Here is a 57,671-nt window from a genome sequence, read left to right on the forward strand (position 1 = left end):
TGCCACATTCCAAATTCGGAATTCGTCTACCCAGCCGTGAAAATGATTCACTGGTTTATATGGAGGTAAAGAAAGCATATCCATCGCACCAATTAGAAATTCTACTTCTGCTTTAGTGTCGGTTGGTACTACTCCTGCACGTTTTACAATTTCAATACCATCTACATACATAATGTATTCACTACCATCAAAGGTAACTGCTACATGATACCATCTATCATCGCCAATAGGATAAGGTGAGGTAATACTACCTGAGCTGTTCCAATTAAATGATAAAATGTTATTCACCAAACTTAAATCGTAACCCTTAGTATCCATTTCTCCATCTCTTTTTGAGAAAATGGTGCGTTTATCTGTACTTGTTGAATTTGGTTTTACCCAAATTTCAAAACTAAATGCACTTTCATCAGATCTATTAAATTGATTTCCAAAGGTTACATCGTCATCTACCCCATCAAAATCCATGGTACTACACGCTGTTGAAAAAGATATTTCTACTGTATCCTCTGCACATTCTACAGACCATTTTAATTCATAGGTTTCATTCTCTACGCCATAGAATCTCGATTTCGGGTTATTAACATCTGCAAAACTACCTCCTGCTCCAGATACAATACTCCAAACACCTCCACCATTAATTGGCTGTTCTGCATTTAATCTTGCAGAGACTCTACCACATCTAGCAAATTCATATTTTTGATCTTCTCCAGCATCTTTTTGATATCTAATCGCAGACGTTAATAAGTAATTCCCAAAAACGCGTCGCTCTCCAATATGCTGAACAGCATTTCCTGCATTACTACTATTAATATGAGACCCTTCATAAACCACAGTCCCGTATAACGAATTTCCAAATGCGGGCCCATAGGCTAATATTGCGGCATTACCATTAGAGGTATTTGTTGGTCCAATGTTTCCTTGATTTGTATCATAAATTGCCGTAACAGTAGTTGGCAACCAACCTCCTGCACCTGTAGTGCCTCCAGCAGCAGATTTTTTAGGTAAATATACATGCTCCGCACCACCTTCTAATGCAGGATGAATTTCTCCAATAAATTGCATTATAGGGTTACCCGCTGTTGAAATAGTGTAAGCAACTTCATCTTGATTAGACCAGCCACCATGACTGCCATGTGCAATTAAACCAAAGTCCGATAAGAAATTTAACTGATCTCCATTTGAGGTAATTATTGATTCTGCTCTACTTACATCTTGACAACCCATCCAAACATTACCGCCACTTAATACATAGTCGTATAATAAATCTTTTTCGTTTTGAGACCAATTATCAGGTTCGGAATGATGTCCCATAACATAAATCTCATCACATCCATTCAACTCGTCAATTCTACCGGTTCTAAAAGAAGTAGCTGGTATTCTTGCAGGTCCAAAAAACGCCTGTCCAATATCTGTGGCTAATGGATTATTAGTGCCTAATGGATGAATTACTGTATTGGCCAAAGTTTTAATAACACCATATACAGGCACATCATTTAATTGATTCAAGTTCCAATGTATATTTACACCAGTATTGTTTTCAGCCTCCCAACTCTGTAATTCGGCAATAACAGTAGGTGTTAAATATTGCTCAGGTATTATAAAAGGACTTGCTTGTAAATTTCTTGTTATGGGTGTAACACCAGATTGTGTAGTTGTACCTGTAACGGTAATATCAATTTGATTAACAATATTTGGGTTGCCATTATCTGAGTCATTCACAAAACTCTTATTTGGATTGATAACCCAATACACGGGCACTTGATGAGTTTCCACCAATTCATAAATCAAGCCATAAGGCCATAAGCTATTTTCTTCCGTTGGAGTAAAAGTACCGCTATCATTACCCATATCTATCACACAGGCTCCTGCAGCTAAATTGAAATATCCAGTAACTCTTTCTTCGCTAAAGCATCCTAAACTATCGCGCACATAAAACTTAAATGGAGCTTCTTGTAAACCAGTAAATGTAGTTGTACTAAACCAATTAACACCATCTATTGAATATTCATAGGGCGCCGTACCACCAGTTACTGTGCCAAAAGTTGCAGTACCATCTGATACTCCTACACTTGAAGGTGCTGTTGTACTAGATCCCGATAACACTAATAAATCTGGCTCATTTATCGTTACATTTTTTATAATAGAACAACCTGTATTGTCTGTTATTGTTACTGTATTTAATCCTGCTTCTAAACTTGTAGCTGTCTGATTGGTTTCTCCATTACTCCATAAATATGCATATGGCGAATTTCCTCCAGAAGGCGTTACTGTTGCCTGCCCATTTGACCCACCATTACATGTCACTGCACTATCCTCTGTTATGGTTGCAGTAATTACTGTTGCCGCATTAATCGTTACATCACAAGTACTTGAACAGCCATTACTGTCATAAACAGTAACAGTATGTGTTCCGTCGGTTAATGCATTTGGATCTGCAGTACCCCAATCATAAGTATATGGTGGAACACCTCCAGAACCTGTAACTGATGCGATACCATCTGAACCTCCAGCACATGTCACATCTTGAACTACTGTTGTTGTACATGCTACTGGAGCCGTAATCGTAATTGTTTGAATGGCATTGCTTGAATTTCCATAAGAATCTGTAAAGGTCCATGTAACTGCTGTTGTTGCTGTTATAGGAAAACTTGTAGCTGTTATTCCAGTAATAGCTCCATCACAAACATCATTAGCTGTTGGTGTTATTGGAGTATATGCACAACCCCATGTTATGTTACTTAATGCAGGTGCAGCCGGAGCGGTAGCATCTACAACGGTAATTTGAGCCGTTGCCGATCCCCAATTATTGCTATCGTCTTTAACCCATAACGTAACTGTATTAGGGCTCGTTGCGATATCATCACAATCAAAATTGGTTTTACTTAAACTTATATCATCAATTCCACAGTTATCCCAAGAACCATTGTTAACCATTGCAGTTGTTAAGGTTGCGTTTCCATTAGCATCTAATGCTAATGTTACACTTTGTGTAATTACAGTTGGCGCAAGATTGTCTATTACAGTTACGTCAAATTGGTCCGTATCTACATTACCATTATTATCGGTTACAGTTAAGATGACGTTCTTAACTTTACCAATATCAGCACAAGTATAGTTTGACTTACTTAATGACATACTTGCTATACCACAGGCATCACTTGAACCATTATCAACTTCTGCCGGAGTTAATGTATAGTTGCCTGAAGCATCTAAGGGAATCGTAACATTTCTTGCCCGTGCAACTGGATTTGTTGTGTCTTCAACTGTAACATTTGCAGTGCCAGTTGATATAAGTCCATTGTTATCGGTTACAGTTAAGGTAACAACATTTGGATTCGTTGTAATATCTGAACACGTAAACGCGGTCTTATCTAAACTTATACTTGCTATGCCACAAGCATCAAATGAACCATTATTAATTGCAGCCGCTGTAATATTTCTGTTACCATTATTATCTAAAGTAACCGTAATATCTTGAGTTGTCACAGTAGGGTTTGTTGTATCTATCACATTTACTGTTCTTGATATCGGATCTGCTGGGTTACCTTCTGCATCATCAACATTATAGTATACTGTATAAGAACCGGTAACTGAAGTGTTTAATCCCGAAGTGTCTACAGTAATGTTTCCTGTAATATCCCCAAAACAAGGGTCAGAAGCTGTAGCTCCAAGTTCTGTATAAGCACCACAAGATTCTATTATTTGCGTGTTTGAACCTACCAAACTTAGTGTTGGAATAGTAGTATCTACTACATTTACGGTCCTGATTTCCTGTCTAAAGTTTCCTTGAGCATCGGTGACATCATAATATACCGGATAAGACCCTACTACAGTTGTATTTACCGATGACGCATCTGTAACGATACTTCCTGTATAATCTCCAAAACAAAGGTCATTGGCTGTAGCGCCTAATTCTGTATAAGAACCACTGCAAGCCTCTATTATCATTGGGTTTGCTCCTGTAATTGTAATAATTGGCGCAGTCGTGTCAACAACATTTACCGTTCTAGTTACCTGATTAGCAACATTGCCATTATCATCTGTAACATCATAAGTCACTGTATAAGTGCCTAAAGTATTCATATCTACAGCAGAAGCATCAATACTAATACTTGAAGAAACTGTACAGTTATCATTTACTGTTGCTCCTAATTCTGTATAGCTACCACAGAGTTCTACGTTCTGAGGATTGGCGCCTGACAAGTTTATGGTGGGTTTAGTAGTATCGACTACCGAAATTTGAGCTGTTGCTGAAGACCAAGTGTTGCTGTCGTCTCTAACCCATAATGTAACTGTATTAGGGTTAGATGCTATGTCGTCACAATCAAAATTGGTTTTACTTAAGCTTATTGTTTTGATTCCACAGTTGTCCCATGATCCATTGTCAACCATAGCGGTTGTTAAGGTTGCATTTCCATTGGTGTCTAATGTTAATGTTACATTCTGAGTAATTACTGTAGGCGCAAGATCATCTACTACAGTTACGTCAAATTTGTCTGTATCTACATTGCCATTGTTATCGGTTACTGTTAAGATGATGTTCTTATTTTTACCAATATCAGCGCAAGTATAGTTTGATTTACTTAATGACATGCTTGCAATGCCACAGGCGTCGCTTGAACCATTATCTACTTCCGCCGGAGTTAAGGTATAGTTACCCGAGGCATCTAAAGAAATCGTAATATTTTTTGCCCGTGCAACTGGATCTGTGTTGTCTACAACATTTACCGTTCTGGTTACCTGAGCAGCTGAATTGCCGTTGGTATCAACTACGTCGTAATACACTGTATATGAACCGGCAACTGAGGTGTTTACAGCTGAGGCGTCTATAACAATACTTCCCGAGATGTCTCCAAAACAAGGGTCGTTGGCTGTAGCACCCAGTTCTGTATAAGCACCACAATTATTAATGATCTGTGGAGTAGCACCAATTAAAGTTATTGTTGGAATAGTTGTGTCTACAACATCTACCATTCTAGTCACCTGAGGAGCTGAATTGCCATCAGAATCAACTACATCATAATAAACTGGATATGAACCTACAACTGAAGTATTTACGGCAGAAGCATCAATTACAATACTTCCGGTAATGTCTCCATCACAAATATCTGAAGCTGTAGCACTCCCCATTACTAAGATAGTGTAATCTTCTACTTCACCATCAATTCCTGTATCACAAGATCCTGGATCAACATTGTATTTCGATGTAACTCTCATTCTTGTTGTTCCTAAAGTTGCACCCATTGGAACTGTAATGGAAAGTCCAGATAATGTAGTTATACCGTCTGTAACATTTGTTGCGGTTCCCAAATCATAAGAACCGTCATCAAATAAATTATTTTGATCCCAATCTATCCAAACTAATACATGACTAGTCCAATTTCCATTAGTATTTACATTCACATTTATTTGATGTGATGATCCTTGCATTACAGATGTTGATTGTGACCCGGTATAATCTGCATACCCTGAATTCGATGCAGAGCTATTATTAATTGAGTTGAATTGAACGGAAGTAGTTCCTGTGTTGTTTGTTACACCGTTTGAAGCACAATATTCTGCATTAGATATGCATGCCTCAATATTCTGAGTTCCTCCATTAAGGGTAATTGTGGGGGCGTTTGTATCTAAACATTGACTAAAAGCTATGCTAAGATTAGTTATTAGCAATAGGATTAGAAACACTCTTTCTTTCTCGTTGATTATTTGTACAACCATAGCAATTTAATTATCAGCAATTTAATCCTGACAAATCAAGTATCTATTTACTTTTAAACATTGAAGTGTGGGGACTTAAATGCTAGGTTTGACCATAAATTTATATAACTAATGGAATTATATAGAGCAAAATAAATGTATTGGCTAATTTTCTTAATAAACTGTAGTAAAGTTACAATCAACTGATTTTCAGCACAAATTAAGAATTCTTCAAGCAAATTGCTTTTATTCGATTATATGTACACATGATTGAAATTTACCTTTAGAAATTAAGAGGGGGGGGTAATCTTCTGAAGGTAGCTATAGCGCATAAAAAATCAGCTAACTAGCTTATATATTTAGTGTTAGCTGATTTTCTTATTAAAATTTAGAAGTAGTTATTTTTTAATAATCTTCTTAGAAATTCTGCCAATAGCGGTTGATAATGACACAATATAAGCGCCTGTTTCTAATTCAGTAACATCTATATTTTGGTTGTCATACACTTCTGATTCTGGCTGCCAATGGTATACTTTTTGGCCTAAAATGTTAAAAATCTCCATTTCTTTGACCCCAACAGTGCCATTATTATATATTTCTATATGATTTTGCTTCCGATTCATAAATACTCGCAATAAATCGTTTAATGTATTTTCTGATGTACTTAACGTTTGTGATCTAAAAACTATTGAAAATCTATTCTTAATTTCACCTGAAGGAATGGTTAATTCTGCCACACCTTCTCTTAAATCAAAATATTGATTACTTTCATTGTCTTTTAAAAATATATTAATCGAACTATCTATCTGCTCTAAACTGTCAATCATAAATTTTACAGTACCTTGATCATAGGCTTCTCCTACAATTACTGTTAAAGGTATTTCTCGCTCATCAATAAAACTATTAAATGCTTGAATTACTTGACGCTTATCTTCTTGAATGAACATAACATCATTATCCATTACTTGTGCAGGCCTTGCGTCGTAACCGGTATCATAGCTATCAGATGCTCCATCAATAAATGAAATCATAATCTGTCTATGTATGTGATTCGGTAAATCAAAACCTAATCGAATTTTTGGAATGCCTGAAGTTCTAGTAAAAATTGAATTAGGGTTCCCCTCCTCTGTTTGATAAACTCTCTGGCTATTTTTAAAAATTACATCTCCACCTGCAGCGCTACCCTGCACATAAAATCCTTGTGCTACAGAAATGTATTGCCCCGGCAATTTAGAACCTATGCCAATCTGACTCACATCTGGATGCGAAGCTGCTAAAGAAGGTGTTGGTACACTTCCCGCCTTTGTATAGGTGCTGTAGCCTCCTTCATATTCATCTAAAATGTGATTGCCTCCGCCCCAATGTTCCCAGAAATACAATGTTTGAGTGGTTGATGTAGCATTGTCGTTAATAAATTGATTTGCGTCGATTGCTGATGGAAAAGGATTTCCAACCAAAGAAATATAAGGATTATTAGGGTCTGAAGGAACAGAGAATGTCGTATGTATTAAATCACGACCTTCTGGTGCATTATTTGGTTTACCTCTAAAAACATAATTCTGTTCAGTAGTAATTCCGCTCGCTCCAGAAGTTCCTTTCATAGTGAATCCCTCTGTTGGGTTTAAGGTATTGTTATGCCCTATATGTTGCCAATTGGCATATGCACTGCCTTGATTTACAAATTTCCATAACCAATATGTTGCAATACGCCTAGGAGAGGTTAAAGCTCCATCTGCAAAATATGGGTCACTACCTGTTGGTTCAAATACAATTGTGTTCGGGTTTTCTGGGTCTGAGCCATCTCTTAACACTTCTTCTACAGTAAAACTACCATTATTTACTGTGGTAGACCTGCTTGCCACAGGCGATGACCAATAATTATAAGTAAAACTATTTTGTGTGCCTTGTTGATCTCTTTCTATATATCCACTACTATCTAGGTCTAAAATACTCTCAGGGCCTTGAATCAACTGCGATTCGTTTTTTAAATCTATTTTTCCATCAAGTTTTAAATATCTAGATATATTTAATTGGTAATCGTTTCCGTCTTGTCCAACTATTAAATTCGAGTCTGTGATATTCTCTTCTGTAACATCTGAAACTATAGAGTTAGAAATAAAGCCTAAGACTTTTACATCTGTATTTGCAACTACATTGTGCGAAGAAGAAACTATATTCCAGTCTATTTTGGTAACACCATCTATGCTTAAACTATTTGGAGCATCCCATACTGTATCTCCATAAGTCCAAGGAGTGGTGGCAGAGGTGTCTTCCCAATTTCCATCTCTAATTGTAGTATATGGAATTGGGGCTGTTTGCGGCATTAATGTTGTCGTATTTCTTGGTATACCATTAAATGTATTTGATGATAAGTCTTGAGCGTTATCGCCATTCATATTATAGTAACCATCTGAATCTGACCATTGTATACCACCTTTTATGTTTTCTGGAACAACTACCCCTCTTACATTTGATCCGCTTTGCATAATTTCTTGATTCATCATTTGACGAATCTGTTCCGGAGAAAGTGCATATTTCCAAAAACGCACTTCATCTATTGCCCCGTTAAAAAAGTTTTTGGGGGCCGAAGGAGTAGAGCTATCGTATATCGCTCCAATAATAGATTTTTCTGTTCCTACATAAGGCAATTCGCTTGGCGTAACTCTATTTACCTCAACACCATCGATATATAGTATAGCATCAGAACCATTATAAACAAATGCGAAATGATACCATCTATTATTATTTATTGCATATGGAGAAATAAGATTCAAAACAGTATTTCCAGAGGCGTTATACCAGACCACCTCTGGCCTATTATCTGAACGGACTCCCATATGATAGCCTCTCAAACTACCTGCATTTACATCTCCTTTAGAAATTATGGTTCCATATTCTAAAGCAGGGCTAACTTCTTGCATAACCCATGCTTCAAAAGAATAAACACTCTCTATTCTATGACTGTCTCCAAAGTCTATATGGTCGTTTATTCCATCAAAATCTAAATAGATTACCGTATATCTCCAATCTCGATCTGTACCGCCATCAACAATTGGATGAGAGTCGGGGTTTAATCCATTATTTGTTGGGTCAAATACGCTTGTATTATTGTCAAAACCATCATCTAAACCATCGCCATCTGAATCTGCTCCATTCGGAACACCACTATTTGAATTTGAACCAGCATCTGCCACACCGTCGCCATCTGAATCATGGCCCTCAATAATATCGTCTTCTTCGTTTTCATCAGAGTTGGTGTCTAAATAATCTGGTATACCATCATAATCTGTATCAACAGGAATTATTCCTGACCCACCAAAATTTACATTGTCAGAATCATAATTATCATCAATCCCATCAGTAGTTCCTCCTGAATCAGCATCTGAATTAGCAGGGTTGATATAGCTTCCTGTTGCTTGTGCCTCAGTATTATCGGTTATTCCATCATCGTCAGAGTCAATATCCATAAAGTTGGGCCTACCTGTACCATCGATATCACCCGTTGGATATACATTTGGCACTCCATCGGCATCTGTATCTGCCCCTGTTATCATTAAAGCTGAAGGGCCATCAAAAGCATCATGATATCCATCTGAGTTTATATCGACAAAAGCATCTAACATACCATTAGCATCTGTATCTTCTCCCATTGCTTCTATTATATCTAATATTCCATCGTTATCACTATCGAGGTCTATTCTACTTTTTAAACCATCTCGATCAAAATCATCATCATAAAGTGTTGTTATTTCTTCTGCGAAATATACATTTGGAGTAATATCATATGCGTCTGGCAATCCGTCTGCATCGGTATCTGTTAGCACATCAATAATACCGTTACCATCTGTATCAACCCCTCCTGCCTCCACTAAATCTGGAATACCATCGTTATCGCTATCGGAATCGTAATAATCGTCAACTCCATCACCATCGGTGTCTAATCCACAATAATGCATCGCAGCGATACGTATTGTAGAACTATCTGGTTGATCTACAACAAACTCAATTCTACTGATAGCAGTGGATGGAAAATAAAAATATACTGAACCAAAGTCATCGCTTAATACAGCATCTCCATTATTATTGCCAGCTGTACCGTAGTAATGGTCATAAAATGTATTTCCTGTTTGCGTGATATAACTACCTATTTTATAGATGTTATTGCTTGTAGTTAAGTCTATTAAATTGTTAGAGCTATCATAAACGTTAACTGTCCATCTTTCATTTTCATCGAAATCGACTAGCTTAAAAAACAGGCCTTCAACATCATCTTGGAAATCAAATGTTAAAGTCCCAAGGGTTCCAGGGCCATGAACTCTTACTGCCCAACCATGTTCTCCAGCAAAATAACTTGTAATTCTATTAAACGCTCCTACCGTACTGAAGTTTAAAATATTACCATCATCCATTGTTAAAGAATTCCCGTTAATTGTTCCGGTAATTGTTTCTTCATTTGAAGTTACTCCAGTAGAATTCAATCCTTCAAAATTTGAAGTATAGCAACCTTCAACGATATCAGGAACTCCATCATTATCATCATCACTATCTATAAAGTCTGCTACTCCATCATTATCAACATCAGGGGCAGCTGGAGGTACAAACACATAATCATTATTAGTGAACATTTCAAAATTAAAACTCGTATCAGAGCTTGTGCCTGTTACTTGATGAATTTCTACACCAATTTCATATGTGCCTGGGGCTGTAAATGGATTAATTATCTTTTTAGACACCCAAGTAGACTCGTCACCACCTGCAACGGTTCCAGTAGCATCTGTATCATAATCAAAAGTTGCTGGCATGTTATTGCTCCACACTTGATTTCCATCTATATAAACTACCATACCATCATCTCTAATAGCATTCATAACTAATGTTGCATTGGCCGCATCTGTTGCAGATACTGTAAATGATTTTCTATAGTAGGTTGTTCTACTATTTGGGTCGTTAATTCTACCGTCAAACACAGTGGTTACTTCATCACCATCACCATATCCTAATTCCGCATTCCCGGTGGCCCATGAACTATAATCAAAAGTCGGATCGTACCATGCTGTTCCTTGGTTTGATCCATCATCTAAATAAGACCAAACTCCTCCTGCCTCTATTAAAGCTCCAGACCCACTAATATTAAATGTATATGAGCTTTCATCTGGATCGTTATTTAAAATCGTTACAACTGCAGATCTTAGCCCTGTAGCTGTAGGATTAAACGAAATATCGAATGTTGTAGTATTCACAGAGGGTATTGCTGCATTTGGAACACTACTTAATGTAAAGTCTGCTATATCTCCAGAAATTGTAACATATGGTGCTCCTCCGGTTAAATTTAGGTCGGGTGCTCCAAAATTCGCAATGCTAAAAGTATGTGTAATTGGCATGCCTAAAACTGCGTGCATACCAAATTCTGTATTGTTTGAAGCGTCCGGAGAATTTGAACCATCTCCAACAATTTCATTCCCTAGGCCTGAAACAATAATCTCCGGATTAGCAGATAAGGTATATCCCTTAATATGGATATTATCTAAATAAATATCGTCATTATTAGTCCCTGCATCACACTGAATTCTAAATCTAGCATTTGGACTAAAGACATATGAACTTGCATTTAAGCTAACCGTTCTCGTATAATTTGTGTCATTATTAAAGTCTGTGCCACTAGAAAGTGCTGCTACAGTATGCCATGTTGCGCCATCAAAATAACGGATCCAAAAATCATCTCCAGTTTCCATGCCAACTGCTCTAAAATCAAATGTGAAGTCTATTGCAATATAACTTGAAATATCGATGTTATTTGAGGTCATTGCAGATGCGTTTCCTGAGTTGTCTTGTAAATTAATTGACCAACTACCGTTTGGCCCATTACCGTCTACTCTAAAACAATCTCCACCTCCGTCATTCCAAATACCCCAACCAGTGTTGAAGTTTTCATTATCTATTGTTGTTTGACTAATTATTGTTACAAAACTTAGCAACAATAAACCCGTACTTAGGATTTTTTTAAAATGTGTAGTTGTTTTCATAACAAGTGGGGTTCTTATGAGATTATTAAACTCTAAGTTGATTAACTATTAATCAACCACATTTTAGTTGGAAGTATGCTATTTATTATGGGTTAGGTGTAGCTAATTAACAAAATAAAATGGAAAAATAAAAATTTTTATACCGTTTATTAAAATAATCGTGCGCTTTGTTCGTTTATGCGGCCCTTTTATTTAAAACGCAAGGGCGGTGCAAACGCAATTAATTAATAATGATAGATTTGTAGTAGGTGTTTTTGTCTGAAGTAATTTCTAACATGTAAACACCTGGTTTAAGATTGCTCACATTGATTTCCGTTTTATTCGTTTCTTTTACCAAAGATCCTACTGCATTGTAAAATCTTGCTTTTTCTAACTTTTCCGAGTAATTAAGGTCAATATTTAAAAACCCATTTGAAGGCACAGGGTACACTAGAGCATTTTCAAGGGCTTGGTCTTCAAGTCCTAAAACTAAATTAACTCCAGATTTCTCAATTGTGAAATAGTCGTCAATAGCTCCATTCTCTCTAATAAATTTTACCGTTAACTTTTGACCTCCTACAATATTTTCAATCTCCATTACACAAGACCCTAGTCTGTTTAATGAAGCATACATCGCAGGGTGGTTTAGAGAGCCTCCACTAATTTTGCCTGCAGATCCAGTAGTTATATAAACGGCGCCATCTGCATCTGTAACGTCTTTTGAATAAGCCCCATCCGCTGTGTCTGCTTTACCCGATAAATCGCCATTAACTCCAACAGTATGAGAAACAGAATTGAACGTATTTGATTTACCATAATGCCCATTTAGAAAATACGAACGTTCATAAGAATGTGAATGACCATTTAACACCAAATCTACACCTCCCGCCTCTAATCTTGGTAAAAAATTAGCACGAACATCCTCTAAATCTCCTTCAGCATCAGAATCATGAGAGCCTTTAGTATATGATGGGTGATGATATAAGGCTACTATCCAGTCTTGAGTAGTAGAGGCAATATCATTTTCTAACCACGTAAGTTGGGCAGCATTATTTTCTTTATGGTACGATTCTAAAACTATAAAATGAATGTTTGCATAATCAAAAGAATAATAGGCCTCTGTACCAGAAGCAACGCCACCAACTTCAGCTGCCGTTGGAAATGTAAACATACTATAATATGGACCAGTTTGTAGGCCATTAGAATTATCTCCTGAGCTATATCCATCGTGATTTCCCAGCGTTGACCATGCAACTGATTTGGATAACATTTTATCGTATACATCATAAAATGCCGCTTGATACTCAGAATCGGTTCCGCTGTTGTAAGCATTATCTCCCAAAAACAACATCATATCTGTTTGATTGGGATTATTAACGGCACTCTGAGCATAGTTGTAATAAGCGTCTCTCACATCTCGTTGATTTTGATTTGCAGTTCCCGCATCACCCAATATCCAAGCTCTTACAAATTGGGTTGTACCTACTAAAGGTGCAGTTAGGTAAAACATATCTATATTCTGAGTAACATATACTCCCCCAGCATCCTCAATTTCATAATAATACTTTGTATTAGGAGTTAACCCGATCAATTCTATTTCATGATCTGTGCTTAATGCGGTATTAGAAACACTATGGTTTAGGGCTCCTAATGTGGTTCCATAATTCACTTTGGTATCGGTTGGAGTTTCAGTTCTCCATCTAATAACAACACTATTTGATGTACCCATCTGTAAGTACGGACCTCTTACAGTAGAATTATTATTTGGCGCACTAGATGCAGATAGTCTAAAATTAAAACTTATATCTGAGCTTGAACTACTTCTTTGATGTACCTCAACAGCAACAATATTCGTTCCTGTTACTAATAAATTAGAAACATTTGTTTGAATCCAACTATTCTCTGATGAACCAGAAATTGTAGCATTTGCATAAGTATCATAGCTTATAGGGCCACTTGGCATGTTGTTTCTCCATACTTCATTTCCATTCAAATAGACAACCATTCCATCGTCTCTTATGGCTTCTAAGTTTAAACTTGAAAACGAAGTGTGGTTTGAAACATTAAATGATTTTCTAAAATATACTGTTTCTGCCCTATTATCAACGGAAGTTGTTTCATCTCCATCACCGTAACCTAATTCTGCATTACCTGAACTCCAACTACTATCATTAAACCCAATTTCTGTCCAATTATAACCTCCATTACTTGGTGGAGTATTTCCATCATCATAATAATTCCAAACATCACCTGCAAACAGGAATTGTTGAGAAGAATATCCATCTCCTTTTACGGTAAAAGTAAATGGATTTTCATCTGAATCATTATTAATAATTGTAATTTCTGAAGAACTTTGTCCAATTTCAACAGGAGAAAAGGTTATCTCAAACGTCGTTACGTTATTGGGTTCTAATGAAGCAATAGGTATCTGGGAAATAACAAAATCACTATTAGAACTTGATACTGTACCTATTAATAAATCCGTTGCACCGGTATTTACTATCCTATACGTTTTGGAGGTTGAAGTAAAAACATCTGTCCCTCCAAAATCTGTACTATTTATTAAGCTAGGGCTATTAGCGCTTTCATTGGTGATACTTGTAGCATAAGCATCTTGAATGATTATTTCTGCATTTGATACAATTCCTTCTCCATGGATTGAATAATTAAACGATGATTCATCGGTGTCATCTGAATTAATAATAACATTCGCAGTGTTTATTACTCCATTTATTGCTGGTGTGTATGAAATAGAAAAGGTTGTTGATTCCCCTCCATCTAAACTTGATTTATTGGGCAATGTACTCATTTGAAATTCTGCATCACCCGTTACTGAAATGCCCGATAAATTCAATGTTTGGGAACCTATGTTTTGAATCGTATATGTTTTAATCGCTGATTGACCAATACTCACTACATCAAAATCTGTATCATCTAGCAAACTTGGTGTATTGTCGTTATTTTCAATATCTACATTGTTCCCTAAAACCTCTATTTCTTGCGGACCTATTGCATAACTGATATGCAATTCTAAGGTATTCGCTGCACTTTTTTCAGCAGTTCTTTTATTTAAAGAGTTCGATTCGTCTTCAAACACAAATGCCATTGCGTTGTTAACGCTCCAACCACCTCTATTAACCAATTCCTGAACGATACTTCTTATATTTCCCGTTCTCTGATCTAAACCTACATCCCCAACGTTATTCCAATCGTTGGGTGTCCAGTTTACTGAAGCGGCTGTGGCACTAGAAATAGTGCCATCAATCCTGTTCGAAATATTGTAATTGTCAGTATTAAATTGTGTAGCATTATCCACATCAATACCAAAAATTCTAATTGTTACAGCTCCGGTTGATACTTCATCTACTTGAAACTGTATAAAAGCCTCTGTAATAACAGCGTCCTTTGGTACATTCACATTTTGAAAGCGCACTCCAACTAATTGTGAACCTCCATCGTAACAAAACTCTAAATCAGAACTATTGGCAACTACATTTCCTGTGCTTTTATCTTGTTCTACTGTATCATTGTCGTTATTAGAAATACCCGTAACCACAACTGTAGATTGCCCATTAATTTGATTTACAACAAAAACCAGAGCAAATAACAATTTTTTAAATGTCTTTAAAGCTTTCATGGATTTAAAGATTTTTCTAAATCAGAAATCTGATTTAAAAGATTAGTGATTGTTTTAGTTTGTTTAAATTTAGTTGGGAGGATTTGTATAGATAGCTTTGATTGCTGTAACGCTATTATTGCCTCTTGAGAATTGTTTATTGAGGCGAGAAATTGAGCTTTCTTAAAATACCAAATTTCTTTACGTTTTTGAGTCAGAATAAATTCATTATAAGAATCTATTACCAAATCAGATTTTCCTGAGGCGATTAAAAAATCAATTCTACGAGCTTTTAGGACTAGGCTATTTCCATTTAATCTTTTTAGTGCTGTTTCTATGATACTTATACACTCATCATAATTTGAGCTATTCTGTTCTAAAACAATATCACAAAACTCTAAAATGTCTTCAGGTAGCACATCACAAGAATATAACAATACTTTATAATATGCTGCTTTTGACCTTTTATACTTATTCATGGCTGCTAAAATCTGCGCCTCCAATTTGTAGATGGGAATATCGTTTGGCGCTATTTTCTTATAAGTTAAAACAGCCTTAAGTGCTAAGTTATATTCATCTAAAAGTTTGTAAGTTTCTCCAATTCTAAAGTAAAGTTTCTTATCAAAAAGCCCCAATGCTTCTGACTTTAAATAATCGTTAATCGCCTTTTTATAATCTTCGTGTTGTTCGTGTAAAAAACCTCGTTCAAAATAAAGAAGTGCATCTTGTGGGTTTTTATTAATCTGTTTAGTTTTCTCATTAATACGAGCCGTAAGTTCTCCATGGGCAAATGAGAGATTTGCAAGAATACAGCATATGATAGTGCTTATTACAATTTTGGGGTTAATTGTAATCAAAACATAATTCGTTTTAGGGTTAAAATAAAGTAGATTAACTATTCTTATCAAAGTCAAACATACAAAAATTAAGCTGTTTTTGTTGTTTATTTATAAAAAATTGCTTTCTATATATGATTTCGTACGTTTTAACTAGACTATAAACGAGTCTTTCATTCAAGAGAATTTAATAAAACTGATTTATAAAATTTACTCTAATTAATGAATATAGAAAAACTGTAGTTTCGACCTATTCCGCTAATTGCAGATGCAAACTCCTTATAGTGGTTGTCAAAAATATTGTCTGCATTTATTTGCAAAGCAATGTTTTTTCTAATCTTGTATTTTGCGTATAAGTTAAATGTGTTCCAGCTTGGTGTGCCAACAAAATTGCCGTTACTATCTGTTGGGGATTGATCAACATTATCTATACCCTCGATTAAATTAAAATCTTCAATGTCTTTCTCCCCATTAACTATGAAAAAAATGCCGCCTTCAAATTTATTCTTACTATAATTTATCTCTATGTTTCCAAATATTGGAGGGATTGAAGATAGCGGTTCATTTGTGTCGTAGCCTCTTCCTTTTGTATATGTCACACTCCCTTTTGCGCGCCAATTCTTTAAAAACCTACCATCCATTTTCAATGAGACTCCCGTTATATATGCGTTGCCATGATTCAGATTTGCAACTGTTTCAACTTCCTCGCCATCATAAATAATAGTGGGCGACCCATTCACCCAATAAGGGGCTCTTGCGATATAATTGTTTAATAATGTATAAAACAAATTGCCTCCTAAATACCAATTCTTTTCATTAAAATATTTGATTACTCCTAACTCTGCGTTATAGGCATATTCTGGTTTTAAATGAATATTTGGCACTGTAACAAAACCTCCTTTTTCTCTAATCTTTCCAATATCGTCAATATTAGGAGATCTAAAGCCGGAAGATAATACAGTGTTTATTTGCCAATTTAAGGTTGGCTTGTAGACATACCCAATAGTTGCGGTTAAAGCTGAGTTGTTTACATGAATATTATCATCTGGCAAAGTAATAAAGGATTCGTCTATCCATTTTGCATTTAAATTGGTGTTTGTAAAACGAATACCTGTATTTAAAGTGGCTTTTTGACTTATGTCTTGACGATAACTTGTGTAAACCGCCGCGCTTGTATAATTACTTCCACCATCTGGGTATCTTGTTTGCACATTAAAGCTGCCTGAATAACCTAAAACATCGTTTCCGTCTACGAACAGAGTATTTCCCTCTGCACGCGAAAAAACATTGTTATGTGCAACTTCAAACCCATAAGATAAGTTCCTGTTGCTTCGTTTAGATAACGGCACACTAAAATCTCCATTCACACTGTAAACATCAACATGCTCATATCTAAATGTTTTATCTAGGCTATTGAATTTTCTGTTTATTCTAGATTCATTAATTTTTTGATACGCACCCGTAATTGTTCCTTTTTGCAGCCATTTTTTATTTGGTGCAAATTGATATTGCCCACTAGCAAGCAACCTTTTTTGAGGGCCATAATACCACTCAGCAAATTTTAACTCACCATCACTATATTCTGTAAGGCGATCAAATCTTGGAATAATTGATGAGTTTGAATGTTGAAAATTTAACGATAAGTCACTAGTTGGTGTTAACTCAAAATACAGTTTTTGTAAAAAATCATATTGCTCGTATCCTGTATTCTTTTGAATATTGGGATCTGAATTAACAACTGGGTTGGGATTGTAATATGTTTCTGTATTGTTGGAATATTGAAAAACTTTACCCCAATCATCATATCCGTGATTTCGATTTTTACCCATTTTACTATCGCCAAATTTTGAGTAAGTAAAACTTGTGAATGATGCCCATTTTTTAAATGAAATTTCAAAAGCGCCCTGATTCGTAAATTCATCATTTATAGTGCTATACCTACTCATATATGACGGTGTTGTTTTCGGTTCTTCAGAAAGCCGTGGAGTTTTGGTATAATAATGAATGACACCTCCAAGGGCATCAGAACCATAAATAACAGAGCTTGGACCAAAAACAACTTCAGTACGCTCTAATATAGAAGGAGCCACAGTAATACTGTTTTGAAGATGCCCTGAACGGTAAATCGCATTGTTCATTCTAACACCATCTACAACTAGAAGTACTCTATTTGCCTCCATACCCCTTAAAACAGGGCTACCACCACCAGCTTGCGATTTTTGAACACGAACACCTGGAAATCGTGCCAACAAATCTGCGCTTGATTGAGGAGCCAATTTTTGAATACTGTATTCACTATTGATCTCCACTTGCTTGGCAATACGACTTCTTGATTCTTTTTGTCTACCGACAGATAATACAACCTCGTCTAATGACTCTGCCTTTTTATACAATTGGATTTTGAAATTAGAATTAACAAGGTGTTTCTTTAGGATATCCAATTCTATATAGGTAGCATGCTGAAAAGTCAATATTTCAATGTCATTAAATATCGTTATGTCTGCAAGGCCTTGTTTATTAGTTACTACCATTTTCGTTTCTAGGTCATTATAAATGGTACAATCAGAAACAGGAAGTTGTGTGTCAAAATCAACAACCTTTACTTGTTGAGCATAACTTTTAGACAAACATGTTAGCAAGAAAATTAGCGTAAATACTCTGATCATCAATTAAATATTGATTTTAACACCTCTAAAGATTTCGGCTTCCTAAATCCAGTCAAATGTAATTCATAATATTGAATTAATATACTAAGTATTTCTTGCCTCATCTTTTGACTCATTTTAATACTTGAAATTGTATCAAAATTTGTGCCCAACAATCGATTAAAATATGAAAGTTGTTCTCCCTCTATTCCATATTTTAAAGATTTTTTAGGGGTGTAAGTAGCTTCTAATAAATTGAAATACTCATAGTTAAATTTATTTTGAATTGGATAAAAACCAAGGTATTTAGTCAACTGAATTAAAAACAATAAATGAAAGTTCGAAATATCGTCATGTGTATCTAACCATTGAAATGCAGTTGTAAGAAATTCAAACAAAAGTTTATTTGCTTCTTCCTCTTTCAAACAATTCGCTAAGACTTCTGCAAGAAAAAAAGAAATTGATTGCTTATAAACATTAAAATAAAGGTTTTGATATTGATAACTGAACTGGGTTTCTTTTATATGATTCAGTGTATTTGAAGGTTTGTAATTGTCTTCTATTATCAACTGATTTAATGGTTGATAATAAGCAATATTATTCTTCTTTCTTTTTGAAGCCCTTACACCTTTTAGCATGTAAGAAGACATGCCTCTCTCTTGAGTATAACATTTGACAATTAAACTAGACTCACCGTACTTAACTGTATTAATTACAATGGCTTTGGTAGTACTCGCCATAACCTAATTAACTATAGCAATCTTTGTAGACGATGTTTCTGAGCTATCTTCATTTGTGAGTAATACAATATATACTCCTGAAGCAACTTTTCTGCCAGCAAGATTTCTTTTATTCCAAACTACCTTGCCTCCCTGCAATTCTTGACCTTCCACTACGTTGGTTTCATAGACTAAATAACCTGCACTATCTAATATTTTTACATTCGTACCTAAAGGCAAGTGCTCGCCTTCACGGCCATCAATTGTAACCTCATCATGCTGTCTAAGTACAGGATTAGGGTAGGCATAAACTTCGCCTAATTCTTCACCATATGATGCTATATTCGAGTTATAGGCCACTATGCCTTTGTCTGTAGCAAAATAAACTACGCCGGTACTTTCATCAACTGATATTTTAACGATTGTGTTTGATGGTAGAGGAGAGTTTGTGGAATTAAAAATATTTAAAATTTCTCTTCCATTCGGAGTTGTCTGTACAATTCCTCCGCCATCGGTACCAAACCATTTATTATCTGCTCCATCTATCGCAATTGAATTTACCGGTTGGTCACCAAGTAATTTTTTTGGAATACCATCATCCAAGATAATAATTGGCTCAGCATCGTAAATTTCAGCATCAAAAACACCTCCTGCATTGTAGTAAACAACCAACCCTGCTTGAGTACCTAACCAAATTCGATTGGCGTTATCTGCAGCTACAGTTCTTACATTTAAATTAGGTAAAGAGCCTTTTGTTGCCTCTGTTGTTAAAGATCTTTTTCTGTCTCCATTTTCATTATAAATTAAAACACCGTTTCTTCTTGTACCAATCCATTTAGAGTTTGATTTATCAATGACTAATTCATTTAATCCTCTAGCAGAATTAACTAATAGTTCGCTTAAATTATAACTTGTCCATTGTCCAGATGGACTATATTTTTTTAGCATATTGTCAACCCATGCATTTGCAACCCACAAATTACCATCCCTGTCAAAATTAGATCCGTTTATTCTAACTGTAACATAATTTGGATTGTCCGGAAAAATTTCTTCTAAACCACTATTACTTTGATTCCAATATATAATAGGATTATCATTCTCAACAACCAATATTCCACCCGATTCATTAACTCTAGATCCAGCTCCTTGACTCCAAGAACTTAGATAGACTTTTTCAATATTTGTTGGGTCAAATGTAATGTGAACTAAATTCTTGGCAGGAAAATCAGGATTATAAGGTGTATTTACCCAAGTTTCTCCATTGAAATGACTAAACCCTAACCTATTATTAAGTGGTGTATAAGCATTATCGTAACCTCCATAAACTATCCATAAATGTTCATTTTTAGAATTAATTGAAAAAGCCTTGTTTGAATTAGGGCCATCAGGGTGAATCTCTAAAAAATTTTCTGAAGAATCAATTGTTGATGTTAAAATACCAAATTCTTGAGTTCCCAAATAAAATTGATTATTCTCTGAAAAAACAGTATTCAATTTAAAATAATAATCAGAGCTAGAATTTGATATAATTTCTGCAATCAATTGAATTTGATCATCATAAATATAGGCTCTTCTTTCAACAGCAATAGATAAATTAGTTGAGGAAGAATTAATATCGAAAATATTCGATGCTAATCTTTGAATTCTATTGAGATTAGAACCTGGATTAAATTCATAAAAATCTCTTCCAGATGCAACATAAAGCTGATTATTAAAATTAACCAAGCAAGAAAAGTTGTTGGTGAAATAACTATTCCAATTATTAAAATCTATTAAGTTTGAATTTGATAAATCTCCTTCGTATATACCTCTTTCGGTAGCTGCATATAGTTTGCCCTCTTGTATCGCCAATTGATTTACGATAAGTTCTGAAGATTGATCTCCTATAAAAAAAGTATCTCCAAATGTTAGATTTTCTATATCGTATTCAACGATAGCAAAGGCGGTTGCCAAATATAGAGTGTTATTATACTCAACTATATCGTTAACCGATTTTTCAGTAGATAATGGAAAATTGGTAATATCCGGAGAAATTGTTATTTCACCATTCTCATGAACAACTTCAATTAATCCGTTTTCATAACCGATTATTAATCTGCCCAATGATTCATTGTAGTGTAAACTTGTAGTATTCTCTCCAGACAAACCATTTACAGAAGAAAATTTTTCTGAAACTCCAGTAGTCTCATCATAAATAAAAACAGCATTATCTACAATTGCGTAAATTTTAGAATCTACTTTTACAAAATCTTTTACATTATTGTAAGAATAAAAATCAGACCAATTTTGAGAATAGTCAATTTGACCAAACAAATTGCTTGATAAACAAATAATTAAAAGAACGAAGTTCAATTTCGTTTTCATGTGTTTTTATTTTGGTCAAATATATTCAATATAACGCATCTTTGAAAAGTATTATTTTAGTAGAAAAATAAATTATGCCTCAAGAAATAGAACGTAAGTTTCTGGTGAAAAATAGTGCTTTTAAAAAAGAAAGTGTTAAAGTATATGCAATAAAACAAGGATTCTTAAACTCAAATAAAAATAGAGTTGTTAGAATTAGAGTTCAAAATGAGCAAGCTTTTATAACTGTTAAGGGATTGACCTCTGATGATGGAACTACACGCTATGAATGGGAAAGAAAAATTGATTTAGATGACGCCGAAACTCTTTTAACATTATGCGAGCCTACAATAATAAGTAAAACACGATTTATTGTTCCTGCTGGAAATCATATCTATGAAATAGACGTTTTTGAAAATGATAATGAAGGATTAATAATTGCTGAGATTGAATTGAATACTACAGAAGAAAAATTTGTTAAACCTAATTGGTTGGGCGAGGAAGTGACTGGTCAAACTAAATATTATAATTCTAGTCTAAGTCGACATCCATTTAAAAAATGGAAATAAAAAACTCGAACGTAATTTTCATACTGTTCGAGTTATAAATAAATCAACCCCAAAGACTCATTTACAAAACAAATATACATTTATTACCTATCATGATGCATATAAATATAAATTTAGAGGCAAAAAAACAATAAACGGTAAGAAATAGGTAATAAACGGGGTTTGTTTGGGTCTAACTAACTCTTTCCAAGTTTTCAGAGACCTCCAAAAACCTCCATATCAGACCTTTACGGTAATAAATAGCGTGTTTTTTTTTATTTGACTTGTCGAATCTATTTACAAAAGTCCTATAAAATTTTATGCTCTCAAGACTCTGAGAAAACGTACCTGTACCAATAAATTTTATTGATTTCGGCTCTTCGTTTATGTCTCTTAAAACATCTTTGTCTGAGGGGATAATAAAAGTAGTCAATGCCATAATTCAGCTTCAATTTTATTATCAATAATCTATTTAGGGGCTTTCAAATTTGAAAGAAAGTTAAAACAAAATAATATTCAAATTAACGACAATTAATTGTGGTCAAATAAAAATTTGCGAACTGTTGTTTTTAACCAATAAATGGTTTTTTAATTATCTAATTCGTATGGGAAGGTGATTCTTACTTTAGTTCCGGTGGCAGTTTGTGTTGATATGTCTTTTACCTCAATATCTACATTTGATTTTTTATACAATAGTTGAATTCTGTTTTCTGTGGCTTTTGTGCCAAAAAACTTACGTCTATCAATTTTCTTGTGCGCTTGTTTTCTAGCAGTATCTATTCCAATACCATTATCTACAATTTCGCAAATAATTTTTTCATTATCTTTTTTAATGGTTAAAGATATTTGTTTATTACCTTCAACATGAGTTAGACCGTGCCAAATAGAATTTTCAATAAAAGGTTGCAGAAACAATGGGGGTACTTTAATACGGTCCAATTGAATGCTTTTATCTATATTAACAATATACTTAAACCCTCCATTAATTCGCATTTGTTCGAGCTTTACATATAAAGACAAAATCCCTAATTCCTCTGAAAAAGGTACTGTTAAACTTGTCGAACTTTTTAAAATGACGCGAATTAATCGAGAAAATTTTGTGATATAATCAGATGCCTTCTCCACCTCGCTTTTTAATACAAAATTGTTAATCGAATTTAAAGAATTAAATAAAAAGTGAGGGTTCATTTGACTTTGAAGCGCTGTCATTTTTAATTCTTCTAGTTCTTTGTATTTAAATGCTAGTTTAACTTCAGCACTTTTGTTTTGCATCTCAACTCTCTTAACGCTCATTCCGATTATAAAAGCAAAAATAAAAGCTTGAATTAAAGCGCCAATATACATAAACAGTGACGGAGCTACACCCAATTTAAAGAATATGTCTAAACCTATATAAAAGCTAAGTAGCGTAAAACTTACAAGGATGATGTAAATAAGGGTTCCTACACAAAAATACTTAGCAGATTGTAATTTGGTTTGCAGCATTACGATGGAGACAACTGCAACATAAATTAAAATTACTGGCCCTAAAAACTTAATCATTGACAACTGGAATTCAGAGCCCATAGTAAGTTGAATCAATGCCATCATAACTCCCATGCCTAATAAGGCTATTGCTCCAATTTCAAGAATCTTATCCCATTTAGGAAGTCTTGTTTTGGTTTCTAATACGACTCTCGTAAATAAGCAAAACATGGAAGTTGACAAAAAACAAAGAGGTATAGTTACAACACCAAAAAGAATCTCATAAACTTGAATTGGTAACCTTTGAGACGCAAATAGACCAAAAAAAGAGAGTAAATATAAACAATAATACAAATAGAGTCTCTTGCCATTCTGAAAATAAAGTATCAAATGATAAATCGACAGAATAAAAAATCCTCCTCTTACCCATGCAAATATTTCGGAGTTTAAATCAGTAAACATAATCAGAAAAAGTTAGTCTAAATATAACTTTTTGAAAAGTTCAGCTTTTTTATTTCTACTAATTGCAGCCGTATAACCATTACTCATAATCAACTCTCCTCCGAGTCCTTTTAAATATTCCTTTACGTGCTTCAGATTAATTAAATATGAATTATGCACTCTAAAGAATTGTGGAAACTGAAACTTCTTCTCAACCTCTTTTAATGTTTTAGAAACAACTATTTGCTGCTCATTGGTTAAAAACAAGGTCGTATAGCTTTTATCAGATTTAAGCATTACCACATCGTCTTTGTCTAGCAAATAAACTTTACCGTCTGCTGAAATATTAATTTTATCATTTTGGGTTTGATCTATTGAGCCTAAAAGCATCTGAAGTTTGTCCTCTAACAAATCACCTTTACGTTGATCTTTTACTTTATCAAGAGCCTCCATAAGTTCATCTTTATCAACAGGTTTTAGTAAATAGTCAATAGCCGAAACCTTAATTGCTTTTAAAGCAAACTCATCATGTGCTGTTGTAAAAATAAGATTGAATTTTTTGTACGACAGGTTTTCTAGCAATGTAAATCCATCCATTTCAGGCATTTGTATATCTAAAAACACAACATCTGGTTCTAAATTATTGATAATATCTATGGATTCTAGTGGAGAATTACAGAGTGTAACCTCAACATCATCAATATATCTATTAAGTTTCCATTCTAGTGCTTCTAAGGCATCGTTTTCATCATCTACGATTACAATTTTTAACATGGTCGGTTGGTTTCTTTTTCTAATCCTATGTTACGCAATATACACTATTTACAATCATTTGCAAAAAATGGCTTGTCTTTATTTGACTAAATCAAATCGTTGTGAAACCTTATTTCCATTACTATCTGAAACTGTAATTTTATGCTCACCAATCGACGCATATAGTTCTTTTTGATGAATTGTCTTTGTCGTTCCAATATACAAATCATCCAAATACCAGTACAAGGTGGATTGATTATTTATATGAACTACTTCTGATACAAAACCATAAACTTTTTCATCAAAATTTTTAGGTACTGCAATTGTACTTTTTGACCTCGGATAGATAAACTCCATCTGCTTCGATTCTTCAAAACCGCAGTCCGCTCTTTTTGGAGGTAGTTTTTGGTAATCAGGATGGCTCTTTTTGTAATAATATGCTTGTAAAGGAGAAATAGTAAGCCATGATTTCACAGTAATATTTTCTAATTTTTCACAAGTAGTATTTACTTGATATTTATTGTTTTTATCAAGGTTAACTAATTTATGATATTTACAAGGCTCAGTGCTTAACCCTGCGTGTTGAATGTGTTTTTTTTGTGTTTGCTCGCACCAATTACCAGCTCTCATACCTGTTGTAATACAAATGTCAACCTCGTCTAATTCGTCAAAAGGCTGAGTAAACCAATTGCTTGAAGGCAACTCATTAAAAACATCAAACATAATTGGAGCCGCTGTTCGAATTCCTGTTAATCCCGGTCTACCTTCTCCGTCTGCATTACCAACCCAAACACCCACTACATAATCCTTGGTTACCCCAATGGACCAAGCGTCTCTAAAACCATGACTGGTTCCTGTTTTCCATGCTACTTTTTTTGTCGAATTAAAAAGTTCCCATCGACCTTCTCCTTCTGGCCTCTTTAAACCTTTTAAAGCTTCTAAGGTTAAATAACTAGATCCAGCATCAAAAACTTGTCTTTCTTCTAAAATAGGTCCAAAATCTATATTTTCATTACCAATAATAGTTGGCTCTGCAAAAGAATTTGAAACATATTTCCCTGAAGATTGATCATAAAAATTAACCGTGCCAGCTAAAGCTGCATATGCCTTACATAAATCCCATAAAGTAGATTCTGCACCTCCTAAAATTATAGAAAGTCCGTAGTGATTGGAGCCTTTGTTTATACTATTTTGTTCAGTCTTTTGTAAATAATCATAAAATCGCTCTAATCCTACTTCCTGTAATAGTCTTACCGCAGGAACATTTAATGATCTTGACAAGGCTTCATTTGCCTTAACTAAGCCATCATAATTATTGTCAAAATTTATTGGTTTATACCTTCCTATTTGAGTCGGCACGTCCTCTATAAAAGCTTCAGGAGTAATTACGCCTGCATCTAGAGCAGCTGCATATAAAAAAGGTTTTAAAATGCTGCCTGTACTTCTTGGTTTGTCTATAATATCTACCATATTTTGATGTGTAAAATCTGTAGGAGTATTGCCAACATAACTTAAAACTTTTCTAGTTTTTACATCAATCACAAGCACTGCAGCGTTGTATATTTCATTTTGCTTTAATTCCGAATAATGTCTTGTTACAATATCGTTTGTTTTTTGTTGAAGCTCTTCATCAATGCTTGTTTGAATTCGTTCTCCTTTAAATGAATTAGCAATTCGTTGCAACAAATGTTGACTGCCATTTGGGAGTGGAAAAGGTTTTTGAGGAAGTGTTTCTGCAACGGATAATTGAAGTGTTAAATGATCAATTATCTCTTCTTGAAATAGTTTCTTTAACAACCTGTTTCTCTTGGCTAAAAGCTCCCCTTGATTTTTGCCTGGATAAATCAACCCTGGAGCATTGGGCAATACTGCCAAGGTAGCACTTTCTGCCCAAGAAAGGTTGTGGCTAGCTCTACCAAAATAGCGCCAAGAAGCAGCTTCCAGCCCCACAATATTGCCTCCAAAAGGAGCGTTAGAAGTATATAATCTCAAGATTTCTTGTTTAGACGAACGTAGCTCTAATCTCGTAGCTAAGATCAACTCTTTTAGTTTCTCAAAATAACTGCGATTATGATTTTTTCGAGATAAACGAATTACTTGCTGTGTTAAAGTGCTCCCTCCTCTAACAACTTTACCCGCTTTTACATTTTGCCTAAAAGCATGATAAATAGAAATTGGATTGAATCCTGGGTGCTTATAAAAATGTGCATCTTCAAACTGAATAATGCATTGTTCAAATTTGTACGGAACACTCTCTATATCCGGAAATCTCCATTGTCCATCATCGGCTATTCTTGCCCCAAGCAATGCACTATTATTGCTTTCAATGACTGTTGATTTTGGGGTATCGAATAAGCTGTTTGGTAAACTAAAATAATACCATAAAACACCAGCTAAAAGCAGTAAGTAGCGCCATCGCCTTTTAATTATATGAGTTTTAAAAGCACTCATTTACTTAACAACTTCAATCCATTGACCTTTATTTCTAGCAAATACTTTATTGTTGTACATCGCTTCTCCTTGGGCACCATATAAATAATACTTTCCTAGATATGAGGCGTTTAATCGAACTTCAAAAGTACGTTGTTCATTAGGTTTTAAATCAAAATAAAAATTGGTTCGATCGTCTCGAATATCTAAGTAATCTGCATTAGTTGTAGAGCTCCTGTCTTCTGAAAACCTTGTGTTTATAATCTCCCAACCCGACGGTAAAATTTGAGTAAGGGCTACATCGCTAACTGAGTAGTTATTTGAGTTTGTAACAATTATTTTAGCAATAAATTCTGTACCCTGAGTAATTTTAGAAATCTCTAATCTATTTCCATTAAGATGACTGTATATAACCTCTAAACCAAGATTTCTATTAACTGCATTGTCCGTTCCAACGGGGTATTTTCCAGACATAACAATACGAGCATAGAATTTATTTGAGCCTTTATTGATAACATCTAAGGTGTTGGCCCCTTGTTTAATATTTAGTGTCTCTATAGCAATAGATTTTTCCGTATTTACGTTCGCATTCTCGCCGTTTAAAACAAATTGAGCATCAATACCGTTCCCTCCATTTTCACTCACCATTTTAGATAAAGCAATTAAGCAATAAGCAGTGGATTGCGTACTTAACCAGCGATCAGTAGATAAAATTTCAGCGATGGTTTCAGCCTCTTCCATTTGATTATTACTTCCTAGCAGTACCAAAGTTTCTAAAGCCAAGGCTCTATTTCTTAATGATGACCCATAGGTGTATCTATTTGATTTGTTGTTTTCAAATTGCAATTCAGCACTGTTCATCAAGTTCGTAGCAGCCTCTTTTTGGCCAGCTAAAATATATGCAGCTGCCAATCTCCATTTTGCATCATTACTTAACTTAGAATATTCTCTTAATCTGTTCATGGCTCCCAACTCTGGATGGCCAGCAAGCGCCAGGGTGTATAACCTATATGCCTGAATTAAATCTGAAGAATTATAGGAATCACTCCAATTTAAAGCAGCTTGTTTTTGATATTGCAACCAATTCGTTAGAAACATTAAAGGCAATTGATATCCTTTTTGTGAAGCTTCAATCATAAAGTGACCTGCATAGTTGGTTCCCCATTCGTTTACAGAAGAGCCACCAATCCAATAACTCATACCTCCATTTATCAACTGAAACTTGTGTAATCTCTTTATAGCTTTCTCAATATTTCTTTCGATTTCAGCTTTTTGATTGGGGTTTAATTGAACAACATCATTTAAAAATAATTGTGGAAACGCACTCGAAGTAGTTTGTTCAACACAACCATGAGGATATCGAATTAAATAATTTAATCTCTTAGAAATGTTCATTGGTGGCAACGTAGATAATTCTATCTGAGCCAAATTTGTTCCATGAACGCCAAAAGTCGAAAACGGAATTTCTTGAGACGTTTCTCCATCTAAAGAAACTGCAACTAATTTAGAAACAATAGGATTTGGATTTAAAACATTCAATTCAATTTCATGTTTGGCCTTTTCACCATTTCCACTTGCGTTTATTTCTATGTTTGCTATGCCTAATTCATCCGTTACCTCAACTTCAAAATACACCATTCTTTCATCAGGATTTTCAAATGAAACCTTCTTGTTGGCCGCATCAATTATTTTAAATCCTTGTGAAGGTTTTAGGCTTACAGTTACATTTTTAACATGGTCGCTCATCGCAAAAACAGTTACGGGAATTGTAACTTTTTCTCCAGGAGATAATTTTCTAGGTAACGAACTAAGTAACATTAAAGGCTTCTTAACCTTGGTTGTTTCTTCTGCACTTCCAAAAGCCTTTTTACCATCTCCCGCCACAACCATCGTTCGAACAGAACCTATATAATTTGGAAGTGTTATAGAATGTGGTTTAGTTTCATTTGGACCTAAATTAAACGGCCCTAAATATTTAACTACGGGTTTAAACCTATTTGCTTTTTTGGCTCCTTGAATTTCTAAAGAACCGTCACCTCCTATTGCAAATGCCCTTTTCAAATTTCCACTAAAAGCACCTATAACCTCATCGTACATATCCCAAGTTTTAACTCCTAAAGCTTCTTTGCTATAAAACGAATTCCAAGGGTCTGGGGTTTTAAATCTCGTCAGGTCTAATAGGCCTTCATCAACAACGGCTATGGTGTACGTCATTGGTTTTCCAGATGCCTCTTTTACCTTCATGGTATATGTTTTTTCAGGTTGTAATTCCGTCGGCATTTCTATTTCTGGAGTCAGTTTGGTTTTTTCATCAACAACCATTAGCGGAATGATACCGTAAAGTCTAATTGGTAAATCGTTTTCTGTGGTCTCATGTGGTTGCAATAGTGAAATGTTTACATACACATTTGGAGTCATTTCTGCAGTAATTGGAATCTTAACTGTAGATTGCCCTTTCTGAGTTTTTACCCATTGCTGCTGTATAACTTTCGAGCCATTTTCAATACTCACCAAAGCTCTCCCTTCTGATCCTGAAGGAAATGAAATTATTGCTTCATCTCCTACCTTGTAGGATTCTTTATCTGCATTAAACAACAAAACCGTTGCAGCGCTATTATCATCCGATGAAGGCGTGTCCCACCAACGCTCATAAAAGTATGCTGTACTTCCTGTAGCATGGCCGCTCTCAGGGTCTAATACTCTAATCAGATATCGTCCTCCTTCATCATCAGGAACAGATACGTTAAATTTTGCTTTTCCTTTTGAATTTGTGGTGATTGTTTTTTCGAAAACGGGTAAATGATATTGACTTCCAACATATGAAGCTAAATCATCATAAGATGAACTCCACCACCATCTCCAATTGATTTTATAAACTTTTACTTCTAACTTTTTCTTTGCATTTGGCTTTCCGTTAGTATCTATACTTACTATTTCAAAATTTACATTCTCATCTGTATTATACGCATTGTATTGTTCTGGTTCAGGCATCTTAATACCAACAAAATCTTTATATGGAGCGTATAATTTTGAGAAAACATCAATCGAAAAATCTCCTCCTTGTTCGTAAGCCTTTGTGGTAAAAATAGCACGTAACAAACCCGGTGCTTGCTGACCAATTGAAAGTTTACTTGTAATGCTGGCTTTACCAGTATTAGAAACCTTTTCATTAAAAATTTCAACCTCTTCTGAGTCAAAAGATTTAATTGGGTCATTAAATATAAAGTTTGAATATCCCTTGAAACTAGCATTTGTTGTGACTAATTTAGCTTGGACCGCTGTACGTAAATTTTTTGCTGGTGCACCATGTAGCCATGCCACTTCAAGACTTCCATTAAGCGCCTCATCAACAACTAAATACTCTTCTTTAAAATCTAATTTTATTTTTAGTCTATTCGGTTTAACCGTTTCAACTTTTAAGTTTTTAGAAAAAGATAAGCCTCCTAATGATACGCTCGCATTCCAGTTTCCTGTAGGTGCTTCAGAAGACGTTGGTATTGAAAATCTAGAAAAACCAAAATCTCCTTTTTCTTTGGTGTTTGAGTATACTTGCTGCCCTCTGGCATCTGATACACTTAACGTCAGTGGGTGTTCTGAAGGGATTGGGTTGTCAAAATCATTAATTATCACAGATAAATGAATACTGTCTCCAGGTCTCCAAACGCCTCGTTCTCCATAGATAAATCCTTTTATTCCTTTTTGTATTTTCTTTCCATTAACTTCAAAAGTGCTTACAGATAAACTATTGCCGTCTTCAACTTTTAAATAGGTGATTTGATTGTTTTTAGTGGCAATGGCAAAAGCAGCTTTTGAATTTAATTTAATCTTTGCTAAACCATCATTACTAGTAGTTGTTTTGGCTATCTCCTGCTGTTGAAAATTAAAAAGTCTAACTGTTGCATTAGCAATCGGATTTGTTGTAAGTAGATCGTTAACGGCAATGTGATACTCGTTATTTTCATTAGATTTTACAATTAACCCAATATTGGAACCTAGTATATTTGCCTTTATTTTTCTTTGATAATAATTGTAGTAAGAATCTGTGCATGGATCATCTTTTTCGCTCCAATTATAATAGCTTCTATTATAGTTATATGACTCATTATTCCAATAAGAAATTTCTTCGTTCTCCAATTCAGCGTAATCTCCTTTATTAGTGAAGGTAGGTTCGAAATAATTCGAGATGTTCTCAAAGTTGAACGTTGTATCTGAGCCTTGGCAATTATACATTGAATACTCCTTTTTTGCACTCAATTCAATTCTATAGATTGCCCCTGGATCTGCAGAAATTAATTCTGAAACATCTAAAGCATACGTTTTCCAAGAGTCGTTTATCTCTAAATTATTTTTTGCTAATTGTACCGTTCTGGAGGCTACTACTCGCCCTACCCTATTTAAATTGTAATCATTTGAATTGCCTAACTCATATTCTTGCAAAAACTGTAGTACATTGTCTTCATAAATTTTAACTACATGAACATCAACCGCCGCTAAATTTACGGCTTGAAAATTAAAATGTAAATTAGAAGCATTCGGCAGTATTACCCCATTGCTTAATAATCTAATCTGCGGTTTAAGCTGTTCAAATAATATAGATTTTTGACTTGTTTTCTTAGTGACTATTCGCTCCATACTTTTAATTCCTTGATGCGCTGTAACAAGTCTTTCTCCTTCAATTCTAGAGGAAGGAAATACTTTTAATACATTGCCATCTACTACATAACTTAAAGAAGATTGGCTTTCAATTTGCACCAATCCTTCAAAATTCTGCTGTTTTAAAAGAGCGTTTGAAAAGCTTAATGCAACATATTGCTCAGGAGATTGTACTACGGATATTTCTAATAAATCAAATTTGTCTTTACCCATTACCAAGAGTTGCTGCTTCCCTTTTTTATTTACTTTAATCGGGGCGCCATCCCAAGCAAGTGTTAACATTTTGTCTTCTGGCTGTCTTTCGATACTATCTATTTTAAAAGAAAAGTTAGAAGGAGAAATTATATCCCATTTTATAATTGTTGCTTTGTTTAAATAAAATGCGGTTACAATTTGTTTTATTTCTTCAAGTTTAACAATATCTGCGGTTTGAATAATACCTGATACATACTGCCATTTATCATCGTAAGACTGAATACTACCTGTTTCAATTCTAAAATCTTGCTCTTTGGTTTTGACAATAAACTCATAAAATGAAAGCTCTTTAGGTATCTCTTTATACAGTTTATTAATTTCTAATCTAAACGAATAATCGGTATTTGACTTTAACTTAGTATTAGGTATAAAACGCAATTGCTGTTTATTTACAACCTTCAATTCTCCCTTTATTTTAGGGCTGACACTGTAATAGCTATTCGGCAAAATAGCTCCTGTTTCAAATTCCGTAATTGCTTGCTTTAAAGTGATGGAAATATCACCAGTAGTCGCAATTGGCCCTTTACTATGATGCAAGATATAGTCTTTGTAGGCATAAGGGTTAGACACTTCCGTTTGTTGCTTTTTCGGTGTACAGGTTACTAGGAATGCGCAGCAACACAACGCAAAAATCAGATTCGGATTTTTCATTGCAAAACAGGTTAAAGATTAATAAAAAATGGTGGAAGTTACTCTCGTAACGCTAAGTTACATATTTATATTGTTTGATAACAAATATTATTCCATAATCTCTAAAGGAAGTACATAGTAATATACGGCCACAAAATGAGCAAAACTACCAAAGAGCACAAATACGTGAAAAATTACATGGTTATATGGTATTTTTTTAATGCTGTATAAAATCGCTCCTATGGTATAAAACAAACCTCCTGAAAATAACCACCATAAACCTTCTATTGAAAATTGGTTGATTAAAGGTTTTATTGCAAATATTATGAGCCAACCCATTGCTACATAAGTAAATGTAGAAAGCTTATCGAACCTTCCTGTATAAAATAATTTTAGCACAACACCTATTATCGCAAGGCCCCATGAGATTCCAAAAATTGTCCAGCCAATCCAACCTTGTAAAACTACTAGTGTAAACGGAGTATAAGTACCTGCAATAAGTACATAAATTGCTGCGTGATCAAAAATATTTAACCTCTTTCTCCATTCAGGATTTTGAACATAATGATAAAAGGTGGAGGCGCTGTACAAAACAATTAGGCTTACCCCATAAATACTAAAACTAATTAAATGCCAAACTGAGCCTTTATCTTCAGAAGCTTGTACCAATAAAATAAGCGCAATAATACTTAGCACTAGTCCTAATCCATGCGTAAAAACATTCAGCCGCTCCTCTGTTTTAGAATAGTATGTTAAGTGCTTATACTCCTTGTTTGTCATCAATTAATTCTTGGTAAATCGTTTCAAACATTCTTTCGTTTACTGAACGTTTATCATCAATATGTAAGCCTTTAGTCTCTATAAATGGGTGAACCTTGACCCTTAACATTCCGGGGCTTCCACTAAAGAAAGTATATGAAAACCGTTTTTTACAGTCATAAAAAGTTATCGGTACAATTGGTATTTGGTGTTCAATAGCAAGAATAAACGCGCCATTCTTAAATGGACTCAATACAATACTTTCATCTTCAGGCACCAAACCTTCTGGAAATATACAAACACCTAATCCTGTTTTCACTCGTCTTTGAGCTTCATTAAATACCGCTTTTCGGCTTTCTGAATCAGACCTATCTACCAAAATGCAAGTTCGTTTATAAAAGAAACCAAAAATTGGAAGTTTTGCTAATTCAGCTTTACCAACAAAAACAAACGGATTTTTAACTACAGATAACATGAGCATTATGTCTATCATAGAAGTGTGATTCGCACAAAACATATAGCTCTTATTAGGCACTATTTTTTGCAATGCAACTACTTTCTTTTTAAATCCCATTATAAACAAAATAGTATTTGCCCAAGCACGCGCTATTTTAAAAAATATAGGATACCATTGTTCTCTAGCAGTAATTATAAGCAATAAAGGAAAAGCAACGATAATGGTGCCAATAACCCAACTGTAAAACCACAATCGCCAAATAATGTAGATAGGATATTTCAGTATTTTCATATAAGCTCAAAATTACTAATAAAAAACGTTTACTCTCTTGTAATTTTAATTACTATTTTTGCCTCCTAAAGTTGAAAAAATGGCACGAATACTTACAGGAGTTCAAAGTACAGGCACACCTCATTTAGGAAATATTTTAGGAGCTATTTTACCGGCTATCGAATTGTCTAAAAACGAAGCAAATGAATCGTTTTTATTTATTGCAGATATGCACTCTTTAACCCAAATTAAAGATGGTAAAACTTTAAGAGAAAATACCTACAGTACTGCAGCAACATGGCTAGCTTGTGGATTAGATGTAAATAAAACAGTATTCTACCGTCAAAGTGATATCCCTCAGGTTACAGAGTTAACTTGGTATTTAAGCTGCTTTTATCCGTATCAAAGATTGACTTTGGCGCATAGCTTTAAAGATAAGGCTGATCGCCTAGAAGATGTAAATGCGGGCTTGTTTGGATATCCTATGCTGATGGCTGCGGATATATTACTTTACGATGCAGAGATTGTTCCAGTTGGTAAAGATCAATTACAGCACCTTGAAATGTCTCGTGACGTTGCAAATAGATTTAACTATCAAATGGGTGATACTTTAGTGCCTCCTCAAGCACAGGTGAAAGAAAACACCATGTATGTACCAGGCACTAACGGTGGTAAAATGAGTAAATCTCAAGGAAATATTATCAATATATTTTTAGATGATAAAAAACTGCGCAAGCAAGTAATGAAAATTCAAACTGATTCTACTCCTTTAGAAGAACCTAAAAACCCCGACACTTGTAATTTATTTGCTTTGTATAAGTTGATTGCGAATGATACTCAAATTTCAGAAATGAGAGCTAACTACATAGGCGGCGGTTATGGATACGGACATGCAAAACAGGCTTTTTTTGAATTGCTTTGTGAAACTTTTAAAGAAGAACGTGAGCGCTATCACTTTTATATGAATAATTTAAACGAACTTGATGAGATTCTTAATCAAGGTGCCCAAAAAGCAAGTTCCGTTGCTAATAATGTATTAAAAAGAGTCCGTGCCAAGGTAGGTTATTAGACGCTTTAATTGTAAAGGTTAAAGTTTTATATTTGTGTTTCATCTTGCTATAAATGAAAAAGCACTTCCTATTCTTAACATTTATTTTATTTTCAGTTCCCTTCTTCGGGCAGAAAGATTCTATTGTTTTAAATAATAACAATGTTTTGGTTGGAGAGATTAAAAGTCTAGATAAGAGTGTCTTGACTATGAAGACCTCTTATTCTGATACTGACTTTGAAATAAAATGGTATCGCGTTAAAGAAATTTATAGCAATACTCTTTTTATAGTTGGGCTTTCTAACGGAAAACGGTTGAATGCTACAATACAAACAGATCTCGATAATAAAGTAGTGGTTTTATTAAATGAAGGTGGGTATGTATTGGAATCTGAACTGAGAAAGGTGATTTTTTTAGATGCCATAGGCAAAAATTTTTTAAGCAGAATATCTGCAGAATTTGATGTGGGCGTTACTTTAACTAAAGCTAATAATGCCCAACAATTTAAGGCGGGCGCATTGTTAAATTACAATTCAAATAAATGGAGTATAAATAACTCCTTTAATTTGGTGTATTCTAGACAAGATAGTGTTCAAGATATTAAACGTATTGAAGGAACCTCCAGTTATCAGTGGTTTTTACCTAAAGATTGGTTCTTGTCAGCTTCTGCGCAATTTCTATCAAACAATGAGTTAAAGCTACAATTGAGGTCTACAGGTAGAGCGGGAGCTGGATATTATTTTATACATAATAATAATATGGCTTTTGGTGCTGGTTTTGGTTTGGCATATAGTAATGAAGAATACACCGATGAATTGACCGATGGTAAGAACAGTTTAGAACTCTACATTGGTACCCAATTTAATAAGTATGATATAGGAGATTTAAGTTTGTTAACAAGTGCGTTTGCATACCCAAGTTTAACCGAGAAAAAACGTTTTAGACTCGACTTTAGTTTAGATATGAAGTATGATTTGCCTTTAGATTTTTTTATTAAAATGGGCATAACATTTAACTTTGACAACCAACCAGCAGCGGGCGCAACAAAAGATGATTACGTTTTTCAAACCTCCGTCGGGTGGGAGTTAAAGTAAATTAGAACTTTTCAAAAACTCCCAAACCAAACAAAGCATAATCATACTTTACTGGATCATTAGCATCTAAAGCTCTTAGACTTGAATCGAGTTCTTCCAAGGCTTTCCAATCATTCTGTTTTCTTGACAATAACCCTAACTTTCTTGCAACAGTTCCGCTATGCACATCTAACGGACAAGACAATGCGCTCATTGGTAAATTCCAAAGTCCAAAATCAACACCCACCCCATCTCTTCGCACCATCCATCTTAAAAACATATTAATTCTTTTAGATGCACTTCCTTTCATTGGGTCTGAAACATGCTTAGTGGTTCTTCCTAAATGTGGTAATTCAAAAAACACTTTTTTAAAATTATGAATGCTTCTTTTGTGATTGTCGTCTTCAGAAAATTTTGAAAAAATTGCTTCTAAGCCTCCATGGTTTTTATAAATATGCTGCAACGCCCTAATAAAATATTGTACATCTTCTCCATTAAATGTGCGATGCACAAAACCACTTAAACTTTTTAAATCATTAGCAGAATGATTTAATACAAAATCGTGCGGTGCTTGATCCATTAATTGCACCAATCGAGTAGCGTTATTAATAATCATTTTTCGATTTCCCCAAGCAATTGTAGCTGTTAAGAATCCAGCAATCTCAACATCCTCTTTTTTTTGGAACAAATGAGGGATTTGTATTGGGTCTGACTCAATAAAATTAGGTTGATTGTACAACAACACTTTTTCGTTAAGAAAGTCTCTTAAATCGTCTTGATTCATATCAAAAAAGAATCCCGCAAATGCGGGATTTAAAATTTATTAGGCTGCAGGATTAGGCATCAAACTATGTACTGCATTAATGTCGTCTATAATCTCTTGACTCAGCTCTAAATGTATAGAGTTGATGTTTTCTTTAAGTTGTGTCATTTTTGTAGAGCCAATAATATTACTGGTTACAAAAGGAAGTTGGTTTACAAAAGCTAAAGACATTTCTGCTAAAGTTAATCCATGTTTTTTAGCCACTTCTAAATAGGCTCTTACCGCTTTCTCACTTTCAGGCGAGCTATATCTATTATAATTCGGGTATAATGTTACTCTACCGTCCGCAGGCGTTGCATCCAAATATTTACCAGACAATACTCCAAAGGCTAATGGCGAATAAGGCAACAAGCCTATATTTTCCTCCATAGAAACTTCAGACATACCAACTTCGTAAGCTCTATGTAGCAAAGAATATGAGTTTTGAATAGTTACGGGTCTTGGTAGGTTTAATTCTTCAGACAATCTTATGTACTTCATGGTGCCCCATGGCGTTTCATTTGACAGACCAAAGGTTCTAATTTTACCTTCGTCTATGCATTCTTTTAACGCTTCTAAGGTTTCTTGAAAAATATGCTTTTGTTCAGAATATGCAGCATACGGAAAATCTCTAACACCGAAACAATTTGAAGGTCTTGCAGGCCAATGTAATTGATATAAATCAATATAATCGGTCTGTAACCTTTTTAAACTTCCCTCAAGTGCTTCTTTTATGGCTTGTTTGGTAAAGCCTGTTTTTCTAATATGCTCTGTATATGCTCCTGGACCACAAATTTTACTTGCTAAAACAACTTTATCTCTATTGCCAGAAGCTTTAAACCAAGTGCCAATTATTTTTTCGGTAGCGCCATATGTTTCTTTTCTTGCGGGAACTGAATATAGTTCTGCTGTATCAAAAAAGTTAACTCCTTGATCTAAGGCATAATCCATTTGCTCATGACCTTGTGTTTCTGTGTTTTGTTCACCCCAAGTCATGGTTCCTAAACAAATTTTAGAAACTTTAATATTTGTATGAGGAAGGTTTGTGTATTTCATAATATTGAATTTTACACAAAATTACTCAATATCATCACACCTACAATACCAACAAAGGAAACAATTGTTTCCATCACCGACCATGTTTTTAAAGTATCTTTCACAGATAGGTTGAAGTACTCCTTAAACAACCAAAACCCTGCATCATTTAGATGAGAAAACATTAAACTCCCTGCACCAATGGAGAGTACCATTAGACTCGGATTTGCCCCTGTTTGAGCAATAAGCGGAAATACAATTCCTGCACTTGTAAGACCTGCCGCAGTAGCAGAACCTATACATACTCTAATTATTGCCGCAATTCCCCATGCTAAAATATACGGTGACACGTTTATATTACTCAACATTTCACCAATTTGATCCGCTACTCCACTTGCAACTAATATCCCTTTTAGAGCTCCTGCACCGCCAATAATTAATAAAATCATAGCAATACCTGTAACGCCTTCTGTAATTGAAGAAGAAATTTCATCCATCGATTTCTTTCTTCTAATTCCCAATAAATAAATTGCTAACAGAACAGATAATAGCATTGCAATTACAGGATCTCCAAAAAATGAAAGTACTTTTCCAAATGTAATTGAAGGTTCCACGAAAAACTGCAAAGCTGTGGTTAATGCTAACAAAATCACCGGAAACAAGGCTGCAAATATACTTGTAGTCAAGTTTGGCATTTCCTCGTCTGATAATTCTATTGGATTAAAGAATTTTTCTGATGGTTTAGGATTGTATTTCTTTAAATATCTTGAAAAAACTGGGCCTCCCAAAACAATGGCGGGAATGGCAATTACCAACCCGTAAAGTAATGTTGTACCTATATCTGCTTCAAACTGTATTGCCAAAGCTGTTGGTGCAGGATGCGGTGGTAAATACCCATGCGTTACCGAAAGTGATGCCAACATGGGCAAACCAACATATACCAATGGTAATTTAGTTCTATGTGCTACTGAAAATACTAAAGGAACTAGAATAACAAACCCCACTGAATAGAACATTGGAATACCAACAATAAAACCAGTTAAAACCAAGGCCCATTGCAAATATTTTTCTCCAAAAGCGTTCGTTAAACTTGTGGTTATTCTCTGTGCTGCACCGCTATCGGCCACAATTTTACCCAACATGGCTCCAAACCCAAGAATAATTACAAGTGTTCCCAATATATCTCCTATTCCACCTTTAATGGCTGAAACAGTATCGTTAACAGTCATGCCAAGTGAAATTCCGATAGAAAGACAAACAATAATAAAAGAAATAAAAGTGTTGAGTTTTAAATAGCCAATTAAAAAAACTAGCAGTAATATGCCTAGTAGCACAATAACAAGTGACGACATTTAAAAGTAAGTTAAGTTAGAAAAATGAAAAGCTAATGTAGTTTTTATTTTTAAAACTTCATAGGAAGTAAAAAACCCTTCCTGATTTCTCACGAAGGGCTCCATTTATTTAGAAAAAATTAAATTTCTTATTTCAAGATTGCCTCAATTCCTGGTAAGGTTTTTCCTTCTAGCATTTCTAACATTGCTCCACCACCAGTTGATACATAACTCACCTTATCAGCAAATCCAAACTGCTTCACAGCGGCAACAGAATCTCCTCCTCCAACTAAAGAAAAACATCCATTTGCAGTAGATTCCGCAATCGATTCTCCTAAAGCAATCGTTCCTTTTGCAAAGTTCTCTAATTCAAAAACACCAAGAGGTCCGTTCCAAAGAATAGTTTTAGACTGCATAACTACCTCGTGAAATTGCTTTCGCGATTCTATCCCTGCATCAAGTCCTTCCCAACCATCAGGAATTTGATCAATTGCTACAAATTGTGTGTTGGCATCGTTACTAAAATCGTCTGCTGCAACAACATCTACCGGTAAATGTACCTGTACTCCTTTAGCTTTTGCTTCTTTTAAAATATCTAAGGCTAATTGCTGTTTGTCGTCTTCGCAAATTGAGTTACCAATTTTACCACCTAAAGCTTTAACAAACGTAAAGCTCATACCGCCACCTACAATCAAGTGATCTACTTTATCTAAAATATTCTCAATAACTGTAATTTTTGAAGACACTTTAGAACCTCCTAAAATAGCTGTTACAGGCTTTTCGCTATCACCTAAAACTTTTTCAATACTCTCAATTTCTTTTGCTAATAAGCTTCCAAAACATTTCTTGCCTTCAAAAAATTGAGCCACAATTGTTGTAGAGGCATGGGCCCTATGAGCAGTACCAAAGGCATCATTTATATAAATATCTCCCCATTGTGCCAATTGCTCAGCAAATGCAACATCCCCTTTTTTCTCTTCTTCGTAAAAACGCAAGTTTTCTAAAAGTAATACTTCTCCGGCCTCTAAATTTGCAACTGCTTCAGCAACTTTAGAACCAATACAATCTTCTACAAACTTTACTTGTACGCCAACAATCTCACTAACGGTGTCAACAATATGACTCAAAGAAAATTCAGGAGACACACCTTTTGGGCGCCCTAAATGTGACATTAAAACACAGCTACCTCCATCTTCTAAAACTTTTAAAATGGTTGGAGTTGCTGCTTCAATACGCGTAGTATCTGTTACGTTAAATTTTTCGTCTAATGGAACATTAAAATCTACACGAATTAATGCTTTCTGGTTTTCAAAATTAAAATCTTTAATTGTTGACATAATTGTTATTCTTCTAGTTTTAAGGATTACAAATATAAAAATTCTATTGTCTTGCCATGTTGCCTTTTTGTTATATTTGTCCGATGCAATTTTCTAATGTTTTAGGGCAAGACCATATAAAAAATCACCTGCTGCAATCTGCAAAAAATGGTAGAATTGCCCATGCACAATTATTTGTTGGTAAAGAAGGTTCAGGTACTTTACCTATGGCTTTGGCTTATGCACAACATTTATTGTGTTTAACCGCAGAAAATAAGGAAGCTTGTGAACTAAAATGTGAAAAGCTTACACATCCTGATTTACACTTTTCTTTTCCTGTAAATACCTCTCCAAAGGTGAGTAGTAAAGCTACATCTAAGGACTATATAACTGAATGGCGTTCGTTTGTTTTAGAACAACCATATGGTAATTTGTACAATTGGTTAGAAGAAATAAATATTGAAAAGAAACAAGGTGTTATAGGTGTTGATGAAGCTGGAGATATTGCCAAAAAACTCACATTAAAATCATACGAAGGAGGCTTTAAGGTTATGATTATTTGGATGGCCGATAAAATGAATACTCCTGCGGCAAATAAGCTTTTAAAACTTATTGAAGAACCACCCGAAAAGACCATTTTTTTATTGATTGCTGAAGATGAAGAAAAACTAATAAACACGATTAAATCAAGATGTCAAGTACTTCATTTTCCGCCGCTTAGTGAGACAGAGCTTGTGAATGGGTTGCTTCAGAAATCAGATGTAAGTAAAAATGAAGCACAACGCATTGCACATCAGTCTGAAGGTAATTTTAACAAGGCACTACACATTTTGTTTAACGACTCTTCTGACATCGTTTTTGAAAAGTGGTTTATTATCTGGATTCGTTCTGCATTTAAGGCTAAAGGAAATGCTTCTGTTATAAACGATTTAATTGAATGGAGTGACACCATTGCAGCCGAAAACCGCGAAACTCAAAAGAAATTTTTAGCATATTGCTTGCAGTTTTTTAGACAAGCGCTTCTTTTAAATTACAGTGCTAATTCTTTGGTTTATTTTGAAACAAATTCTCCTAATTTTGATTTGAGAAAATTTGCACCTTATGTGCATGGTAATAATATATTGGATGTAGAAAAAGAATTAAACGCTGCTATTTATCACATTGAACGAAATGGTAATGCCAAAATGATTCTTTTAGATCTTTCTATCAAGCTAACAAGATTACTTCATACAAAAGCTGCCTAATGACTTTATTTGGTGAAAATGCTCCTGCTTTAGCTGCTCTTTTATTTTTAATAATAACCTATGCATTTTCAATTGGGGAGAAATTACTTGATTGGCAAGGAACGTTGACGTTTTTAAAAGATCATTTCAAACAACATTCTGTTAAGAAATTCATTCTACCTTTAACCATCATTTTAATTGTTTTAGAAATAATAACACTTGGCTTTCTTGTTTTTGGTGTGGTAGAAATGGTTTTAAACAATCAATTTCAATTTGCAAAAATTGGAGCTGAACTTTCTGCAATCACAATTTTATTCATGCTCATTGGACAACGTATCGCAAAAGATTATCCTGGAGCCATGAATTTAGGAGTTTATATGTTGCTAAATATTTTTCTTCTCTATTTAGTTTTTTAATAGCAATTTTCGGTAAATAAATAATACTTATAGATGTTCATTGAATCTATAAATCATATTTATAAAAACACTCTTTAAATAAGCCGTTTTAAGAGCGTTTTAAAAATCTGTAATATAATGTGATGTACTAAGGTCTTAAGCGACGACAATCGTTTTAAGAATTCTTTTTTAATACATAAATGAGCGATGAATACTCAGAAGTACGTTTTGCTTTGAAATTTGAGAGGCATCCAATAATAAAACCTCGAAAAACACCCAATTTATTTTTTTTGTATTGCTCACTTAAAAGGGAAACATAAAAAGCATCAAATTTCATTGGAGCTGTTTTTTCTATTTTAAAATTTTGAGCACCGAACAACTTTTTTATTGCTGTTTGAGAAAAATGCCAAAGGTGTCTTGGTACATCAAATGCCGCCCAATGTTCTTTGTAAAAATTTGCATCGTAACTTTTAAAATTTGGAACAGCTATGAGTAATCGACCATTTGGTTTTAATAATGCTTCTAGCTTTTGAATGTAATCTTCAACTTTAGGTACGTGCTCTAAAACATGCCATAAAGTAATGCAGTCAAATTTTTCTTCATTCAACTGATCAATATCAGAAAACACTTTTTCATCTAATATAGAATCGGCTATTGCTCTGGCATCATCATCTGGTTCCATTCCTGAAACTTTCCATCCATTATTTTTTGCCGCATTTAAAAAATGTCCAGTACCACATCCAACATCTAAAAGTGATTTTTCATCTAAGTCAAAACTATTAATCAAGCTAACTTTTTTCTTCAAAGTATAATTTCGTACAACTTGGTATACCTTATCAAAAAGTGATTTATTTGAATTGGTGTGCGAAATATAATTTTCGCTTTTGTAGTACTGAGGTAAATCTTTCAATGAAGGAACTGGTGTTGTTTGCAACAGGTCTAACTCTTCATGATAAAGTAAATCAAACTTCTCATTTGAAACAGAAAAATCCGTACAGGTTAAATAGTGTTTTGCTTTTTTATCAGACATCTTTTTAAAAGAAAATTGTGTTTCACGTGAAACTTATCGACCCATATGAACCAATAATACGGAAACATCACTCGGAGAAACACCACTAATTCTTGAGGCCTGTGCAATGGTAGCAGGACGTATTTTTGTAAGTTTCTGACGCGCCTCTATAGAAACAGATTTTAACTTATCAAAGTCAAACCCATCTGGAATTTTCACATTTTCCAAGCGGTTCAATTTGTCTGCATTGTTCTTTTCTTTATTGATATACCCAGCGTACTTAACATGAATTTCAGTCTGTTCAATAACCTCAACATCTAATTTATTCTCTTCAATAAATTGAGAAACTTTATGCAATTGTCTTAAATCATCAAATGTAATTTGAGGTCTACTAGCTATACGAACCATTTTCATGGGTTGTTTAATGGTAGCTGTATTTCTTGTTTCTAAAATGTCATTTATTTCTTCTGGACGTATGCTTGTGTTGCTTAAAAATTCAACAAACAAATCCGTTTTAGCCTGTTTATCTTTTACCCGTTGCATACGTTCTTCTGATGCTAAACCAAGCTTATATCCTTTTTCAGTTAATCTTAAATCAGCATTATCTTGACGCAATAATGTGCGGTATTCAGCTCTAGAAGTAAACATTCTATAAGGCTCTTCTGTGCCCTTTGTAATTAAATCATCGATCAAAACACCAATATATGCTTCGTCTCTTTTTAAAATAAATGGTTCCTTATTCTGAATTTTTAAAGCAGCATTTATACCCGCCATCAAACCTTGAGCACCCGCTTCTTCATAACCAGTAGTACCATTAATCTGACCAGCAAAAAACAAGTTCTCTACCAACTTCGTTTCTAAAGAATGCTTTAATTGTGTTGGAGGAAAATAATCGTATTCTATTGCATACCCATATCTTAAAAACTTCACATTTTCAAATCCAGCAACTTTTCTTAAGGCTTTATCTTGAACATCGTCTGGAAGGGAAGTAGAAAATCCATTTACATAAATTTCATTCGTTTTCCACCCTTCCGGTTCAACAAAAATCTGATGTCTTTCTTTACTTGCAAAACGATCAATTTTATCTTCAATAGAAGGACAGTATCGTGGTCCTGTACTTTGAATCCTTCCATTAAACATGGGTGATCTATCAAAACCTTCTCGCAATAAATCATGAACTTCTTGAGAGGTGTATGTCATATAACATGACCGTTGTTCAGTTAATGGCTTCGTAGATTCTAAATATGAAAACTTATAAGGTATTTCATCTCCGGGTTGTTCTATCATTTGAGAAAAATCCAAAGAACGAGCATCTACTCTAGGAGGTGTTCCTGTTTTCATTCTACCTGCCTCAAACCCTTTAGCCACCAAATCTTCAGTTATACCCGTTGAAGCTCCTTCTCCTGCTCTACCCCCGCCAAATGTTTTTTCACCAATATGAATCAATCCATTCAAAAATGTTCCAGCAGTAATAACTACAGTTTTTGATTTAATTTCTAAACCTAAAGCAGTTCTAACACCAACAATCTTATCCCCTTCAAACAGTAATCCATTTACAGCATCTTGAAACATGTCTAGATTATCAATTTGCTCTAATTGATATCTCCACTCCTCAGCAAAACGCATACGATCACTTTGAGCTCTTGGGCTCCACATTGCTGGTCCCTTAGATTTATTCAACATCTTAAATTGAATCGCGGTATGGTCTGTAACAACTCCGCTATAACCACCCAACGCATCAATCTCTCTTACAATCTGTCCTTTTGCAATTCCACCCATAGCAGGATTACAACTCATTTGAGCTATATTCTGAAGACTCATTGTAATTAGTAAAGTGTGAGCTCCAAGATTAGCGGCTGCTGCTGCAGCTTCACTTCCTGCGTGACCTCCACCTACTACTATTACATCATATGTTGTTGAATCAATACTCATAATCTAAACCACGTTCCACGTGAAACTTTAATTTTAAAATTGGCGCAAAGATAAGTAATAATCTTCTTTTGAACGCATTAGCTTTTTTTCTTCTTCTGATTTGTCTTTATAACCACAATAATGCAATACACCATGTACCATTACTCGATGCAATTCATCTTTAAAAGAAACATTAAAATCAGCTGCGTTGTCTTTAATACGATCTACCGAAATATAGATGTCTCCAGAAACCAAAGTTCCCACAGTATAATCTAAACTGATTATATCAGTAAGCGTATGATGATTTAGGTAGTTAATATTTACTTGAAGCAAGTAATCGTCATCTGAGAAAATATAATTCAATTCACCCAAATCAAAACCTTCTTGGTCTATCACAAATTGAATCCATTCAAAAACATTCGTTTCATTTTCTAAGTCAAAATCTGTAACTGCATTAAATACTATCATCTTCTAAAAAATATGTTTGTACCTTCTTTTTATAAGAGGGCTGCAAAGGTAGTGATTGTCTTAATAACAATTCCTTTTCATTGAACCATAATTTAGATTTGTCTAATTCTTTAATCGATCTCTTTTGATATGATTTAGTATTCGTTTGAGCTTCTCTCTTTTTATCTTGACCTTGCTTATATGTAGCCTCTTCAAGTTTTAAAAGCTCATGTTTGAGAACTAACATTTTATCGAGAACCTCATTTGTAAATCCTTTTTCCAACAAGTCATTTTCCAACTGTTCCATTTCTTTAACAACAGATTTAGCTTGTCCATTACCATTCTCAATTGCATCTTTCAAAGCATCTTCTAACATTTGACGCATAGCCGCCTGTTGTTTATAAAGTTCATACAAAGCCTCAGCATTCTCCTCGCCCTCTCCTTGACCTTCTTTTCCCTGTCCATTTTGATCATTGGGCTTACCTTGGCCTTTCTGCATTCCCTTTTGCATTTGCTCAATACCCTGCTCTTGCTGCTTAATAATATCAGGTAACCCAAAATCCTGACCTTGGCCTTGTCCCATTGAAGGAGAGGCATTCTGCATAGCATTTAACATGTTACTCAACACATAGGCCATATGATTGGTAGCATTTAATACAAATTGTTGATCTGATAAGCCCGTAGAAAACTGATTATCAGTAAAATGCGTTAAAGATTCGCTTAAAAAATAGTGCGTATCAGATAAATCCTTAAAGATCTGCTGATTAATCCTAGGTTGACGCATTGAAAGTGCATACAAACTATCATCAATATGTTCAAAATACTCTTGCAACACATATTGCTTCTTTAAACTCTTTGCAAAATCAGGATGGGCGTTATCGATCTCAGAAAACCTATTTAACAAAGCCTCTTGATCAAAAGAAAAAGCCAATAGATTTTCTAAAATAGCTCTAAGCATTGCTATATCTTCCTCCATAGCTTCACCTTGCATTGCACTCATAGAAGCACCCATTTTCTGACTCATTTCTTTCATTTTCTGAGCAGCTGAACGTTGCTTCTTTTGAGCATTCTTATTTTGATTTGAATCAGAATTTGGTTCAGATTTGTCTTGCTTTTGTAATTCATCCAAAGCGTCTTCTAGGTCTTCTGATACTCTCTTAGAATCTCTTTCTTGTTTAGGAAAATCCATGGGTCTTTCTAAAGCCTTATTCTCTTTATCAAGATTTTTTAAGTCTTCTTTTATAGCGTCAAACTGTTCATTAATCTTTTCTTGATTCTCAGCGTTGTTTTCTTCACTATTCGATAATTCATTCTGTTCTTTAGAAAGCGCATCTAGTTTATCTTTTATTTGATTCGCTTTTTGTTCAACATAAAATCGCTTAGTGAGTTCTAATATTCGTTCTAGATTTCGTTCGTTTTGTTTGTTCTGTTCCGTTAGCTTTTTTAAACGATTAGACAACTCTTCTTTATCAAATTTATCTGCAAGTTTTTCTAATTCCTCTAGTAGTTTTTCTTGATCTTTTAAGTCCTCAATTTCTTTTAAGCGCTCTTTTAATAATTCTTTTTGTTGTTTTGATTCTGGCTTATCAAGATTCTTTTGCTCATCTAAATTCTCTTGTAAGTTCTTTACTTGGTCTTGCATCATTTTTTGATACTGACGCTGTCTTTCTACAAATTGATTTAGTTCTTTTTTATCATTCCAAGTCATGGTGTTTTTACCATCCAAATTCTCTTGGAGAAATTTCAAATTCTTATCTAACTCTTTTTGATTTTTAACCGACTCCTTTAATTTAGTAACCTCCTGCCCCTGCTCTAGTAACAATTGTTCTTCTAGCTCTTGAGTTGTTTCTTTGTAATATTTATAGGGCTGACTCTTGGTTGGCTTATAACCATTGATAGCATCGTTATCTCTCACTTGAAAATAAAACTCATACTCAACACCTTCTTTCAGGTCAATTCCATCAGGAAATACATAAAAAAATTCTTGATAATTCTTTCTTTCAATATCAAGTTCAAGTCGATTTTTCTCATCAGGATTAGAAACATCATAATACAACAACTCTAATTTAGATATCCCATAATCATCTGCAATTTGACCATAAAATTGAGCGGGACCTCTTCTTATGGAATCAATATCTGACTGTATATTAATCGTAGGAAATTCATCTTTAATTACATTAATAGTATACTTCAAATTTTCGAAAGCCTCTAGGTAAGCATTTGAAGTGCTAATCGTATAATTGGTAGTATTCGTAAACCTCCTTTCAAATTCAAACATTTCATTTACTTTTTTAAAATCAAAAGTTTTGTCTAATTCAAAGTAAATATTTTCAGTATTAGAGGCTTTAATTAACCATTTAATCTCTGTTCCTTCTGGCACTTCTGCTATTCCTGTATTTTCCACAATAGCTGTGGTTCTATTCGTATACTTAGGATACTTGAGTTCCATTTCAAAAGATTCTATGGTTGGTGTAGGAATTACTTCTACATTATACAGCATTGAAGATGCTTCTGGACCCTCTATACTAAATTGAAAATCTTTATTAACTGTATTAAACGTATAGGTAAATGTATTGCTTGAGGATTGCTGCATATAAACAGTATTACCTTCAAAATTTATCTTAACATTTTCAGGAATTGCATTACCTTGAATTGCTACTTCAACAGTCAAAGGGTCACCTTGAATAACCTTTAATTCATCTGACAGTAAATGAAATGAATAAGGAGCAGGTGGAACATATTGCTTTTTATGATGCACTACCCTGTCATAACTATTGGTAAAATCATCGGTAAAACCCAAAACGTAAATCCCAATAATTATGAAAACTGGTAATAGACCATATTTTAAGTATTTTTTGTTACCCGAAAATTGAATAGCCCTCGTAAACGGAATCGGCTCAAGCTCCATTGATTTTTGCTCAATACTAGCCTCTAACAATTCTGAAATATCACCTCTGTTATGAAGTTGTAATACATTTAGTAATTTATCATCTATAGTAGAAAAATGAGCTCCAATAATTTTTGACGCCTCTTCTTCTGATAAACCTTTTCTAAGTCCGAAAATTTTAAATAGAGGGAAACAAATAAAGCGTAAAAACAAACTTAATTCTACCAAAACAAATACCCAAAAAAGTATTGTTCTCGCTAAAGGTTTTAACCATAAAAAGCTTTCTAAAAACAATGTGAATAAAAAGTATAAAGCTCCAATGGCAAAAAATAAAATACTCCCTTTTATCAACTCGTTGATATAAAACTTTTTAATAAAAGCAGCTAACTTTTCTTGTATGTGTTTAAAATGATTCATTATTCACTGATAAAAATACTATTTTCAATACAAGGTCGTATCTTTGCGCCACATTTTAACAAAAATCTTAAGAGATGTCAAACGTACGTGTTCGCTTTGCTCCTAGTCCAACAGGACCCCTTCATATTGGTGGTGTAAGAACTGCATTATTTAATTATTTGTTTGCTAAAAAACACAATGGAACTTTTGTGTTGAGAATTGAAGATACCGATCAAACTAGATATGTAGCTAACGCAGAACAATACATTATGGATGCCTTGGCATGGTGCGGAATTTCGCCAGATGAAACAGTTGGAGTAAATGAGCAGTTTGGGCCTTACCGTCAATCAGAGCGTAAATCTATTTACAAAAAGTATGCACAACAGTTGATAGATGAAGGAAAAGCATACTATGCATTTGACACACCTGAGACGCTTGATGCAGAACGTAAAGGTCATGAAGAAAAAGGGAAAACCTTTATTTATAATTGGCACAATAGAGAAAAAGGGCGATTGGTAAACTCTTTGGTTTTATCTGAAGCCGAAGTTCAAGAACGTATTTCGAATGGCGAAAAGTATGTGGTTCGATTTAAAACTCCTACAGATGTTTCTTTAGAAATGAATGATATTATTCGTGGTACTGTTACAATTGATACAAATACCTTAGACGATAAAATTCTATTTAAATCTGATGGTATGCCTACCTATCATCTAGCAAATATTGTTGATGATCATTTAATGCAGATTAGTCATGTTATACGTGGAGAAGAGTGGTTACCATCTATGGCGCTTCATGTGTTATTATACCAAGCATTTAGTTGGGAGGCACCAGAATTTGCACATTTACCTTTGATTTTAAAACCAACTGGAAAAGGAAAATTAAGCAAACGTGATGGAGATAAATTAGGGTTTCCTGTATTTCCGTTAGCTTATACAAATGAGCAAACAGGAGAAGTTTCACGTGGATACAGAGAAGATGGTTACTTTAAAGAAACGGTTATTAACTTCTTGGCATTTTTAGGTTGGAATCCTGGTACTGAACAAGAATTATTTTCATTAGATGAATTGGTTGAAGCTTTTGATTTAGCTAGAGTAAACAAATCTGGGGCTCGTTTTGATCCGGATAAAACTAAGTGGTATAACCAACAATATTTACAGCGAAAATCAAACGAAGAATTAGCTGAATTGTTTCAAAATGAAACAGGTAAAACACATCCTCAATTATTAGAAATTATTGGATTAGTAAAGGAACGTGCTTCTTTTGTATCAGATTTTTGGGATTTAACAAAGTTCTTCTTTGAAGCTCCTATTGAATATGATGCAAAAGCTTCAAAAAAGCAATGGAAAGAAGCAACACCAGATATCATGAAACAAGTAGTAGAAGTGTTGAAATCTATTGACAGTTTTGAAGCCTCAGTAATTGAATCTACAGTTAAAGGGTGGATAACTACCAACAAACTTGGTTTTGGTAAAGTAATGCCTCCTTTTAGATTGAGTTTGGTAGGTGCCATGAGTGGTCCAGATTTATTTAAAATTGCTGAAATTCTCGGTAAAGAAGAAACCATTACTAGAATAAAAAACGCAATTCAAACTTTATAAACATGAAAGAGACCTTAAATAGGTCTCTTTTTATTTTAAGGCTAATTGAACATTAAAGTTTTCTAATTGTGTTTGATAATCATTCGATTCAAATTGTTCTTTACTAAAACTTCCTTTTCGTTCATTACGCATTTTAATATGTGCCACAGAACGCATATACCTACGTAAACCGTTTTTATCTTCTATAATTAAACCAGGAACTTTTACATTCTTACCATTGGTATCTTTAGCAATCATTGTAAAATAAGAAGAATTACAATGTTTAATTTCACCTGTTTGTATGTTTTGAGATTCAACACGAATCCCAACTACCATGGATGTATTACCAGTATAATTAATTCTAGCTTTTAAAGTAACCAACTCTCCTACTTCAATAGAATTTAAAAAATCTACTCTATTAACCGAAGCAGTCACACAATAATTACCACTAAATTTTGACGCTGATGAAAATGCAGCTTTATCCATTAATGAGAGCATAAACCCACCGTGAATCTTTCCGCTAAAATTAGAATAGGTTGGTAACATTAATTCAGAAAGTACAATTTCTGAGTCTGAAGCATATTTAAAATTTGAGTTCATTTGTGTATTATTTTAAGAAAGCTTGTAACAAAAATACTCATCTATTTACATATAAGTAAACTATTGCAAAATTGTTAGAAATTTCGTATTTTAAAACTTTGTTAAACTTCTTAAAAAAACTACTATGATTTATGGTTATCTCTGGGTAATTCCAATAATTCTTTTAATCCTTTCAGGATTATTTATTGTCAAACAACAAACCTCTGTAATTGTAGAGCGATTTGGTAGATACCAAAGTATTCGACAAGCAGGGTTAAATATTAAGATTCCTTTTATTGATCGCATTGCTGGAAGAGTATCGCTAAGAATTCAGCAATTAGATGTTATTGTTGAAACCAAGACTCAAGATGATGTATTTGTTCACTTAAAAATTTCTGTACAGTTTCAAATACAAAGAGCACATGTATATGATGCTTTTTACAAACTACAAAATCCAAATGAACAGATTACTGCATTTATTTTTGATGTGGTACGTGCAGAAGTACCGAAAATGATTTTGGATGATGTATTCGAGAAAAAAGATGAAATAGCAATGGCGATTCAACGTGATTTAAAAGAAGCAATGTTGAATTATGGTTATGACATTGTAAAAGCACTTGTTACAGACATTGATCCTGACCAAAGTGTTAAGATTGCAATGAACCGTATTAATGCAGCAGAACGCGAAAAAATTGCAGCGCAACACGAAGGAGATGCAGAACGTATTTTAATTGTTGAGCGTGCAAAAGCAGAAGCTGAAAGCAAGAGATTACAAGGTAAAGGTATTGCAGATCAGCGTCGTGAGATTGCTCGCGGATTAGAAGAAAGTGTTGAGGTATTAAATAATGCAGGAATTAATAGTCAAGAAGCATCAGCATTGATTGTAATTACGCAACATTACGATACGTTACAAAGCGTTGGTGCTGATACCAATTCTAATTTGATTTTATTACCTAACAATCCAAATGCAGCAAGTACGATGTTAAATGATATGGTAACCAGTTTAGTGGCTGCTAATAAGATTAATGAATCTTCAAACATTGATAAGAAAACAATGGAATAATATATTCTATACAAAAGAAAAACCCAGCTAAATAGCTGGGTTTTTAAATTTTATGTAAAAGCAATTATGCTTTCTTTTCGTCTTCTTTAGCTGCTTCGTCTAATTCGCCTTTTGCGTTTTTAAACTCCTTTATTCCACTTCCTAAACCTCTCATTAATTCAGGAATTTTCTTACCTCCAAAAAGTAATAAAACTAAAACAACAATAATAGCAATCTGCCAAGGTCCCATTATTCCTAAAAACATAGTAAGTGCATTCATTTGTTAACTATTTAGATTGCAAATATAGAAGTTTAATTTCTAACTTTTTGTTTTCGACCAATCAAAAAATAAAGTATTGTGCCAATAAACGGAGCTAAAATTACAACTACTGCCCAGAGTATTTTATCATTGTCTCCTTTAAACTTTGAGCGAACAATATCTACCAGTGCTATAATTGGTAAAACTAAAACGAGCAAAATGAGTAATACTTGAAAAGGACCAATCATTCCTAATGGTAAAGAAATAAGATTCATTTTGAAATTATACGTTGGTTATAATATCAAAAATACTAATTCTTTTGCTTAATTGTTCCACCAAGAACTTTTTCAGTTATTAATTCTGCTGGTTCTCCTTTATAATATACTGTACCTCCAAATTTAACTTTTGCATTTACTAAATCTTTTGCCTGAATATAAGCAACGGCACCTGAAGCACATACTACATTAACAGCATCAGAGGCTACTTCTAGCGCTTTGTAAATTCCACCTGTATTTGCTTCTATTTCTTGATTAGTTACTGAACCATCTACATAAATTTTACCTCCAGTAATTGCCTTTATATCTAGATATTTAACTTTTAGCTTTACTTTAACCTCTGCTCCTTCCTGCGCGCGTAATTCTATACTTTGTTGTTCAAATTCTGTTTTAGCATGAAGTACTCCACCTTCATTAATATCAATTAAATACAAAGGATCTTTGTAAAAAACAGTGACTTTAACATCATTATAACTAAATGTTTCTGGAAATCGCATTGATAACTTTAAACGATCATTTACTGTTTTATACACTAAATCAGATGCCTTTTTACCGGTTGCTTTTATTGCTGAAGAATCCGATTTTACAAGGGTAACATGTAAACCGTTAAATACTTTTAATTCACTAAATGTTCCAAGCTTAACGTTTACTGTTTCTTGTGCAATAGATTGAATGCTTAAAAACAACGCTAGTAATACAATAACTTTTTTCATAAAAAATAATTTTAGTTTAATACTGATAACACAAACTTATATAATTATTGTGTTTGGTATTCTTAAAAATTTCTAAAGGTTTATTTATTCATCAGACATATTGTCTAATAATATTTTTAAAGCATTCATAGAAACTAATATTTCTATAAAAAGAATGACTAATGAACACACCATACAAAGCAGACTTAGTATAAAAAAAACATTAGCCATAGTACTCATTTTTAAATAAATAAATAGCATAGTAATGATACATCCAATAAAACTTATAATAGCAAATCCTTGGGTAGCAATAATTAATCTCATTCGCTTATTTAAAACAGCAATCTGTCTGTATACCACCTTTTCTTTAGATGCTTTGTATTCTTTATTTAAATTTCTAATCAATCCAGAAATAGCTAAATAACGCGCGTTATAGGCTAACATGGTCAATGAAATGGCAGGAAAAAATAATGCAGGTATACTAATGCTTAATTCCATGTTAATTTTCATTAATCTTCTATTAATTCAAAATCTAAGTGCTTACGCTCTAAATCTGTGTGTTTTACCTTAACAACAACTTCCTCTCCAAGTTGATACATATGTTTAGTACTCTGACCAACTATAGCAAACTCCTTTTCATCATAGATATAATAATCACTTTTTATATCTCTAATACGTACCATACCCTCACATTTATTTTCAATAATCTCCACATAAATCCCCCACTCTGTTACACCAGATATCACACCTCTAAACTCAGTATTTTTATGGTCTTCCATATATTTTACCTGCATATATTTAATAGAATCTCGTTCGGCCTTTGAAGCTAACTGTTCTCTATCTGAAGAGTGTTTACATTTTTCTTCATATATAGCTTGTTTAGGCGATTTCCCGCCATCTAAATAATGTTGAAGTAATCTATGTGTCATTACATCTGGATAACGTCTTATAGGCGACGTAAAATGGCTATAATAATCAAAAGCCAATCCATAATGACCAATATTATCAGTTGTATATACAGCTTTACTCATAGATCTAATAGCTAAAGTTTCTATCATATTAGACTCGCCCTTACCATGAACATCTGCTAATAACTGATTTAAAGAATCAGAAATGGTATCTCTAGAATTTAAGTTAAGCTTGTATCCAAATTTAGAAATTACACCTTGTAAAGCACATAATTTTTCAATATCTGGTTCGTCATGAATTCTATAAATAAATGTTTTGTTAGAAGGTCTACCTTCATGCATACCAATATATTCAGCTACTTTTTTATTAGCTAATAACATGAATTCTTCAATTAATTTATTCGCATCTTTTGATTCTTTAAAAAATACACCTGTTGGGTTTGCAAGTTCATCTAAATGAAATCTAACTTCAACCTTATCAAAAGTCAAAGCACCTCTTTTTAAACGTTGCGATCGCATGATTTTAGCTAGAGCATCTAATTTATGAATTGCTGAAACAATAGCATCATCTACTTTATACGATTTACCAGAAAGCGATACTTCTTTAGGCATCGTTTTTTTATCCTTATTCTCAATTAAATACTGCGCTTCTTCATAAGCAAATCGCGCATCAGAATAGGTTACAGTTCTTCCAAACCACTGATTAATAACTTGTGCCTTATCATTCATTTCAAACACAGCTGAAAAAGTAAGTTTCTCTTCATTTGGTCTTAATGAACATACATTATTAGACAATACTTCAGGCAACATAGGCACTACCCTATCTACCAAATAAACCGATGTTGCACGTGAAAAAGCTTCGTCATCTAAAATGGTATTTTCTTGCACATAATGAGATACATCGGCAATGTGAATTCCTATTTCATAATTGCCATTTTCTAACATTCTAAAAGACAATGCATCATCAAAATCTTTAGCAGTAATCGGATCTATCGTAAAGGTGGTAATAGTACGCATATCTCTACGTGCCTTAATTTCTTCTTTAGTAATTTCAATAGGTAGTTTGGCGGCATCATCTTCGACTTCTTCTGTAAATTTATAAGGTAAATTATACTCTAAAAGAATGGAATGTATTTCTGTATTATGATCTCCAGGTTTACCAAGTACTTCTTGTATTTTACCAAACGGATTTTTTGAATTATCTGGCCAATCGACCAAAAAGGCTAATACTTTATCACCATCTTCTGCCCCATTTAATTTATTCTTTGGTATAAATAAATCTGCATACATTTTAGGATCATCTGGTATTACAAATCCAAAATTCTTGCTTAAATGTAGTACACCAACAAATTCTGATTTTGCTCTTGTAATAACTTCTACAATATCACCTTCTTGTTTTGCATTGCGTTTGCGTGCATACATATACACTTTAACCGTATCATTATGCAGTGCTTTATTTAAGTTTCTAGAGGGTATATAAATATCTTGTTCTAGATCGTCACAAATAACATAAGCATTACCACGAGATGTAATATCCACCGTACCAGTAAAATAATTTGCATCGTGTCTTGCTTTATACTTACCTCTTCCAACTTCTTCTAGAGCGTTAATACCTTTTAAATAGACTAATTTTTCTATTATTTGCTGTCTACCATGAGCATCTGAAATATCAAGTTTTGCAGCAATTTGTTTGTAATTAAATAATTGAGATGGATCGTGATTAAAGATTTTTAAGACCTTTTCTGTCAGTCTTTTAATCACTTTATTCTTCTTTTTATAGATTCCTTTCTTCTTTCTAGGCATACTTCTTTCTATTTTTCTTAAAAATACAACTTATTACATCCGGTTGCTTTTTAATTATGTAAAGCTAACATCAATTATTTTAAGAAATCGTAAAATGTTAAAATAAACTTAAAAAACTTGTAACATAGCTTAAAAATAGTCGTCTATACTATACACATCACAACCAAATGAAACGACTGTATAAAATTATCATCTTCTTTTTTCTTATTTTTTTAATAGGAATTTTCTACACGGTTCGTAGTATTAATTCTACGCTATCTAGCAATGATAAAACAGAAATAGAGCAAGTACAGCCTTCTAATGTAAAAGTAATTACTTTAGTTACACTATAAATTGAGTAACTCACAGAGTTGCTTTTTTCTATTCAAATCATAAACATTTACTTATTCAGATTTTCAATTTAAGTTTATAAACACTTATTACTATATATTCTTTTTCTTTAAATTTTTTAAAAATGATTTATGATATATATGATATACTGTTAATATGTGGAAAAACTTGTTTGAATTAAATTTGGAGTTATCACTTATTAAAAGCTATAAACAGTTATTAAAAAACTAAATGCTTTAAAATCAAAAAAGAAGTTACAGTTATAAACAATCTGTTGAAATACAATTCACATTTAAAATTGAATAATAAAATTGAATTTTAATGTTAATAACTGTTCATTTTATAGTGTAAAACTAGTGACAAAGTTGTCACAATAAAATTTTGATTTTACGATATACTTAGTGTATTGAAAAAATTATTAAGTAATCAAAATTTATTTTTCTTTTTTAATTGATTATTTACTAACAAACTTGTAAATATTGAAAATAATTGAATATCAATAATTTAAATAATAGCTATTAACAATGCTGTTTTTAGCTGTTAATAAGGGCTAATTTGTATTTTTGTAACTCCATTTAAACACTTAAAATCATGACAATAGCTATAGGTAACGATCACGCAGGACCAGATTATAAATTTGCCATAGTAGAATATTTAAAATCACAAGGAATAACTGTTATTAATCACGGAACTGATAGTTTAGATAGTGTAGATTATCCTGATTTTGTACATCCAGTAGCAAGTGCTGTTGACAAAGGTGAAGTGCCTTTAGGTATTTTAATTTGTGGTAGTGCAAATGGTGTTGCTATGACAGC

Annotated in this window: 36 protein-coding genes (1 of these 36 running past the window's edge); 9 read left to right on the plus strand and 27 right to left on the minus strand. The window is 33.8% G+C overall.

Annotation, left to right across the window (positions count from 1 at the left end):
• The 7 genes from ACYQ5R_RS04640 to porZ form a co-directional block, all read right to left on the minus strand.
• Window positions 1-5,718: immunoglobulin-like domain-containing protein (locus ACYQ5R_RS04640; RefSeq protein WP_460189752.1), on the minus strand; the 5,718-nt coding region annotated here is incomplete at its 3' end.
• A 377-nt stretch (window positions 5,719-6,095) separates the two neighbouring features.
• Complete coding sequence (locus tag ACYQ5R_RS04645; RefSeq protein WP_460189753.1) at window positions 6,096-11,720, minus strand: LamG-like jellyroll fold domain-containing protein; 5,625 nt, start codon at window positions 11,718-11,720, stop codon at window positions 6,096-6,098.
• A 220-nt stretch (window positions 11,721-11,940) separates the two neighbouring features.
• Window positions 11,941-15,336 carry a choice-of-anchor D domain-containing protein gene (locus ACYQ5R_RS04650; RefSeq protein ID WP_460189754.1) on the minus strand — a complete coding sequence of 1,132 codons (3,396 nt, stop codon included), beginning with the start codon at window positions 15,334-15,336 and terminating at the stop codon, window positions 11,941-11,943.
• The gene (locus tag ACYQ5R_RS04655; protein WP_460189755.1) at window positions 15,333-16,172 is read right to left on the minus strand and encodes a tetratricopeptide repeat protein; all 840 of its coding nucleotides are present in this window, start codon (window positions 16,170-16,172) and stop codon (window positions 15,333-15,335) included. The genes ACYQ5R_RS04650 and ACYQ5R_RS04655 overlap by 4 nt, the downstream gene beginning before the upstream one ends.
• Window positions 16,173-16,366: 194 nt before the next feature.
• Complete coding sequence (locus tag ACYQ5R_RS04660; protein WP_460189756.1) at window positions 16,367-18,817, minus strand: TonB-dependent receptor plug domain-containing protein; 2,451 nt, start codon at window positions 18,815-18,817, stop codon at window positions 16,367-16,369.
• Window positions 18,817-19,536, minus strand: a complete 720-nt coding sequence (gene recO / locus ACYQ5R_RS04665; RefSeq protein ID WP_460189757.1) for a DNA repair protein RecO — start codon at window positions 19,534-19,536, stop codon at window positions 18,817-18,819. The genes ACYQ5R_RS04660 and recO overlap by 1 nt, the downstream gene beginning before the upstream one ends.
• Window positions 19,537-19,539: 3 nt before the next feature.
• Window positions 19,540-21,879, minus strand: a complete 2,340-nt coding sequence (gene porZ / locus ACYQ5R_RS04670) for a type IX secretion system anionic LPS delivery protein PorZ (protein ID WP_460189758.1) — start codon at window positions 21,877-21,879, stop codon at window positions 19,540-19,542.
• Between the two features lie 74 nt (window positions 21,880-21,953).
• Here porZ and ACYQ5R_RS04675 point away from each other — a divergent pair, with 74 nt between their 5' ends.
• A complete protein-coding gene (locus tag ACYQ5R_RS04675; RefSeq protein WP_460189759.1) occupies window positions 21,954-22,427 on the plus strand; it encodes a CYTH domain-containing protein in 474 nt (157 codons plus the stop codon).
• 567 nt (window positions 22,428-22,994) lie between these two features.
• Here ACYQ5R_RS04675 and ACYQ5R_RS04680 read toward each other — a convergent pair.
• Both ACYQ5R_RS04680 and ACYQ5R_RS04685 read right to left on the minus strand, forming a co-directional pair.
• Window positions 22,995-24,332 carry a sensor histidine kinase gene (locus tag ACYQ5R_RS04680; protein WP_460189760.1) on the minus strand — a complete coding sequence of 446 codons (1,338 nt, stop codon included), beginning with the start codon at window positions 24,330-24,332 and terminating at the stop codon, window positions 22,995-22,997.
• A 12-nt stretch (window positions 24,333-24,344) separates the two neighbouring features.
• Complete coding sequence (locus ACYQ5R_RS04685) at window positions 24,345-25,085, minus strand: LytR/AlgR family response regulator transcription factor (RefSeq protein ID WP_460189761.1); 741 nt, start codon at window positions 25,083-25,085, stop codon at window positions 24,345-24,347.
• On the opposite strand from ACYQ5R_RS04685, the gene ACYQ5R_RS04690 reads away from it, so the two are divergent.
• A complete protein-coding gene (locus ACYQ5R_RS04690) occupies window positions 24,967-25,260 on the plus strand; it encodes a hypothetical protein (RefSeq protein WP_460189762.1) in 294 nt (97 codons plus the stop codon). The genes ACYQ5R_RS04685 and ACYQ5R_RS04690 overlap by 119 nt on opposite strands.
• Here the strand turns inward: ACYQ5R_RS04690 and pbpC are convergent.
• The 4 genes from pbpC to ACYQ5R_RS04710 form a co-directional block, all read right to left on the minus strand.
• Window positions 25,164-27,515 (minus strand): penicillin-binding protein 1C, encoded by a 2,352-nt coding sequence (gene pbpC / locus ACYQ5R_RS04695; RefSeq protein ID WP_460189763.1) that lies wholly within the window; start codon window positions 27,513-27,515, stop codon window positions 25,164-25,166. The two genes, ACYQ5R_RS04690 and pbpC, sit on opposite strands and share 97 nt — an antisense overlap.
• The gene (locus ACYQ5R_RS04700; RefSeq protein ID WP_460189764.1) at window positions 27,516-33,053 is read right to left on the minus strand and encodes an alpha-2-macroglobulin family protein; all 5,538 of its coding nucleotides are present in this window, start codon (window positions 33,051-33,053) and stop codon (window positions 27,516-27,518) included.
• Between the two features lie 87 nt (window positions 33,054-33,140).
• Window positions 33,141-33,812 (minus strand): PAQR family membrane homeostasis protein TrhA, encoded by a 672-nt coding sequence (gene trhA / locus ACYQ5R_RS04705; RefSeq protein WP_460189765.1) that lies wholly within the window; start codon window positions 33,810-33,812, stop codon window positions 33,141-33,143.
• Window positions 33,793-34,539 carry a lysophospholipid acyltransferase family protein gene (locus ACYQ5R_RS04710; protein ID WP_460189766.1) on the minus strand — a complete coding sequence of 249 codons (747 nt, stop codon included), beginning with the start codon at window positions 34,537-34,539 and terminating at the stop codon, window positions 33,793-33,795. Before ACYQ5R_RS04710 ends, trhA begins: the two co-directional genes overlap by 20 nt.
• Window positions 34,540-34,618: 79 nt before the next feature.
• On the opposite strand from ACYQ5R_RS04710, the gene trpS reads away from it, so the two are divergent.
• Window positions 34,619-35,587, plus strand: coding sequence for a tryptophan--tRNA ligase (gene trpS, locus ACYQ5R_RS04715; protein WP_460189767.1), 969 nt, complete (start codon window positions 34,619-34,621; stop codon window positions 35,585-35,587).
• A 53-nt stretch (window positions 35,588-35,640) separates the two neighbouring features.
• Window positions 35,641-36,660 (plus strand): DUF481 domain-containing protein, encoded by a 1,020-nt coding sequence (locus ACYQ5R_RS04720; RefSeq protein ID WP_460189768.1) that lies wholly within the window; start codon window positions 35,641-35,643, stop codon window positions 36,658-36,660.
• Between the two features lies 1 nt (window position 36,661).
• Here the strand turns inward: ACYQ5R_RS04720 and ACYQ5R_RS04725 are convergent, their stop codons facing one another.
• The 4 genes from ACYQ5R_RS04725 to ACYQ5R_RS04740 all read right to left on the minus strand — a co-directional run bounded on the left by ACYQ5R_RS04725 (window position 36,662) and on the right by ACYQ5R_RS04740 (window position 41,144).
• Window positions 36,662-37,423 (minus strand): TIGR02757 family protein, encoded by a 762-nt coding sequence (locus ACYQ5R_RS04725; RefSeq protein ID WP_460189769.1) that lies wholly within the window; start codon window positions 37,421-37,423, stop codon window positions 36,662-36,664.
• A 39-nt stretch (window positions 37,424-37,462) separates the two neighbouring features.
• Complete coding sequence (locus ACYQ5R_RS04730; RefSeq protein ID WP_460189770.1) at window positions 37,463-38,497, minus strand: NADP(H)-dependent aldo-keto reductase; 1,035 nt, start codon at window positions 38,495-38,497, stop codon at window positions 37,463-37,465.
• Window positions 38,498-38,508: 11 nt separating this feature from the next.
• Window positions 38,509-39,828 (minus strand): gluconate:H+ symporter, encoded by a 1,320-nt coding sequence (locus tag ACYQ5R_RS04735; protein WP_460189771.1) that lies wholly within the window; start codon window positions 39,826-39,828, stop codon window positions 38,509-38,511.
• Window positions 39,829-39,956: 128 nt separating this feature from the next.
• Window positions 39,957-41,144 (minus strand): phosphoglycerate kinase, encoded by a 1,188-nt coding sequence (locus ACYQ5R_RS04740; RefSeq protein ID WP_460189772.1) that lies wholly within the window; start codon window positions 41,142-41,144, stop codon window positions 39,957-39,959.
• An 83-nt stretch (window positions 41,145-41,227) separates the two neighbouring features.
• Between ACYQ5R_RS04740 and ACYQ5R_RS04745 the strand changes: the two genes are divergently transcribed.
• Entirely contained in the window at window positions 41,228-42,367 is a 1,140-nt protein-coding gene (locus tag ACYQ5R_RS04745) for a DNA polymerase III subunit (RefSeq protein ID WP_460189773.1), read from the plus strand.
• Window positions 42,367-42,762, plus strand: a complete 396-nt coding sequence (locus ACYQ5R_RS04750) for a DoxX family protein (RefSeq protein ID WP_460189774.1) — start codon at window positions 42,367-42,369, stop codon at window positions 42,760-42,762. The genes ACYQ5R_RS04745 and ACYQ5R_RS04750 overlap by 1 nt, the downstream gene beginning before the upstream one ends.
• A gap of 154 nt (window positions 42,763-42,916) precedes the next feature.
• Here the strand turns inward: ACYQ5R_RS04750 and ACYQ5R_RS04755 are convergent, their stop codons facing one another.
• Genes ACYQ5R_RS04755 through ACYQ5R_RS04770 form a run of 4 tightly spaced genes read right to left on the minus strand, consistent with a single transcriptional unit; the run spans window position 42,917 to window position 49,412 of the window.
• Window positions 42,917-43,771, minus strand: a complete 855-nt coding sequence (locus tag ACYQ5R_RS04755; protein ID WP_460189775.1) for a class I SAM-dependent methyltransferase — start codon at window positions 43,769-43,771, stop codon at window positions 42,917-42,919.
• A gap of 33 nt (window positions 43,772-43,804) precedes the next feature.
• Window positions 43,805-45,682, minus strand: coding sequence for a tRNA uridine-5-carboxymethylaminomethyl(34) synthesis enzyme MnmG (gene mnmG / locus ACYQ5R_RS04760; protein ID WP_460189776.1), 1,878 nt, complete (start codon window positions 45,680-45,682; stop codon window positions 43,805-43,807).
• Between the two features lie 33 nt (window positions 45,683-45,715).
• Entirely contained in the window at window positions 45,716-46,129 is a 414-nt protein-coding gene (gene ybeY, locus ACYQ5R_RS04765; protein WP_460189777.1) for an rRNA maturation RNase YbeY, read from the minus strand.
• Window positions 46,116-49,412, minus strand: a complete 3,297-nt coding sequence (locus ACYQ5R_RS04770) for a DUF4175 family protein (RefSeq protein ID WP_460189778.1) — start codon at window positions 49,410-49,412, stop codon at window positions 46,116-46,118. The genes ybeY and ACYQ5R_RS04770 overlap by 14 nt, the downstream gene beginning before the upstream one ends.
• Window positions 49,413-49,486: 74 nt before the next feature.
• Here ACYQ5R_RS04770 and gltX point away from each other — a divergent pair, with 74 nt between their 5' ends.
• On the plus strand, window positions 49,487-50,989 hold the full coding sequence (gltX, locus tag ACYQ5R_RS04775) for a glutamate--tRNA ligase (protein ID WP_460189779.1): 1,503 nt from the start codon (window positions 49,487-49,489) through the stop codon (window positions 50,987-50,989).
• A 30-nt stretch (window positions 50,990-51,019) separates the two neighbouring features.
• Here the strand turns inward: gltX and ACYQ5R_RS04780 are convergent, their stop codons facing one another.
• On the minus strand, window positions 51,020-51,568 hold the full coding sequence (locus tag ACYQ5R_RS04780) for an acyl-CoA thioesterase (RefSeq protein WP_460189780.1): 549 nt from the start codon (window positions 51,566-51,568) through the stop codon (window positions 51,020-51,022).
• A gap of 124 nt (window positions 51,569-51,692) precedes the next feature.
• On the opposite strand from ACYQ5R_RS04780, the gene ACYQ5R_RS04785 reads away from it, so the two are divergent.
• Window positions 51,693-52,610: an SPFH domain-containing protein gene (locus ACYQ5R_RS04785; protein ID WP_460189781.1), complete on the plus strand. Its 918-nt coding sequence runs from the start codon at window positions 51,693-51,695 to the stop codon at window positions 52,608-52,610.
• Window positions 52,611-52,674: 64 nt separating this feature from the next.
• Here ACYQ5R_RS04785 and tatA read toward each other — a convergent pair whose 3' ends face one another.
• The 5 genes from tatA to rnr form a co-directional block, all read right to left on the minus strand.
• The gene (tatA, locus tag ACYQ5R_RS04790; RefSeq protein WP_460189782.1) at window positions 52,675-52,869 is read right to left on the minus strand and encodes a twin-arginine translocase TatA/TatE family subunit; all 195 of its coding nucleotides are present in this window, start codon (window positions 52,867-52,869) and stop codon (window positions 52,675-52,677) included.
• A gap of 32 nt (window positions 52,870-52,901) precedes the next feature.
• Window positions 52,902-53,123 (minus strand): PLD nuclease N-terminal domain-containing protein, encoded by a 222-nt coding sequence (locus ACYQ5R_RS04795; RefSeq protein ID WP_460189783.1) that lies wholly within the window; start codon window positions 53,121-53,123, stop codon window positions 52,902-52,904.
• Between the two features lie 35 nt (window positions 53,124-53,158).
• Window positions 53,159-53,836: a head GIN domain-containing protein gene (locus ACYQ5R_RS04800; RefSeq protein ID WP_460189784.1), complete on the minus strand. Its 678-nt coding sequence runs from the start codon at window positions 53,834-53,836 to the stop codon at window positions 53,159-53,161.
• Window positions 53,837-53,920: 84 nt separating this feature from the next.
• Entirely contained in the window at window positions 53,921-54,325 is a 405-nt protein-coding gene (locus ACYQ5R_RS04805) for a DUF2721 domain-containing protein (RefSeq protein WP_460189785.1), read from the minus strand.
• Window positions 54,325-56,526 (minus strand): ribonuclease R, encoded by a 2,202-nt coding sequence (gene rnr, locus ACYQ5R_RS04810; protein ID WP_460189786.1) that lies wholly within the window; start codon window positions 56,524-56,526, stop codon window positions 54,325-54,327. Before rnr ends, ACYQ5R_RS04805 begins: the two co-directional genes overlap by 1 nt.
• Before the next feature lie 921 nt (window positions 56,527-57,447).
• Between rnr and ACYQ5R_RS04815 the strand changes: the two genes are divergently transcribed.
• Window positions 57,448-57,671 carry the 5' portion of an RpiB/LacA/LacB family sugar-phosphate isomerase gene (locus ACYQ5R_RS04815; protein WP_460189787.1) on the plus strand. 211 nt of this gene lie beyond the right edge of the window, so 224 of the gene's 435 nt are visible here — the first part of the coding sequence; it begins with the start codon at window positions 57,448-57,450; its stop codon lies beyond the right edge, outside the window.

The organism is Urechidicola sp. KH5, from assembly GCF_054661455.1.

What these genes read in the sequence shown, in the direction of transcription:
- ACYQ5R_RS04645 (WP_460189753.1), bottom strand. Translation starts at nt 11,720, where the DNA reads ATGAAAACAACTACACATTTTAAAAAAATCCTAAGTACGGGTTTATTG.
- ACYQ5R_RS04650 (WP_460189754.1), bottom strand. Translation starts at nt 15,336, where the DNA reads ATGAAAGCTTTAAAGACATTTAAAAAATTGTTATTTGCTCTGGTTTTT.
- ACYQ5R_RS04660 (WP_460189756.1), bottom strand. Translation starts at nt 18,817, where the DNA reads ATGATCAGAGTATTTACGCTAATTTTCTTGCTAACATGTTTGTCTAAA.
- recO (WP_460189757.1), bottom strand. Translation starts at nt 19,536, where the DNA reads ATGGCGAGTACTACCAAAGCCATTGTAATTAATACAGTTAAGTACGGT.
- porZ (WP_460189758.1), bottom strand. Translation starts at nt 21,879, where the DNA reads ATGAAAACGAAATTGAACTTCGTTCTTTTAATTATTTGTTTATCAAGC.
- ACYQ5R_RS04675 (WP_460189759.1), top strand. Translation starts at nt 21,954, where the DNA reads ATGCCTCAAGAAATAGAACGTAAGTTTCTGGTGAAAAATAGTGCTTTT.
- ACYQ5R_RS04680 (WP_460189760.1), bottom strand. Translation starts at nt 24,332, where the DNA reads ATGTTTACTGATTTAAACTCCGAAATATTTGCATGGGTAAGAGGAGGA.
- ACYQ5R_RS04690 (WP_460189762.1), top strand. Translation starts at nt 24,967, where the DNA reads ATGGATTCTAGTGGAGAATTACAGAGTGTAACCTCAACATCATCAATA.
- ACYQ5R_RS04685 (WP_460189761.1), bottom strand. Translation starts at nt 25,085, where the DNA reads ATGTTAAAAATTGTAATCGTAGATGATGAAAACGATGCCTTAGAAGCA.
- pbpC (WP_460189763.1), bottom strand. Translation starts at nt 27,515, where the DNA reads ATGAGTGCTTTTAAAACTCATATAATTAAAAGGCGATGGCGCTACTTA.
- ACYQ5R_RS04700 (WP_460189764.1), bottom strand. Translation starts at nt 33,053, where the DNA reads ATGAAAAATCCGAATCTGATTTTTGCGTTGTGTTGCTGCGCATTCCTA.
- trhA (WP_460189765.1), bottom strand. Translation starts at nt 33,812, where the DNA reads ATGACAAACAAGGAGTATAAGCACTTAACATACTATTCTAAAACAGAG.
- ACYQ5R_RS04710 (WP_460189766.1), bottom strand. Translation starts at nt 34,539, where the DNA reads ATGAAAATACTGAAATATCCTATCTACATTATTTGGCGATTGTGGTTT.
- trpS (WP_460189767.1), top strand. Translation starts at nt 34,619, where the DNA reads ATGGCACGAATACTTACAGGAGTTCAAAGTACAGGCACACCTCATTTA.
- ACYQ5R_RS04720 (WP_460189768.1), top strand. Translation starts at nt 35,641, where the DNA reads ATGAAAAAGCACTTCCTATTCTTAACATTTATTTTATTTTCAGTTCCC.
- ACYQ5R_RS04725 (WP_460189769.1), bottom strand. Translation starts at nt 37,423, where the DNA reads ATGAATCAAGACGATTTAAGAGACTTTCTTAACGAAAAAGTGTTGTTG.
- ACYQ5R_RS04730 (WP_460189770.1), bottom strand. Translation starts at nt 38,497, where the DNA reads ATGAAATACACAAACCTTCCTCATACAAATATTAAAGTTTCTAAAATT.
- ACYQ5R_RS04735 (WP_460189771.1), bottom strand. Translation starts at nt 39,828, where the DNA reads ATGTCGTCACTTGTTATTGTGCTACTAGGCATATTACTGCTAGTTTTT.
- ACYQ5R_RS04740 (WP_460189772.1), bottom strand. Translation starts at nt 41,144, where the DNA reads ATGTCAACAATTAAAGATTTTAATTTTGAAAACCAGAAAGCATTAATT.
- ACYQ5R_RS04745 (WP_460189773.1), top strand. Translation starts at nt 41,228, where the DNA reads ATGCAATTTTCTAATGTTTTAGGGCAAGACCATATAAAAAATCACCTG.
- ACYQ5R_RS04750 (WP_460189774.1), top strand. Translation starts at nt 42,367, where the DNA reads ATGACTTTATTTGGTGAAAATGCTCCTGCTTTAGCTGCTCTTTTATTT.
- ACYQ5R_RS04755 (WP_460189775.1), bottom strand. Translation starts at nt 43,771, where the DNA reads ATGTCTGATAAAAAAGCAAAACACTATTTAACCTGTACGGATTTTTCT.
- mnmG (WP_460189776.1), bottom strand. Translation starts at nt 45,682, where the DNA reads ATGAGTATTGATTCAACAACATATGATGTAATAGTAGTAGGTGGAGGT.
- ybeY (WP_460189777.1), bottom strand. Translation starts at nt 46,129, where the DNA reads ATGATAGTATTTAATGCAGTTACAGATTTTGACTTAGAAAATGAAACG.
- ACYQ5R_RS04770 (WP_460189778.1), bottom strand. Translation starts at nt 49,412, where the DNA reads ATGAATCATTTTAAACACATACAAGAAAAGTTAGCTGCTTTTATTAAA.
- gltX (WP_460189779.1), top strand. Translation starts at nt 49,487, where the DNA reads ATGTCAAACGTACGTGTTCGCTTTGCTCCTAGTCCAACAGGACCCCTT.
- ACYQ5R_RS04780 (WP_460189780.1), bottom strand. Translation starts at nt 51,568, where the DNA reads ATGAACTCAAATTTTAAATATGCTTCAGACTCAGAAATTGTACTTTCT.
- ACYQ5R_RS04785 (WP_460189781.1), top strand. Translation starts at nt 51,693, where the DNA reads ATGATTTATGGTTATCTCTGGGTAATTCCAATAATTCTTTTAATCCTT.
- tatA (WP_460189782.1), bottom strand. Translation starts at nt 52,869, where the DNA reads ATGAATGCACTTACTATGTTTTTAGGAATAATGGGACCTTGGCAGATT.
- ACYQ5R_RS04795 (WP_460189783.1), bottom strand. Translation starts at nt 53,123, where the DNA reads ATGAATCTTATTTCTTTACCATTAGGAATGATTGGTCCTTTTCAAGTA.
- ACYQ5R_RS04800 (WP_460189784.1), bottom strand. Translation starts at nt 53,836, where the DNA reads ATGAAAAAAGTTATTGTATTACTAGCGTTGTTTTTAAGCATTCAATCT.
- ACYQ5R_RS04805 (WP_460189785.1), bottom strand. Translation starts at nt 54,325, where the DNA reads ATGAAAATTAACATGGAATTAAGCATTAGTATACCTGCATTATTTTTT.
- rnr (WP_460189786.1), bottom strand. Translation starts at nt 56,526, where the DNA reads ATGCCTAGAAAGAAGAAAGGAATCTATAAAAAGAAGAATAAAGTGATT.